The sequence below is a fragment of the Shewanella seohaensis genome, from assembly GCF_023283775.1.
Lineage (GTDB): Bacteria > Pseudomonadota > Gammaproteobacteria > Enterobacterales > Shewanellaceae > Shewanella > Shewanella seohaensis.
In genome coordinates this window covers 57,672-115,342 of sequence record NZ_JAKILE010000012.1, presented here as the reverse complement: position 1 = coordinate 115,342, position 57,671 = coordinate 57,672, and the positions used below count along the sequence as shown (strand labels likewise).

Annotated in this window: 52 protein-coding genes and 1 pseudogene (2 of these 53 cut by a window edge); 26 read left to right on the top strand and 27 right to left on the bottom strand. The window is 48.6% G+C overall.

The window, feature by feature from the left end:
* From L2713_RS14650 to lolE, 3 genes are all read left to right on the top strand, one after another.
* Nucleotides 1-542: the final stretch of a lipoprotein-releasing ABC transporter permease subunit gene (locus tag L2713_RS14650; protein ID WP_248968377.1), read on the top strand. The gene continues 691 nt to the left of window position 1, outside the view; only the last 542 of its 1,233 coding nucleotides appear in the window; its start codon lies off the left edge, out of view; its stop codon occupies nucleotides 540-542.
* Nucleotides 543-639: 97 nt separating this feature from the next.
* Nucleotides 640-1,335 carry a lipoprotein-releasing ABC transporter ATP-binding protein LolD gene (lolD, locus tag L2713_RS14645; RefSeq protein WP_220055783.1) on the top strand — a complete coding sequence of 232 codons (696 nt, stop codon included), beginning with the start codon at nucleotides 640-642 and terminating at the stop codon, nucleotides 1,333-1,335.
* Nucleotides 1,332-2,582, top strand: a complete 1,251-nt coding sequence (lolE, locus tag L2713_RS14640; protein WP_133181142.1) for a lipoprotein-releasing ABC transporter permease subunit LolE — start codon at nucleotides 1,332-1,334, stop codon at nucleotides 2,580-2,582. Before lolD ends, lolE begins: the two co-directional genes overlap by 4 nt.
* A 124-nt stretch (nucleotides 2,583-2,706) precedes the next feature.
* Here the strand turns inward: lolE and suhB are convergent, their stop codons facing one another.
* Complete coding sequence (gene suhB / locus L2713_RS14635) at nucleotides 2,707-3,510, bottom strand: inositol-1-monophosphatase (RefSeq protein WP_011622509.1); 804 nt, start codon at nucleotides 3,508-3,510, stop codon at nucleotides 2,707-2,709.
* 154 nt (nucleotides 3,511-3,664) lie between these two features.
* On the opposite strand from suhB, the gene trmJ reads away from it, so the two are divergent.
* The 14 genes from trmJ (at nucleotide 3,665) to L2713_RS14565 (ending at nucleotide 14,020) form a co-directional block, all read left to right on the top strand.
* Nucleotides 3,665-4,390, top strand: coding sequence for a tRNA (cytosine(32)/uridine(32)-2'-O)-methyltransferase TrmJ (gene trmJ, locus L2713_RS14630; RefSeq protein WP_011622510.1), 726 nt, complete (start codon nucleotides 3,665-3,667; stop codon nucleotides 4,388-4,390).
* 45 nt (nucleotides 4,391-4,435) lie between these two features.
* Entirely contained in the window at nucleotides 4,436-5,257 is an 822-nt protein-coding gene (cysE, locus tag L2713_RS14625; RefSeq protein ID WP_011626050.1) for a serine O-acetyltransferase, read from the top strand.
* A gap of 349 nt (nucleotides 5,258-5,606) precedes the next feature.
* Complete coding sequence (gene iscR / locus L2713_RS14620) at nucleotides 5,607-6,068, top strand: Fe-S cluster assembly transcriptional regulator IscR (RefSeq protein WP_006081858.1); 462 nt, start codon at nucleotides 5,607-5,609, stop codon at nucleotides 6,066-6,068.
* Nucleotides 6,069-6,146: 78 nt separating this feature from the next.
* On the top strand, nucleotides 6,147-7,361 hold the full coding sequence (locus L2713_RS14615; RefSeq protein WP_086903271.1) for an IscS subfamily cysteine desulfurase: 1,215 nt from the start codon (nucleotides 6,147-6,149) through the stop codon (nucleotides 7,359-7,361).
* Between the two features lie 37 nt (nucleotides 7,362-7,398).
* Nucleotides 7,399-7,782 (top strand): Fe-S cluster assembly scaffold IscU, encoded by a 384-nt coding sequence (iscU, locus tag L2713_RS14610; protein WP_011072277.1) that lies wholly within the window; start codon nucleotides 7,399-7,401, stop codon nucleotides 7,780-7,782.
* A gap of 14 nt (nucleotides 7,783-7,796) precedes the next feature.
* A complete protein-coding gene (gene iscA, locus L2713_RS14605; protein WP_011072278.1) occupies nucleotides 7,797-8,120 on the top strand; it encodes an iron-sulfur cluster assembly protein IscA in 324 nt (107 codons plus the stop codon).
* 15 nt (nucleotides 8,121-8,135) lie between these two features.
* Nucleotides 8,136-8,660: a co-chaperone HscB gene (gene hscB, locus L2713_RS14600; RefSeq protein ID WP_248968376.1), complete on the top strand. Its 525-nt coding sequence runs from the start codon at nucleotides 8,136-8,138 to the stop codon at nucleotides 8,658-8,660.
* Between the two features lie 67 nt (nucleotides 8,661-8,727).
* A complete protein-coding gene (hscA, locus tag L2713_RS14595; RefSeq protein ID WP_248968375.1) occupies nucleotides 8,728-10,590 on the top strand; it encodes a Fe-S protein assembly chaperone HscA in 1,863 nt (620 codons plus the stop codon).
* 8 nt (nucleotides 10,591-10,598) lie between these two features.
* Nucleotides 10,599-10,934, top strand: coding sequence for an ISC system 2Fe-2S type ferredoxin (gene fdx / locus L2713_RS14590; protein WP_248968374.1), 336 nt, complete (start codon nucleotides 10,599-10,601; stop codon nucleotides 10,932-10,934).
* A 155-nt stretch (nucleotides 10,935-11,089) separates the two neighbouring features.
* Nucleotides 11,090-11,989, top strand: a complete 900-nt coding sequence (gene rimK, locus L2713_RS14585; RefSeq protein WP_248968373.1) for a 30S ribosomal protein S6--L-glutamate ligase — start codon at nucleotides 11,090-11,092, stop codon at nucleotides 11,987-11,989.
* A gap of 68 nt (nucleotides 11,990-12,057) precedes the next feature.
* Nucleotides 12,058-12,255 (top strand): Fe-S cluster assembly protein IscX, encoded by a 198-nt coding sequence (iscX, locus tag L2713_RS14580; RefSeq protein ID WP_011622517.1) that lies wholly within the window; start codon nucleotides 12,058-12,060, stop codon nucleotides 12,253-12,255.
* A 197-nt stretch (nucleotides 12,256-12,452) separates the two neighbouring features.
* Nucleotides 12,453-12,620, top strand: coding sequence for a hypothetical protein (locus tag L2713_RS14575; protein WP_041408760.1), 168 nt, complete (start codon nucleotides 12,453-12,455; stop codon nucleotides 12,618-12,620).
* 220 nt (nucleotides 12,621-12,840) lie between these two features.
* Nucleotides 12,841-13,272 carry a nucleoside-diphosphate kinase gene (gene ndk / locus L2713_RS14570; RefSeq protein ID WP_011622518.1) on the top strand — a complete coding sequence of 144 codons (432 nt, stop codon included), beginning with the start codon at nucleotides 12,841-12,843 and terminating at the stop codon, nucleotides 13,270-13,272.
* Nucleotides 13,273-13,576: 304 nt separating this feature from the next.
* A complete protein-coding gene (locus L2713_RS14565; protein ID WP_248968372.1) occupies nucleotides 13,577-14,020 on the top strand; it encodes an Hsp20 family protein in 444 nt (147 codons plus the stop codon).
* 131 nt (nucleotides 14,021-14,151) lie between these two features.
* Here the strand turns inward: L2713_RS14565 and ilvN are convergent, their stop codons facing one another.
* The 3 genes from ilvN to L2713_RS14550 all read right to left on the bottom strand — a co-directional run bounded on the left by ilvN (nucleotide 14,152) and on the right by L2713_RS14550 (nucleotide 18,055).
* The gene (ilvN, locus tag L2713_RS14560) at nucleotides 14,152-14,646 is read right to left on the bottom strand and encodes an acetolactate synthase small subunit (protein ID WP_011622520.1); all 495 of its coding nucleotides are present in this window, start codon (nucleotides 14,644-14,646) and stop codon (nucleotides 14,152-14,154) included.
* Nucleotides 14,646-16,364 (bottom strand): acetolactate synthase 3 large subunit, encoded by a 1,719-nt coding sequence (locus L2713_RS14555; protein WP_248968371.1) that lies wholly within the window; start codon nucleotides 16,362-16,364, stop codon nucleotides 14,646-14,648. Before L2713_RS14555 ends, ilvN begins: the two co-directional genes overlap by 1 nt.
* A gap of 467 nt (nucleotides 16,365-16,831) precedes the next feature.
* The gene (locus tag L2713_RS14550; RefSeq protein ID WP_380823556.1) at nucleotides 16,832-18,055 is read right to left on the bottom strand and encodes a multidrug effflux MFS transporter; all 1,224 of its coding nucleotides are present in this window, start codon (nucleotides 18,053-18,055) and stop codon (nucleotides 16,832-16,834) included.
* A 492-nt stretch (nucleotides 18,056-18,547) separates the two neighbouring features.
* Between L2713_RS14550 and L2713_RS14545 the strand changes: the two genes are divergently transcribed.
* A complete protein-coding gene (locus L2713_RS14545; protein WP_248968370.1) occupies nucleotides 18,548-20,422 on the top strand; it encodes a choice-of-anchor I family protein in 1,875 nt (624 codons plus the stop codon).
* 132 nt (nucleotides 20,423-20,554) lie between these two features.
* Here the strand turns inward: L2713_RS14545 and L2713_RS14540 are convergent, their stop codons facing one another.
* Nucleotides 20,555-21,913, bottom strand: a complete 1,359-nt coding sequence (locus L2713_RS14540; RefSeq protein WP_248968369.1) for an aminotransferase-like domain-containing protein — start codon at nucleotides 21,911-21,913, stop codon at nucleotides 20,555-20,557.
* Nucleotides 21,914-22,005: 92 nt separating this feature from the next.
* Here L2713_RS14540 and L2713_RS14535 point away from each other — a divergent pair, with 92 nt between their 5' ends.
* Together L2713_RS14535 and L2713_RS14530 are read left to right on the top strand one after the other, a co-directional pair.
* The gene (locus L2713_RS14535) at nucleotides 22,006-22,632 is read left to right on the top strand and encodes a LysE family translocator (protein ID WP_248968368.1); all 627 of its coding nucleotides are present in this window, start codon (nucleotides 22,006-22,008) and stop codon (nucleotides 22,630-22,632) included.
* A 194-nt stretch (nucleotides 22,633-22,826) separates the two neighbouring features.
* Complete coding sequence (locus L2713_RS14530; protein WP_086903276.1) at nucleotides 22,827-24,584, top strand: SulP family inorganic anion transporter; 1,758 nt, start codon at nucleotides 22,827-22,829, stop codon at nucleotides 24,582-24,584.
* Nucleotides 24,585-24,717: 133 nt separating this feature from the next.
* Here the strand turns inward: L2713_RS14530 and L2713_RS14525 are convergent, their stop codons facing one another.
* Together L2713_RS14525 and L2713_RS14520 are read right to left on the bottom strand one after the other, a co-directional pair.
* Entirely contained in the window at nucleotides 24,718-24,942 is a 225-nt protein-coding gene (locus L2713_RS14525) for a hypothetical protein (protein WP_248968367.1), read from the bottom strand.
* A 121-nt stretch (nucleotides 24,943-25,063) separates the two neighbouring features.
* A complete protein-coding gene (locus L2713_RS14520; RefSeq protein ID WP_248968366.1) occupies nucleotides 25,064-25,735 on the bottom strand; it encodes a glutathione S-transferase in 672 nt (223 codons plus the stop codon).
* Between the two features lie 272 nt (nucleotides 25,736-26,007).
* Here L2713_RS14520 and trhO point away from each other — a divergent pair, with 272 nt between their 5' ends.
* From trhO to L2713_RS14505, 3 genes are all read left to right on the top strand, one after another.
* Nucleotides 26,008-27,000 carry an oxygen-dependent tRNA uridine(34) hydroxylase TrhO gene (gene trhO, locus L2713_RS14515; protein WP_088211707.1) on the top strand — a complete coding sequence of 331 codons (993 nt, stop codon included), beginning with the start codon at nucleotides 26,008-26,010 and terminating at the stop codon, nucleotides 26,998-27,000.
* A gap of 206 nt (nucleotides 27,001-27,206) precedes the next feature.
* Nucleotides 27,207-27,671, top strand: coding sequence for a hypothetical protein (locus tag L2713_RS14510; RefSeq protein ID WP_248968405.1), 465 nt, complete (start codon nucleotides 27,207-27,209; stop codon nucleotides 27,669-27,671).
* A 95-nt stretch (nucleotides 27,672-27,766) separates the two neighbouring features.
* On the top strand, nucleotides 27,767-28,123 hold the full coding sequence (locus L2713_RS14505; RefSeq protein WP_248968365.1) for a hypothetical protein: 357 nt from the start codon (nucleotides 27,767-27,769) through the stop codon (nucleotides 28,121-28,123).
* Between the two features lie 157 nt (nucleotides 28,124-28,280).
* On the opposite strand, the gene crr is transcribed toward L2713_RS14505, so the two are convergent.
* From crr to L2713_RS14480, 5 genes and pseudogenes are all read right to left on the bottom strand, one after another.
* Nucleotides 28,281-28,790 (bottom strand): PTS glucose transporter subunit IIA, encoded by a 510-nt coding sequence (crr, locus tag L2713_RS14500; protein ID WP_011622534.1) that lies wholly within the window; start codon nucleotides 28,788-28,790, stop codon nucleotides 28,281-28,283.
* A gap of 72 nt (nucleotides 28,791-28,862) precedes the next feature.
* A complete protein-coding gene (gene ptsP, locus L2713_RS14495) occupies nucleotides 28,863-30,566 on the bottom strand; it encodes a phosphoenolpyruvate--protein phosphotransferase (protein WP_248968364.1) in 1,704 nt (567 codons plus the stop codon).
* A 32-nt stretch (nucleotides 30,567-30,598) separates the two neighbouring features.
* Nucleotides 30,599-30,856 carry an HPr family phosphocarrier protein gene (locus tag L2713_RS14490; RefSeq protein ID WP_011622536.1) on the bottom strand — a complete coding sequence of 86 codons (258 nt, stop codon included), beginning with the start codon at nucleotides 30,854-30,856 and terminating at the stop codon, nucleotides 30,599-30,601.
* A 23-nt stretch (nucleotides 30,857-30,879) separates the two neighbouring features.
* Nucleotides 30,880-31,275 carry an ACT domain-containing protein gene (locus L2713_RS14485; protein WP_248968363.1) on the bottom strand — a complete coding sequence of 132 codons (396 nt, stop codon included), beginning with the start codon at nucleotides 31,273-31,275 and terminating at the stop codon, nucleotides 30,880-30,882.
* Between the two features lie 170 nt (nucleotides 31,276-31,445).
* A pseudogene (locus L2713_RS14480) lies at nucleotides 31,446-33,082 on the bottom strand (methyl-accepting chemotaxis protein).
* A 346-nt stretch (nucleotides 33,083-33,428) separates the two neighbouring features.
* Between L2713_RS14480 and L2713_RS14475 the strand changes: the two are divergent.
* On the top strand, nucleotides 33,429-34,157 hold the full coding sequence (locus L2713_RS14475) for a DUF3334 family protein (RefSeq protein WP_086903284.1): 729 nt from the start codon (nucleotides 33,429-33,431) through the stop codon (nucleotides 34,155-34,157).
* A 251-nt stretch (nucleotides 34,158-34,408) separates the two neighbouring features.
* Nucleotides 34,409-35,449 (top strand): LacI family DNA-binding transcriptional regulator, encoded by a 1,041-nt coding sequence (locus L2713_RS14470; protein ID WP_086903285.1) that lies wholly within the window; start codon nucleotides 34,409-34,411, stop codon nucleotides 35,447-35,449.
* Between the two features lie 112 nt (nucleotides 35,450-35,561).
* Here the strand turns inward: L2713_RS14470 and L2713_RS14465 are convergent, their stop codons facing one another.
* The 9 genes from L2713_RS14465 to L2713_RS14425 form a co-directional block, all read right to left on the bottom strand.
* Nucleotides 35,562-36,200, bottom strand: coding sequence for a 3'-5' exonuclease (locus L2713_RS14465; protein WP_248968362.1), 639 nt, complete (start codon nucleotides 36,198-36,200; stop codon nucleotides 35,562-35,564).
* 81 nt (nucleotides 36,201-36,281) lie between these two features.
* Complete coding sequence (locus L2713_RS14460; RefSeq protein WP_248968361.1) at nucleotides 36,282-36,731, bottom strand: hypothetical protein; 450 nt, start codon at nucleotides 36,729-36,731, stop codon at nucleotides 36,282-36,284.
* Nucleotides 36,732-36,874: 143 nt separating this feature from the next.
* Complete coding sequence (locus L2713_RS14455; protein WP_315973164.1) at nucleotides 36,875-37,255, bottom strand: hypothetical protein; 381 nt, start codon at nucleotides 37,253-37,255, stop codon at nucleotides 36,875-36,877.
* A 64-nt stretch (nucleotides 37,256-37,319) separates the two neighbouring features.
* Nucleotides 37,320-39,455: an exodeoxyribonuclease V subunit alpha gene (gene recD / locus L2713_RS14450; protein ID WP_248968359.1), complete on the bottom strand. Its 2,136-nt coding sequence runs from the start codon at nucleotides 39,453-39,455 to the stop codon at nucleotides 37,320-37,322.
* Nucleotides 39,452-43,279, bottom strand: a complete 3,828-nt coding sequence (gene recB / locus L2713_RS14445) for an exodeoxyribonuclease V subunit beta (protein ID WP_248968358.1) — start codon at nucleotides 43,277-43,279, stop codon at nucleotides 39,452-39,454. The genes recD and recB overlap by 4 nt, the downstream gene beginning before the upstream one ends.
* Nucleotides 43,279-46,980 (bottom strand): exodeoxyribonuclease V subunit gamma, encoded by a 3,702-nt coding sequence (gene recC / locus L2713_RS14440; RefSeq protein WP_248968357.1) that lies wholly within the window; start codon nucleotides 46,978-46,980, stop codon nucleotides 43,279-43,281. The genes recB and recC overlap by 1 nt, the downstream gene beginning before the upstream one ends.
* A 109-nt stretch (nucleotides 46,981-47,089) precedes the next feature.
* The gene (locus L2713_RS14435; RefSeq protein ID WP_248968356.1) at nucleotides 47,090-49,237 is read right to left on the bottom strand and encodes a transglutaminase TgpA family protein; all 2,148 of its coding nucleotides are present in this window, start codon (nucleotides 49,235-49,237) and stop codon (nucleotides 47,090-47,092) included.
* Entirely contained in the window at nucleotides 49,234-50,319 is a 1,086-nt protein-coding gene (locus L2713_RS14430; RefSeq protein WP_248968355.1) for a DUF58 domain-containing protein, read from the bottom strand. The genes L2713_RS14435 and L2713_RS14430 overlap by 4 nt, the downstream gene beginning before the upstream one ends.
* A 50-nt stretch (nucleotides 50,320-50,369) precedes the next feature.
* Nucleotides 50,370-51,281: an AAA family ATPase gene (locus tag L2713_RS14425; RefSeq protein WP_011626077.1), complete on the bottom strand. Its 912-nt coding sequence runs from the start codon at nucleotides 51,279-51,281 to the stop codon at nucleotides 50,370-50,372.
* 147 nt (nucleotides 51,282-51,428) lie between these two features.
* Between L2713_RS14425 and L2713_RS20540 the strand changes: the two genes are divergently transcribed.
* Nucleotides 51,429-51,560 carry a hypothetical protein gene (locus L2713_RS20540; protein WP_283105302.1) on the top strand — a complete coding sequence of 44 codons (132 nt, stop codon included), beginning with the start codon at nucleotides 51,429-51,431 and terminating at the stop codon, nucleotides 51,558-51,560.
* 214 nt (nucleotides 51,561-51,774) lie between these two features.
* On the opposite strand, the gene L2713_RS14420 is transcribed toward L2713_RS20540, so the two are convergent.
* From L2713_RS14420 to rmuC, 6 genes are all read right to left on the bottom strand, one after another.
* Complete coding sequence (locus L2713_RS14420; protein ID WP_248968354.1) at nucleotides 51,775-52,500, bottom strand: DUF2971 domain-containing protein; 726 nt, start codon at nucleotides 52,498-52,500, stop codon at nucleotides 51,775-51,777.
* Nucleotides 52,501-52,642: 142 nt separating this feature from the next.
* On the bottom strand, nucleotides 52,643-52,786 hold the full coding sequence (locus tag L2713_RS14415) for a 50S ribosome-binding protein YggL (RefSeq protein WP_248968404.1): 144 nt from the start codon (nucleotides 52,784-52,786) through the stop codon (nucleotides 52,643-52,645).
* A gap of 232 nt (nucleotides 52,787-53,018) precedes the next feature.
* A complete protein-coding gene (locus tag L2713_RS14410; RefSeq protein ID WP_248968353.1) occupies nucleotides 53,019-53,996 on the bottom strand; it encodes a transposase in 978 nt (325 codons plus the stop codon).
* 496 nt (nucleotides 53,997-54,492) lie between these two features.
* A complete protein-coding gene (locus tag L2713_RS14405) occupies nucleotides 54,493-55,194 on the bottom strand; it encodes an EAL domain-containing protein (RefSeq protein ID WP_248968352.1) in 702 nt (233 codons plus the stop codon).
* 223 nt (nucleotides 55,195-55,417) lie between these two features.
* Nucleotides 55,418-57,343 (bottom strand): transglycosylase SLT domain-containing protein, encoded by a 1,926-nt coding sequence (locus L2713_RS14400; protein WP_248968351.1) that lies wholly within the window; start codon nucleotides 57,341-57,343, stop codon nucleotides 55,418-55,420.
* A 93-nt stretch (nucleotides 57,344-57,436) separates the two neighbouring features.
* A protein-coding gene (rmuC, locus tag L2713_RS14395) for a DNA recombination protein RmuC (RefSeq protein ID WP_248968350.1) crosses the window boundary here: on the bottom strand, nucleotides 57,437-57,671 show its 3' portion. Its footprint extends 1,331 nt past the window's final position; 235 of the gene's 1,566 nt are visible here — the last part of the coding sequence; the start codon falls outside the window, past its right edge — the gene reads right to left on this strand; the stop codon is at nucleotides 57,437-57,439.

Here is a 57,671-nt window from a genome sequence, read left to right as displayed (position 1 = left end):
ATCCTTTTATGGCGCCCACACTGGCTAAGGATGTAAAGCAGGTTCTTACTCAGCAGGGCATTGAGGCGACGACCAGTGATTGGCGTGACACTTATGGTCATCTGTTTAGTGCCGTGAAGATGGAAAAAAACATGATGTCGCTGATGCTGAGCCTGATTGTGGCCGTAGCGGCGTTTAATATAGTGTCAGCGCTGGTGATGATGGTGGTGGATAAAACCACTGACGTGGCGGTACTCAAAACCCAAGGCTTACGTACCTCGGCGGTAATGGGCATTTTTGTGGTGCAAGGTTTATTGAATGCGGTATTAGGTTTAGTACTGGGGCTGGTGGTCGGCATACTGCTCACCCTTAATTTGAATGGCATTATGGCGACCCTAGGGATTTCCATTTTAGGCACTGGGCAAGTGCTGCCGGTTAAATTAGAACTGGGACAATTGTCGATGATTATTGTCGGCACTTTAGTCGTGACCTTAGTGGCGACCCTTTACCCCGCATTGCGAGCGGCACGGGTGCAACCTGCCACGGCGCTGCGTTACGAATAGCTGCGATGTAACAAATTACAACGTCGCTCCCATGATGAGAGACGTGTTTGGACATGGGGTTTATCCATGTCATTTAGAATCAATAGCGAGAATCTCAATGCAAGACGTGTTACTGCAAGTGCAGGCGGTGAGTAAGAGTTATCACGATGGCGATGTGACCACTCAGGTGTTGTCTGAGGTGGATTTACAGGTATTTAAGGGCGAGCAACTGGCAATTGTCGGTACCTCTGGCTCGGGCAAGAGTACGCTGCTGCATATTATGGGCACCTTAGATAAACCCTCTGCTGGCAAAGTATTGTTAGCGGGTGAGGATTTATACCAGGTGAGCAGTGCCCGTCAGGCGCAGATCCGCAACCAAGACTTAGGTTTTATCTATCAGTTCCATCACCTTTTGCCTGAATTTAGTGCGCTGGAAAACGTGGCTATGCCAGCGTTTATTCAAGGTAGAGACCGCGCTCAGGCGCAGGCCGATGCCAAAATGTTGCTCGAAAGAGTAGGGCTTGGGCACAGAATGAGCCATATTCCCGCCGAGCTTTCGGGCGGCGAGCGTCAACGGGTGGCAATCGCCCGGGCGCTGATCAACAAACCCAAACTGGTACTGGCCGATGAACCGACCGGAAACCTCGATGCCAAGAGCGGCGAGGCGGTCTATGAGCTGATCCGCGAATTAGCCAATCAACTCGGAACGGCGTTTGTGGTGGTGACTCACGATCCTAAATTAGCAGCGCGGATGGACAGACAACTCACCATGAAGAATGGTTATCTGCAAGCTGTCGCGGAACACGCCCAATGAAAGGACCATTAGCCCTCTCCATCGGTTGGCGTTTTTATCGTGCGCGCCAATCCAATAGTTTTATTAGTTTTATCTCCTTTGCATCGACTGCGGGCATCGCGCTAGGGGTTGCGGTGCTGATTGTGGTGCTCTCAGCCATGAATGGTTTCGAGCGTGAGTTAGAGCAGCGCTTGTTAGGCGTGATCTCCCAAGCCGATGTGGTTGGCGTGAATGAGCCGATTGCCGACTGGCGCGCGGTTGAGCAAACCGCCATGCAGATTGAAGGCATTACGGCGGCGGCACCTTTTATTCGGATGCAAGGATTAGTGCAAAAGCCCGGTGGTTTTCAGGGGCTTGCCGTTGTGGGAATCGACCCTGAGCAAGAGGCAAAAGTCTCGACTCTCTCGCAATTTATGTCGAAAGAGACTTGGCAAGGCTTGAGCGAGGATGACAATCACATCGTCCTCGGCGAGAGTCTGCTGAAAAAGTTAGGCCTCGAAGTTGGCGATACCCTCGCTTTGTATGTGCAAGATCTTGATCCTGAACATGCCGGCAGTTTACGGGCGGCCAAGAGCCATCGTTTTGTGGTGTCGGGTGTGTACCGCTTAGGTGGCGAGCTTGAGTTAACCACGGCGTATATTCCGATGCGCTATGCGGCGAATATCCTGAATTTACATCAAGGTGTTACCGGGGTGCGGATCAGTGTGGCGCAGGTGTTTGATGCGCCAGCGAAAATTCGTGAGTTGGGTTATGCCTTAAATCAGTCCGTTTATATCAGTGATTGGACGCGTACTCAAGGTCATTTATATCAAGATATTCAATTGGTTCGCACCATTATGTATCTCGTTTTGGTGTTAGTGATTGGCGTGGCCTGTTTCAATATTGTCTCAACGCTAGTGATGGCGGTGCGAGATAAAGCCAGTGAAATCGCCATTCTGATGACCATGGGCTTAAGCCGTCTCTCAGTGATGGGGATTTTTATGGTGCAGGGCGCGTTAAATGGCCTTGTAGGTTGTGCCCTCGGCGGCGTGATCGGGATTGCGACCGCGATTAATCTTAGTGGTATCGCCCGTGGTATTGAGCAACTGCTCGGTATTCAACTCCTGTCTGCCGATGTGTATTTTGTGGATTTTCTGCCGTCAGAGCTGCATATGACGGATGCTGGTTTAGTGATTGCCACGGCGTTTGTTATGAGTCTTATCGCAACCCTGTATCCCGCGTGGAAGGCGAGCCAGATTGGCCCTGCTCAGGCATTGGCGGGTAGATAGAAAGTCTTTGAGCAGACATTAGCCAAAGCGCGGAATAGCTAAAACAGAATAACGAAAGCAGCAAACAAAAAGGCCAGTGAATTCACTGGCCTTTTTAATATGCGTTACGCTCGGAAGGGCGTGATTAACGCTTTAAACCTTCGTTCAGCAAGGGACGCATGGTTTTCACTAATTCTGTGGTCACTTTCGGTGAGCCTGCAACGATGTTGCCAGAGATCAGGTAGTTATGACCGCCAGTGAAATCGGTGACTGTGCCACCCGCTTCGCGGCAGATTAAGTCACCAGCGGCGATATCCCATGGCTTTAAACCGATTTCGAAGAAACCGTCTAAACGGCCAGCCGCCACATAGGCTAAATCTAATGCGGCAGAACCTGCACGGCGTAAGTCAGAACACTGACCGAACACTTCGCCAAAGATTGCCATGTAGCTTTCGGTGTGTTGACGGGCTTTGAATGGGAAACCTGTACCGATAATGGTTGGAGCCAGTTCAGTCACATTGGTTACGCGGATACGGAAATCGTTTAATTTGGCGCCTTTACCACGGATAGCGGTAAATAATTCTTCACGAACAGGATCGTACACAACGGCAACTTCAGTTTTGCCTTTGTGTTGAAGTGCGATAGAAACCGCGAAGTGGGGAATGCCTCTAACGAAGTTGTTAGTGCCATCCAGAGGATCGACTATCCATACATAGTCTTTATTCTCGCCACGGTTTTCGCCTTTTTCTTCACCCACGATTGTGTGATCAGGGTAAGATTTGCGAATTTGATAGGTAATGGCGGCTTCTGCTTCCTTATCTACACTGGTAACAAAATCGTTGACACCTTTAGCACTGACTTCAACTCGGTCAAGTTCAGTGTAGGCGCGCATAATAGTTTGGCCGGCCGCGCGAGCAGCGCGAACAGCAATCGTCAGCATCGGATGCATTGCAATCCCCTGGATGTTAAAGAACGTTAAAAATAGCGGGCGGCATTATACTCGATTTGAATGTTATATCAAATACCGATTTTCATATAAGCATTCACGCACGCCTGTGATAGTATTCGCTCCCTGTGTTTTGTGAATTAAATTAAGTCGTTTCATGCTAAGTAATATTCGTGTGATTTTAGTGGGGACATCGCACCCCGGCAATATTGGCTCGACCGCCAGAGCGATGAAGACCATGGGGTTATCGACCCTGTATCTTGCCGAACCAAGATGTGAAGTAGATGGTCAATCCATTGCCTTGGCGGCTGGTGCGTCTGACATCTTAAAGCATTTGGTGAAAGTGGATTCCTTAGAAGAAGCCATCGCCGATTGCAGTTTAGTGATTGCTACCAGTGCTCGCAGTCGTACCTTAGATTGGCCAATGCTCGATCCGCGTGAAGCGGGGCAAAAGCTGGTCACTGAGGGCTTATCAGGACCTGTCGCCATTGTCTTTGGCCGTGAAAATCATGGTTTGACCAATGAAGAATTGCAGCAATGTACATATCATGTGGCTATTCCTGCTAACCCTGAATACAGCTCATTGAATTTAGCGCAAGCGGTGCAGATCATTTGTTATGAAACGCGTGTCGCACACTTAGCGCAAACAGCGGCGCCGCAAGTGGAGGAAGAGTATCCGCTTTCTGCCGATCTTGAGCGTTTCTTTGTGCACTTAGAAAGCACCTTATCATCGACAGGTTTTATTATTAAAAACCACCCCGGCCAAGTGATGACTAAGCTACGTCGTCTGTTTAGCCGTGCACGTATCGAAAGCCAAGAGATGAATATTCTTCGAGGTATTCTAACCTCGATAGATAAAGTGGTGGGTAACAAACAAAAATAGCCAAAGCACATTTGGCATATAACGCTAATCGCGAAGGATTGAAGCATGGGTGTGATAGCTAGGCTAAAAGAAGACATTGAATCTATATATCACCGTGATCCCGCGGCGCGCAGCGCCTTTGAGATCTTGGTCAACTATCCTGGCATGCACGCCATTTGGCTGCATCGGATAAGCCATAAGTTATGGAAGCGTGATTGGCGCTTAATGGCCCGTTGTTTATCGACTTTTTCGCGCTGGCTGACGGGAGTGGAGATCCACCCGGGGGCCACCATTGGCGATCGTTTCTTTATCGACCATGGTATGGGCGTGGTGATCGGTGAAACTGCCGAGATTGGCGATGATTGTACTTTGTATCACGGTGTGACACTCGGCGGCACCACTTGGCAGGCAGGTAAACGCCATCCAACATTGGGCAATAACGTGGTTGTGGGCGCAGGGGCTAAGATTTTAGGTCCTATCACTATGCATGATGGGGCGCGTGTTGGCTCTAACTCTGTGGTGGTGAAAGATGTGCCTAAGGATACGACTGTGGTCGGGATCCCTGGGCGCGTAGTGGCCACACCTTCGCCACAATCGAAAGAGAAGTCTGAGCGTCGCAGTGCCATGGCCAAGAAATATGGCTTCGATGCGTATGCTGTGTCTCCTGACAATCCGGATCCCGTCGCGAACGCTATCGGTCAAATGCTGGACCATATGCATTTAATGGATTCAAAAGTGCAGGAATTGTGTCAAGCCATCCAACGCTTAGGTGGCGATGTATGTACCGAAAGATTGCCAGAGCTGAATGTGGGTGAGTTTAACGACGCCGAAAAAGCCGCCGCCGATAAGCGCCAGAGCGCGCTCGACGAGTTTGACCCCAGCATTTAACTGAGGCGTGTGGCGCAGTGGCGTGTAGATATAATCCACACGCTTTGCCACCGATGATTGCAGTTCAATTTCCACTGTGGTTGCACGGTTTTTAAGCAGAGTGGACCTAGGTGGCTAGCTTTCGTTCCAAGAGAGTGCGTTAGATCCCGATATGGGGGCGATTAGCACGATTAATTGCCCCTTTAGCATTGAATCTTAGGGCAGAAAAAGGTTAAATACCCCACCAAGATGAAAGGGTATTGGTTCACTGCACGCTTATATACTTGAGTGTTTTACTAGGTTTTATACTTGACTGAAATACTCGGGTATGTTGAAATAACCCCATACCTGTTTGGGAGCTATGGTAGTTATGAAACTTACATCTAAAGGTCGTTATGCAGTAACCGCAATGCTCGATGTGGCCATCCACTCGGCTTCGGGACCGGTTCCCTTAGCGGATATCTCTGAAAGACAAGGGATTTCGCTTTCCTATCTGGAACAACTCTTCGCAAAGTTACGTAAACATGGCCTAGTAGCCAGTGTCCGTGGTCCAGGTGGTGGTTATCGCTTAGGCCTCGAAGCTAATGATATTTCAGTTGGCATGGTTGTCCATGCTGTGGACGAGTCTGTCGACGCGACTCGTTGTCAAGGATTAGGCAATTGCCAGAGTGGAACTCGCTGCTTAACGCACTCGCTCTGGGGCGATTTAAGCAAACAAATTTCAGATTTTTTAGATGGTATCAGTCTTGCTGGCTTAATGCAGAAACGAGATGTGCAGTTTATCTCGCTTAAGCAAGACACTATGCAAAAGGAGCAAAGAGTCAGCTTATAGGCTTTTTGTTATACGATAAAAATTATTTTTGTACGTTGTATGTAGCCTCGGCAGAGACTGCTAAGTACGGAGTGTGTTATGAAGCTTCCTATCTATTTAGATTATGCCGCCACCACGCCAGTTGATCCGCGAGTCGCGGAAAAAATGTTCCAATACATGACGATGGATGGCATCTTCGGTAACCCAGCATCACGTTCTCACCGTTATGGCTGGCAAGCGGAAGAAGCGGTGGATGTGGCGCGCAGCCAAGTGGCTGATCTGATCAATGCCGATCACCGTGAAATCGTGTTTACCTCAGGTGCAACTGAATCAAACAACCTGGCGATCAAAGGCGTAGCGCATTTCTACAATAAGAAAGGCAAGCACATCATCACCAGCAAGACTGAACATAAAGCGGTACTCGATACCTGCCGTCAGCTTGAGCGTGAAGGCTTTGAAGTCACTTACTTAGAGCCAGATGCCAACGGCATCATTCCGATGGAACGTTTAGAAGCTGCGATGCGCGACGACACCATTCTTGTCAGCATCATGCATGTGAATAACGAAATCGGCGTGATCCATGATGTGGATGCCATCGGCGAGTTATGCCGCTCAAAAGGCATTATCTTCCATATGGATGCTGCACAAAGCGCGGGCAAATTACCTATCGATGTACAAACGACTAAGGTAGACCTGATCTCTATCTCTGGCCACAAAATGTATGGTCCAAAAGGGATTGGTGCTCTGTACGTTCGCCGTAAGCCACGTATTCGCTTAGAAGCGCAAATGCACGGCGGTGGTCATGAGCGTGGTATGCGCAGTGGTACTCTGGCGACTCACCAAATCGTTGGTTTAGGCGAAGCGGCTGCGATTGCCAAAGCTGAAATGGCAACCGACAACGCCCGTATCGCTAAGCTGCGTGACAAGTTATGGAATGGCATCAAGCACATCGAAGAGACGTATGTAAACGGCGATATGACTCACCGTGTGAGTGGTAGCTTGAACGTCAGCTTCAACTATGTTGAAGGTGAGTCGCTGATGATGGCATTAAAAGATTTAGCGGTTTCATCGGGTTCTGCCTGTACGTCAGCCAGTCTCGAGCCAAGCTACGTGTTACGTGCGCTTGGTTTAAATGATGAAATGGCGCATAGCTCAATTCGTTTCTCAATCGGTCGTTTTACCACCGAAGAAGAAATCGACCACGCTATCGAAACTATTACACAATCTATTGATAAATTAAGAGAAATGTCTCCATTGTGGGAGATGTTCAAAGATGGCATCGACCTGAATCAGGTGCAGTGGGCACATCATTAATTCGACCATTTACAATAGATAATTTTGGAGCAGTACCATGGCTTACAGTGAAAAAGTGATAGATCATTATGAGAACCCACGTAACGTTGGTTCTTTCGACAAGAACGATCCTTCGGTCGTGACCGGTATGGTGGGAGCACCTGCCTGTGGTGACGTGATGAAGTTACAGCTGAAAATCGGCGCAGACGGCATCATCGAAGACGCGAAGTTCAAAACCTACGGTTGTGGCAGCGCGATTGCGTCTAGCTCACTGGTAACCGAGTGGGTGAAAGGCAAGACTATCGAGCAAGCGGCGGCCATCAAAAACACCGATATCGCGGAAGAATTAGCCTTGCCACCAGTGAAAATCCACTGTTCCATTTTGGCAGAAGATGCCATAAAAGCGGCGATCGACGAGTACAAATCGAAACAAGCTAAGTAACATCTGGAGTTAAGATGGCGATTACAATGACCCCAGCGGCAACTGAGCGTGTCAGATCTTTCTTAGCGAATCGAGGCAAGGGCATCGGCCTGCGCCTCGGCTTAAAGACCTCTGGCTGTTCCGGTATGGCGTATGTGCTTGAGTTTGTTGATGCGCTGAATGATGACGATGAAGTGTATGATATTGATGGTGTTAAAATCATTATCGATGCGAAAAGCTTCATCTATCTACAGGGCATTGAGTTGGATTTTGTTAAAGAAGGCCTGAACGAAGGTTTCCAATTTAACAATCCTAACGCAAAAGGTGAGTGCGGTTGCGGTGAGAGTTTCACTGTTTAATTGCCGAATTGACGCATGAATTATTTCGAGCTGTTTAAGTTTTCCCCTGCCTTCGATATTGACACCGCTGTGCTTGCAGAACGCTACCGCGAACTGCAACGGGCGGTGCATCCCGATAAGTTTGCCAACGATACAGAGCAACAACGCTTATTGTCGGTGCAACGCACTGCGCAAGTGAATGACGGTTATCAAACCCTAAAAGATCCTATCCGCCGTGCCGAGCATATGCTGTCGCTACGTGGTATCGATTTAAGCTACGAAACCACCACAGTGAAAGACACTGCATTTTTGATGCAGCAGATGGAATGGCGCGAGGCGTTAGAAGACATTCGCGATAGCGCCGATCCTCAAGAAAGCATTGATGAGTTATACGACTCTTTCGCGGCATATCGGACAAAGCTGACGAAATTGCTCACCGCACAGCTAAGCAGTGACAGCGAAGAAGATGCCTTGTTAGCGGCAGATCAAGTACGCAAGCTTAAATTTATGGCAAAATTACACGATGAGCTGACGCGTATCGAAGACGCGCTGCTCGATTAATTTTCCCTATTGCAGTTATTTAGCCGATTCAGACGGGTCTGAGTCGGCGCTACTAAGTTGGATACATATGGCCCTTTTGCAGATTGCAGAGCCCGGACAAAGCGCCGCGCCGCACCAACATAGACTTGCCGTTGGCATCGATTTAGGTACCACTAATTCCCTCGTGGCCGCGGTTCGCAGCGGCGTAACGGCGACCTTACCCGATGAAAATGGCCAGCATTCTTTACCTTCTATCGTCCGTTATACCCAAGATGGCATTGAAGTGGGTCAAGTCGCGGCGTTAAGTTCTGCGCAGGATCCTAAAAACACTATCGTATCGGTCAAACGCTTTATGGGCCGCAGCCTCACGGATATTCAATCTGGTGAGCAAGCGTTCCCATACCAGTTTGAAGCCAGTGAAAACGGTTTACCGCTGTTTGTTACGCCTCAAGGGCAAGTGAATCCGGTGCAAGTGTCGGCGGAGATTTTACGTCCTCTGGTTGAACGCGCTGAGAAAACCCTCGGTGGCGAGCTGCAGGGTGTCGTGATCACTGTGCCAGCGTATTTCGATGATGCACAGCGTCAAGGGACAAAAGATGCCGCGTCTTTGCTCGGTGTTAAAGTATTACGCCTGCTCAACGAGCCTACTGCGGCGGCAATCGCCTACGGGTTAGATTCGAAGCAAGAAGGTGTGATCGCGATTTACGATCTCGGCGGCGGTACCTTTGATATCTCTATTCTGCGTTTAAATCGTGGCGTTTTTGAGGTGCTAGCTACAGGCGGCGATTCGGCGCTAGGTGGCGATGACTTTGACCATTTGTTGCAGGCGCATATGCAGCAAGTGTGGCAATTGACGAACCTTGATCCGCAGCTAAGTCGTCAGTTATTGATTGAAGCGCGCCGTGTGAAAGAAGCCTTAACCGATGCGAGTGACGTCGAAGCGAGCCTGACGCTTGCCGATGGCACTGTGCTCAAGCAAGTGGTGACCAAAGCTGAGTTTGATAACTTAATCAGCGCATTAGTGAAGAAAACCATCGCCAGCTGTCGTCGCACCCTACGTGATGCGGGCGTAACGGCTGATGAAGTGTTAGAAACCGTGATGGTGGGTGGTTCAACCCGCGTGCCATTAGTGCGTGAACAGGTTGAAACCTTTTTCGGTAAGGCGCCATTAACCTCTATCGACCCAGATCGCGTCGTTGCGATTGGCGCGGCGATTCAGGCCGATATTCTGGTCGGTAACAAACCCGAGTCTGAATTATTACTGCTCGATGTGATCCCTTTGTCATTAGGGATTGAAACCATGGGCGGTTTAGTGGAAAAAGTGGTTTCTCGTAACACCACGATTCCAGTCGCTCGCGCCCAAGAGTTTACCACCTTTAAGGATGGTCAAACGGCGATGGCCTTCCATGTGGTGCAGGGCGAGCGTGAGTTAGTCGATGATTGTCGCTCACTCGCACGCTTTACGCTTAAAGGTATTCCCCCGTTAGCGGCGGGCGCTGCCCATATTCGCGTGACCTTCCAAGTCGATGCCGATGGGTTGCTTAGCGTCACTGCGATGGAGAAATCCACCGGCGTGCAATCGAGCATTCAGGTCAAGCCTTCGTTTGGTTTATCGGATACCGAAATCGCGACTATGCTCAAGGACTCGATGAAGCATGCGAAGGAAGACATCAGTCGTCGTATGCTGGCCGAGCAGCAAGTAGAGGCGGCAAGGGTACTTGAGTCGTTAAATGCGGCGCTTGCAAAAGATGGCGACCTGCTGACAAGTGATGAGCGTCAGCAGATTGATGCGGTCATGGCACAGCTTGCCGAAATTGCCCGTGGTGATGATGCCGATGCGATTAAGCAAGCGATTGAAGTCCTCGATGAACATACTCAGGATTTCGCCGCGAAGCGTATGGATAATTCTATTCGAGTGGCCTTTAAGGGTCAGTCAATTGACAACATATAGGTGATGTGATGCCCCAGTTAGTCTTTCTTCCCCATGCTGAGTTATGTCCCGATGGCGCAGTGTTGGAAGCCAAAGTAGGTGAAACGATTCTCGATGTGGCGCTGCGTAATGGCATCAATATCGAGCATGCCTGTGAAAAATCCTGTGCCTGCACCACATGCCATTGCATCGTGCGTGAAGGCTTTGATGAGTTAGATCCAAGCGATGAGCTTGAAGATGATATGCTCGATAAGGCATGGGGACTTGAGCCTGAGAGCCGCTTGTCTTGCCAAGCCAAAGTTGTCGATAGCGATCTGGTGATTGAAATTCCGAAGTACACTGTGAATATGGTGAGCGAAGGTTAATCAACCCGATGCGATGATATCGTCAAAAACCAGTCCATGTGACTGGTTTTTGGCTTATGGCGCCCAGCATTTGCGCAAGCAATAATTGCCATGATTGATTTATCCTAATCCGAGCGTATGATGCGCTCAAAATGAAATGGTTGTCGGAGACCAAAATGAGAATCGCGATCCTATCGCAAGGGCCTGAGCTATATTCCACAAAGCGACTCGTTGAGGCTGCGACATTACGTGGTCACGAAGTCCAAGTGATCAACCCGCTCGAATGTTACATGAACATCAATATGCGTCAGTCGAGCATCCATATTGGTGGGGAAGAATTGCCGCCTTTTGATGCGGTGATCCCGCGTATTGGTGCATCTATTACTTTTTATGGCTCAGCTGTGCTGCGTCAGTTTGAGATGATGGGCGTGTATGCGCTCAATGATTCCGTCGGCATTTCTCGCTCCCGCGATAAGTTACGTTCGATGCAGTTGATGTCACGCCGTGGTATCGGCTTGCCGATCACCGGCTTTGCCAATAAGCCAAGCGATATTCCTGATCTTATCGACATGGTGGGCGGCGCGCCGTTAGTGATCAAGTTGCTTGAGGGCACGCAGGGCATTGGGGTGGTGTTAGCCGAAACTCGCAAAGCGGCTGAGAGTGTGATTGAAGCTTTTATGGGATTAAAAGCCAACATCATGGTGCAGGAATACATTAAAGAAGCCAATGGCGCCGACATTCGCTGCTTTGTGCTAGGCGATAAAGTGATTGCAGCGATGAAACGCCAAGCCATGCCTGGGGAGTTTCGCTCAAACTTACACCGTGGCGGCACCGCAAGTTTAGTTAAACTGACCCCTGAAGAGCGTTCAGTCGCAATCCGTGCGGCCAAGACCATGGGCCTCAATGTGGCGGGTGTCGATTTACTGCGTTCAAATCATGGCCCTGTGGTAATGGAAGTAAACTCCTCGCCAGGTCTTGAAGGGATTGAAGGCGCCACCGCAAAAGATGTTGCTGGTGCCATTATTGAGTTTGTTGAAAAGAACGCCCTCAAGGCAAAAAAGCCCACTCAAGCGTAGAGTTAACGCGTTCTTAAGCTACACTCAGGAGAGCAAGGTTTAGCTGCAGATGGTAAAAGGGGGAGCGGATGTCGTTAAAGTGGATTGACTCATTAGATATCGCCTTAGAATTGCTGGAGAAGCATTCTGAGGTTGACCCCCACAAGCTGCATTTTACTCAGTTATATGAGTGGGTATTAGCCCTCGATGATTTTGATGACGATCCTAAGCATTGTAATGAGCGGATATTAGAAGCCATTCAGCAATGCTGGATTGAAGAGAAATAACCATCGCCCCGATGGGGCATCTTGTCCCGCAAAAAGCGCACTTGCGTGACGGTTGTCACGTTTAGTGATCCCTAAAAGGGGATTTTTGTAGGAGTTTGATCGGCATCAAATTCATTTTAAGTGAATGACGTACCTTGTTATGTATCCGTTAAGTGGTTAAGCGCTTAATGTTATTCTGGCTACGCAAGGATGTTCACATGAAACTTTTGTTTGCTTTGTTATTCACACTGTTACCCGCCTTGGCATGGGCTCATCCTGGTCATGGTGGCGTTGGTATCTTCCATCATTTGCTCGATTTAGCCCCTGCCATTATTTTGGTTGCCTTGATTGCGTGGGCGAGCATTTGGGCAAAAAATAAAAAATAACCCCTGAGTCTTTGGCAAATATGCCAATTTAGTTGTGTTGTTATCCTTTCGCCAGTCCAGTCGAATGACAGGTCTGGCGTTTTTGTGTGATCAATCTGGTTACAAATCCAGCCAATGTGCGCAATATCTCAGACTTATTTGCTTTAAAGATAGGATTTGTTTTTTAAATTTCGTATAATCCGCGCGAATTTTTCAAACTTGCTGACAAAGGAAGCTTGTTATGGCGATCGAACGCACATTTTCTATCATTAAGCCTGATGCAGTTGCTAAAAACCACATCGGTGCAATCTACAACCGTTTTGAAACTGCTGGTCTGAAGATCGTTGCAGCTAAAATGTTACACCTGACTAAAGAACAAGCTGAAGGTTTCTATGCTGAGCATAGCGAGCGTGGCTTCTTCGGTGCTCTGGTTGCTTTCATGACTTCTGGCCCAATCATGGTTCAAGTATTAGAAGGCGAAAACGCTGTTTTAGCTCACCGCGAAATTTTAGGTGCAACTAACCCAGCTCAAGCGGCTCCAGGTACTATCCGTGCTGACTTCGCTCAAAGCATCGACGAAAACGCAGCTCACGGTTCTGATTCTTTAGAATCAGCAGCACGTGAAATTGCTTACTTCTTCAGTGCTGAAGAACTGTGTCCACGTACTCGTTAATCTGAGTGCCAGACCGAAGAAGGGAGCCTAAGGGCTCCTTTTTTATTGGCGGCATTTTGCTAACTATGCCAAAGACAAAGTGTTTAATGCTAGTAACAGGTTATTTTTATTCAGTTTTTAAAAAATTTTAAAAACCTTCCTTGAAATCCGCTTTCCTATCCTTATATCTATTGCAGGATCGCTCGATGAGGATCCCAATCGATTCTGTGCCGCTAGGACAGAAGTTAATTTCTGCGAGTATAAATGCGTTTTCAATTGAAAACGTTCGCCACTTTCCCATATTGCTTAAGACAAGGATATGAATATGCGTACTTATGATTTAACTCCTCTTTACCGTAGTGCTATTGGTTTTGATCGTTTAGCCCAGATGGCAGAACATGCTGCCGCGAATAATGGCAACTCAGGTTATCCTCCCTATAACATTGAACTCCTTGGTGAAAATCGTTATCGCATTACTATGGCCGTGGCCGGGTTCTCGATGGAAGAGCTTGAGATCAGTAGCGAAGGTGAGAAGTTACTGGTTAGAGGCAATAAAGCCGAGAGCCAAACCGAGCGTAAATACCTATACCAAGGTATTGCCGAGCGCGGGTTTGAACGTACCTTCCAACTGGCGGATTATGTGACCGTATTGGGTGCCAGTTTAGAGAATGGTTTATTGAACATTGATTTAGTGCGTGAAATCCCAGAAGCGTTAAAACCACGCAAGATTGAAATCACCACTTCGCGTCTATTAGATGGTCAATCCTAATCCTGAATCGCGCGGATAAAGAAGGGGAGCTTAATGCTCCCCTTATTGTTATCCCACCAATAAAATCCCATGTGGTCTATGTCAAAGCCTTGCTATGGCAAGCTCACATAGGGTTAATGGGGATATCAGCGTTATGCTCTCATCGCTTTCTCGCCGCGGGCCAGGCCCACTACGCCCGAGCGCGATACTTCAACCACTTTAGTCACTTCACCCATGGAGTGAATAAAGGCATCGAGTTTTTCGGTCGTGCCCACCAATTGAATGGTGTAGAGATTGGCGGTGACATCGACAATTTGCCCACGGAAGATATCGGCGGTGCGCTTAATTTCTTCCCGTAATTCCCCTTGGGCGCGGACTTTAACCAGTGCCAACTCCCGCTCGATATAAGCCGATTCGGTGACATTCGACACCTTAAGCACATCGACTAACTTGTGTAGCTGTTTCTCGATTTGCTCTAGCACTTTCTCGTCGGCCACCACGGTAATATTGAGGCGCGATAAGGTGTTATCATCGGTTGGTGCCACAGTTAAACTTTCGATGTTGTAACCGCGCTGGGAAAACAGGCCGACAACACGGGATAGGGCGCCGGATTGGTTTTCGAGTAATACAGATATAATTCGACGCATTAGCATTTCTCCGTTTTGCTTAACCACATTTCATTCATCGCGCCGCCGCGGATAAGCATGGGATACACGTGCTCAGTCTCATCCACCATAATGTCGATAAATACCAGTCTGTCTTTCATGGCAAGGGCTTCGGCCATCTTAGACTCAAGCTCAGCAGGATCGCTAATCGTCATACCAACATGGCCATAGGCTTCGGCAATTTTGGCAAAGTTGGGGACCGAATCCATATAGGAATGGGAATGGCGACCCGAGTAGATCATATCCTGCCATTGTTTCACCATGCCAAGGAAACGGTTGTTTAAGTTGATAATTTTAACCGGCGTATCGTATTGCAGAGCGGTTGAAAGCTCTTGAATATTCATCTGAATCGAACCATCGCCCGTGACGCACACAACGGTTTCGTCCGGCATTGCCATTTTGACTCCCATGGCAGCGGGTAGACCAAAGCCCATGGTGCCAAGGCCACCGGAGTTAATCCAATGACGAGGTTTATCAAAGGGATAATAGAGCGCGGCAAACATTTGATGCTGGCCCACATCCGAGGCGACATAGGCCTCACCATTAGTGAGTTTGTAAAGAGTTTCAATTACTTGCTGTGGTTTGATCCGGTTGCTTTCCTTATCGTATGCCAAGCAGTTGCGGTTACGCCACACAGTGATTTCTTGCCACCATTGATTAATTGCCTCGCTATCGTTGCCCTCCTTCGACTCATCCAGCAGGGCTAGCATGCTGTCCAGTACGATATCGGCCGAGCCTACGATGGGGATATCCACTCGTACGGTTTTTGAAATCGATGAAGGGTCGATATCAATATGTAAAATGGTGGCATTAGGGCAGTATTTTTCGATGTTGTTAGTGGTTCTGTCATCGAAACGTACACCAATCCCGAAGATAAGATCGCAGTTATGCATGGTCATGTTGGCTTCATAGTGCCCGTGCATCCCCAGCATTCCTAAGCTGTTTTTATGGGTGCCAGGGAAGGCGCCAAGGCCCATTAAGGTGCTGACAACGGGGATATTTAATTTTTCCGCTAAGGCTAAGATCTGCTTTTCACTGCTTGAGATAATGGCGCCTCCACCCACATAAAGCACAGGTTTTTTCGCGGCGAGTAATGCCTGTAATCCACGGCGAATTTGACCCTTATGGCCCGATGTCGTTGGATTATAGGAGCGCATTTTAATGCTCTCGGGGTAAATATAGTCGTGCAGTAATGCTGGATTGAGGCAATCCTTTGGCAAGTCGACAACCACGGGGCCGGGGCGACCTGTGGAAGCAATATAAAATGCTTTTTTAATGATCTCAGGAATTTGAGTGGGATCTTGTACTAAAAAGCTGTGTTTGACGACTGGGCGTGAAATCCCAATCATGTCGCATTCTTGGAACGCATCGTTACCGATTAAATTGCTCGGCACTTGGCCAGATAACACCACTAATGGAATTGAATCCATATAGGCGGTGGCGATGCCGGTAATGGCATTGGTGGCACCTGGGCCTGAGGTCACGAGTACCACGCCCACTTTACCCGTGGCGCGGGCATAACCATCGGCCATATGCACGGCGGCTTGTTCGTGACGAACCAGAATATGTTCAATACCGGGGATAAGGTGCAGGGCGTCGTAGATATCTAACACTGAGCCGCCAGGATAACCAAATATGTGCTTTACACCTTCATCGATCAGGGATCGCACAATCATGCTGGCGCCGGATAACTTCTCCATGTGAAACTCCTATTGCATAGTACCGTTACGGTAAACAGTATCTTGTTACAGCGACGGTAATCGCTCTAAAAATAAGTCTGAAGGGTAATTCAGACTCCGATTGCTGAGCTTGAAATCATCGATTTCAAGCGCTCATCCCTTTGGATGCAGCAGCTGTTGCAATGAACAGAATTTCATCATATTCAAAAAAGAACACATTTCAAGGCTTTTATGTAAAAAATAACCAACTTGAAACAATTTCATGTTTAGGCGCGATAAACGCTCATGAAACGGGAGTTTTTGTGTGGGGTCATTTTATTTAATTACTTTAATTATAATGGGTTAGCTGGTTTACAATGAAAAACGGCACCCAAGCTACTATATATAACCTAAGTGCCGTTTATTTAGAGAACGCTTAATTTGTTACAAATCAACTACAAAAGAGAGGCAAACCATGATTGCTTGGTTTAGGTGGCATAAAGATGCCATCACTCCTTCGGCTTCGCTTGATGAGTCGAACGGTTAAATTGACAGAATCCCACCAACAATACCGCCGTCAGCATCAATGCCGAGAAGGGCACTGCGGTGCCATTATAAAACAGCGCGAGTAATGGCCCTGCTAAGGCGCCGCAGCCAAATCGTAAGGTGCCAATTACCGCAGTGGCCGTGCCCGTTTCCTGCTTAAACTTCATCAGCACAATGGCATCGGCGTTGACCGACATGATACCAAGACTGCCCATAAGTGGGATCAGCATCAACACGGTGAAATGATAACTGAGCCCCAGTAAATTCACCCCCAGTAAACCGACCGCCGCCAGCGCACCGAAGAAGGTCGATACGTGCAGCATTCTTAACGAGCCATAACGGCCCACAATTCGGGTATTGATAATATTTGCCAGCATCAGCGCGCCCACATTGGTACTAAAGAGTAGGGCAAATAAGGATTTATCTAAGGAAAAAACCTCCATATAGACAAAGGGTGATGCGGTTAAATAACAGAAAAACGCAAAGGAGGTGAGTACACCGCTGGCAATATTTAATTTAACCCCGGGACGTGAAAATACTGTCGCATAAGCCCCTAAAAAGGATTTTTGACTGCGGCTACTCTGATCTTTATCGCTGGGCATTCTCAGCAGCGTAATGACCAACAACAGCAACAACATGGCATAGGCCGATTGGATAAAGAAGATCAAATGCCATTCACCAATCTCGAGGATAAGGCTACCGATGCTTGGGGCTAATAATGGCGCTAACATCATGATTAAACTGACATAAGACATGCCTTTAGCCGTGTTTTCACCATAGACTTCTTTGATATACCCAGGGACAACCACAGTGGCCGCGGCGCCGATAAAGGCTTGTAAAAAGCGCAGGCCTAAAAACACTTCAATCTGTTCGGCTAAGCCGAGCAATAGGCTGACTAACATAAAGCCTGAGAGGCCCATTATTACCAAAGGGCGACGGCCAATACGGTCGGCAAGGGGGCCAAAACACAGCATGCCGAGGGCATAGCCTCCTAAGTAAACACTCAAGGATTGTTGGACTAGAGTGATATCGGTATGAAAACTCTGGGCAAGTGTTGCCATAGCGGGCAAATACATGTCGATCGCGAGCGGCGTGATCGCGACAATGGCGGCGAGCATAGGGATCAGCAGTGCCAAGTGGGGAATGCTGCTCGGTTTAGTCGGATAGCTTGACGGTTGTGGGTCCACAGTTACCTCGGGTGGCGAAAGAAGGCGATATTAAGTGTATGTCACTCGAAAACCAAAATTGTAGGGTAACAATTTTGCCTAATGGCGACTCATTTTGCCTCAATTAACATAGCGTAATTTTGCCATGAACATTGGAGGAGTATAGGGAAGAAATGAGTGGCCGGCGAAGAGTCTCTCAACCGTCATAGCCACAGTTGATTTAAGTCCTCGGCTTTGTATCGAGTCTAAGGATATTAAGCCATAACATAGTAAAACGCTCAGGCAAATAAGCCAATCTCGATGACGATATCTTTACACTTAAATTGTAACCAAAATGGATTTTATGTCCTTGTATTGCATTGATGTGCTCAGGCTCGCCTTAGCGTCATTCATTCGACTGAGATTGTCACTCCAGTGTCATCTGTATGTCATCTAACCGTCTTGAATGCGGATTAGTTTAATGGGCTTTAGCTTAACCCTACGACTAATAACAACACATTCAGGAATGATGCAATGAACACAAAACGACTGCCGCTGGCCGGTGCGATACTGGCAAGTTTACTCCTTGGTGCCTGTAATGGTGATGACGGTACCAATGGTGAGCAGGGGGAGAACGGCTTAAATTCATTAGTGAACGTGACTGCACTCGCCATAGGTGATGCAAACTGTCCCGCCGGTGGTCAACGCATCGATACAGGGCTCGATACAAATCGTAATGGCCAGTTGGAAGAGACTGAAATCGATGCGGCGCAAACCCAATTTATTTGCCAACCCCAATCTGCGGGAGTGTCAGCGGAGCTGATCGGCCGTCATCAAACTGGCACTTATGGCCTGAGCGCTGCTGAAATTGTTGAATACCACAGTGCTTCTCAGCGAATTTTTGTGGTTAATGCGAAAAGCGGTAAGGTCGACATTATCGATGCTAACTTGCTTAGCAACGCGGCTAAGGCAACTGCGCCATTAGCCTTGAATAATCTTGATAAGCTAGCTGAGCTGGATGTCGCCAAGGATGTGGGCTTGAGTTTTATGGGCAGCGTTAACAGTGTCAGTATTTCTGGTAACTTGTTAGCGGCGGCCATTGAGCGCGGCGATGCAGCAGGCAATAAGACTCAAGCCAATGGCTATGTGGCTTTCTACCAACTCAATGGCAATGAGACACCTCAGTATCTCAGTGCGGTTGAAGTCGGTGCATTACCGGATAACGTCGTCTTTAGTCATGATGGTAAAACGGTACTCGTAGCGAATGAAGGCGAACCAAATCAAGACTATAGTATCGATCCTGAGGGCAGTGTGGCGATTATCGCCATTGCGGATGGTAAACCCGCAGCAACGGCGACGTTAGTGGCATTCACCGAGTTTAATCAGGGCAATGCTCGCTATAATGAAATTACTAAGGACATTAAAATCAATGGCCCTATGGCCACTGTCGCGCAGGACTTAGAGCCTGAGTATATCAGTGTCAGCCCCGATAACAGCCGTGCTTTTGTGAGCCTGCAGGAGAACAATGCCATCGCGGTGATTGATATCGCCAATGCCAAAGTAGCGAAGATTTTACCCTTAGGACTGAAGGATTATGGTCTTGATGTGAATAAAATTGATGCAAGTGACAAGGATGATATGGTCAACCTTCAGGCCTATGCGGGTGTGTATGGCATGTATCAACCCGATACCGTAGCGAGTTACCGTTGGAATAATACTGACTTTATTGTCACCGCAAACGAAGGGGATTCTCGCGATTATGCTGGGTTTTCGGAGGAAGCCCGCGCCGGTGACTTAACCTTAGATCCTAACCATCCACAATTTGCCGCCGCAAAAGATAAGACCCAATTAGCCCGTTTGAAAGTGACTAAGAGTATGGGTGATGACGATAACGACGGCGATTATGACAAAATCGTGAGCTTCGGTGCGCGTTCTTTCTCAATCTGGACGGCCGATGGTCAACAGGTGTTTGACAGTGGTAGCGATTTTGAGCGGATCACCGCAGCCTTGTTAGGCAATAACTTCAACAATAACAATGAAGAAAACAAAGGCGATAGTCGCAGTGACGATAAAGGCCCTGAGCCAGAAGCCTTAGCTCTCGGCAAAATTGGTCAAAAACTCTATGCCTTTATCGGGCTTGAACGTACCTCTGGCTTTATGATTTACGACGTGACGAATCCCTTCGACGTGCATTTTGTGGATTATGTGGTAAACCGTGATTTTGAGGCGGATTTCAGCATAGATACAGATACAGGCGAAGTGAAAGGCGATGCCAGTTTAGCCGGAGATTTAGGGCCAGAAGGCATGAAGTTTGTGAGTGCCGAGAAGAGTCCTAATGGTCAGCCTCTGTTGATCATTGGTAATGAAGTCAGTGGCACAACCAGCGTGTACCAAATCAAGGTGCAATAGCCATAGCTTGTGTTCAACGTGCCATAACGTTAAATTCCAACACCAGAAATGCTTGTGATTAAGCAAGCTTAAAACGCCAGAGCATCACTCTGGCGTTTCTTTTTGGCCGCTTTCTAACGCGAAAATGAACTGCTATACGACCGAATAGGCGTGTTGCTTGAGTGCGTTAAAGGTGGATTCGATGCACTCGAGCGCAAGCTGGAATTGGGTATCGTTTTCGGCGCCACCTAAACTTAATCGGATAAAGTTGTCATGGCAGTTAAAGTCATCCCCATTACGGATCAGCACGCCTTTTGCCGCTAAGGCGGTCACCAGATGATGAGCTTTAATGTCTTCGGGTAACTGGATCCAGCCATTTAAACCCCGCCAGTGTTGAGTTAACCCCAGCTTGTCACCCAATGCCATGCATTGCTGCTGACGCTCGCGAATAATCGCATCGCGATTGGCCGTGATGTGCCCGCGTTTGATTAGCAGACAGGCCAGCTCCACATTGAGCGGCGAAACCATCCAACATTGGCTATGAATGGCGAGGCGCAATGGCGCGATAAGCGGCTCGGGCACTAAAATAAAACCTTGCCTTAAGCCCCCTGAAAACAGCTTAGACAGGCTTGAAATGTAAATGACCCTCGGCACATTCAGCGTCTGAGCCAACTGCCACAGCGGAGAGTGCCACTCTTCAGGGAGGCAATAATTCACATCATCTTCAATGATATAAAACTGGTACTGCTCCGCGAGTGCCAACAGTTTTTCTCTCTGTTGCTCACTGTATTGAATGCAGGTAGGGTTTTGATTGTTGAGGGTTAAATACACCAGTTTAGGTTGATGGATTTGAACTAAAGCCTCGAATCTTGCGAGATCGACCCCGTCAGAGGTTAACGGTACGCCAATACTATTGATACCCAATTGTTTAGCGCAAATACGCACTCCGGGATAGCTGTACTGTTCGTGCAGGAGTACCTCGCCCTTGGTCAGGAAAGCATTAAGGCAGGCAAAAATGGCCTGTTGTCCACCATGGGTAAAGATCAATTGCTCTGGGCGCTGCTCAATGCCGCGTTGCGCAAGCCAGTGGTGAAATATCTGTTGATGTTGATCTAAGGGGCTGGCGCGATAGCCAAGGAGTTGACTCAGTTTCGCCGGATCCTTAGCCAGTTGGCTTAGACAATCACTCAGCGTACTTATTTGATCCGTCAGCGGCTGCTGACAAGTCGCCATATTGAGCTGCAAATGATTAAGCTCTGGCACGGGAGAGGCGTTGACATAAGTACCATCACCGATACGCGCTTCCACATAACCACGTTGCTCCGCTAGAGCATAGGCCCGAGTGACAGTGCCTATGGTCACCCCAAGGGCATCGGCTAAACGCCGCTGTGGCGGGAGTTTCGTGCCATGGGGAAGGGCTTTTAGCAAAATGCCTTGCTCGATCGCACTGACCAGACGTTGATATTTAGGACCTGTAAATGCCTCTAGATCTGGCGTCCAAATTGTACCCATGACAATAAATCCATTGATCTCCATTAAGCTATCTATATTATTAATTGTCTCGTTTATTGTCAAATATTGTATGCGTACAATTCAAGGTCTTTATGGATATTCAACTTGTCAATGATCCACAACTCTGGACATTAATGGCCTCAGCAGCACTCTTTTGTGCAACCATGACCATGACTCCCGGGCCGAATAATATTTTACTCGCCAGCTCAGGTGCCCATTTCGGGGTGATGCGCACCATTCCACACATTGCGGGGATCCGCCTTGGCTCGACTTCTTTGCATCTGTCGGTATTACTCGGTCTCGGTGCTTTGTTCGAGACGTTTCCGATGTTGCACCAAGCGTTGAAATACGCGGCATTGCTGTATTTACTGTATCTTGCCTATCGATTAGTGACCTCTCCCGTAAAGGCGGCGCAATTGGATGAAGGGCGTCAACCGATGAGTGTGATGGAGGCGGCGCTGTTTCAGTGGATTAATCCCAAATCTTGGATGTCGACCATTACCCTTTGCAGCGCGTTTACCTTAGGCGGCGATGGCTTTTGGCTCAGTGCGGTATTGGGCGTGCTGGTGTTTAATCTGGTGGGATTTCCCGCATCCTTTACTTGGGTGTTTGTCGGCGCGGCTATCAGTAAAAAGCTCAATACGGATAAACGTCGACGCCATTTTAACTGGTTTATGGGCAGTTTATTGTTGGTGTCCTTACCTATGATCCTGCGATAAAGTGACCTAATTGCGCTAAAACCTTAAATATTCTGGGATACTGACTCGCGTAAGGATTGGCTTTATGCCATAACCAACATAATATTGGTGGCTTTTTTAGGTAACGGCCTTTTGGGGATCCCAATGAGGCTTAGTTATACTTAGCCACCGCAAGTTAGTTCTTAACTTGGGAGTGAGTATATGGAGGTTACTGCGTGAAGTTTCCCAGTTTAGTATCGTTAATGCCCGGTTTGGCGCAGATGCTGCAGTATGAGAAGCAATGGCTCAGGGATGATGTGAGGGCGGGATTATCCGTGGCGGCGGTCGCTTTACCTGTCGCTATCGCTTACGCCCAATTGACCGGCGTCAATGCCGCTGTCGGTTTATACTCCTGTGTGCTGCCCATGTTGGTGTATGCACTGTTTGGCACTTCTAGACAATTAATAGTTGGACCCGATGCCGCCACCTGCGCTGTGATTGCCGCCGTGGTGACGCCGCTTGCCGCTGGCGACAGCATGAAACACTGGCAACTGGTGATGACCATGACGGCGATGACCGGCTTTTGGTGTTTAATCGCCAGCCGTTTTCGCCTTGGGGTATTAGCCGACTTTCTCTCCAAACCTATTCTGATGGGGCTGCTCAATGGTGTGGCTATCACCATTATTGTCGGTCAATTCTCGAAAATTTTTGGTTTCACCTTCGATGAACGTTATCTGATTGAGCGCTTATCGGGCGCACCTTCCTATTTAACTAAAACCCACTGGCCCACCTTGCTGATGGGTGTGGTGACCTTAGCGACCTATGCGTTGGTAAAACGTTATCGTCCACAGTGGCCAGCTTCAATGTGTGCGATGGCGATGGCGGCATTTTTAGTCTGGGCCTTTAACTTAACCAGCTTAGATATCAATGTGGTGGGTGAGGTGAGCGCAGGCTTGCCATCATTCCAAGCACCAGCGTTCGATATCGGTATTGCCCGTGAACTGGTGGTGCCCGCACTCAACTTAGCCATGGTGAGCTTTGTGAGCATGATGCTGACGGCGCGCAGTTTTGCGGCGAAAAATGGCTACGATATCGATGCGGATAAAGAGTTTCGCGCCCTCGGGATTGCGAACATCGCCTCCGCCTTATCCCAAGGCTTTGCGGTCAGCGGCGCCGATTCACGCACTGCGGTGAACGATGCAAACGGCGGCAAGAGCCAGTTGGTGTCCATCATCGCGGCGGTATTAATTGCATTAGTCGCACTGTTTTTTACCGCACCGCTCAAATACATCCCCAGTTCAGCACTCGGCGTGGTATTGGTGATTGCCTCAATTTCGCTGATTGATTTAAAGGCATTGTGGAATCTACGCGTAAGAGACCGCTCCGCCTTTTTACTCGCCTGTACGACCTTGTTTTCGGTGCTGTTTATTGGGGTTATTCCTGGCATAACCTTGGCGGTATTACTGGGTCTATTCCAGTTTTTAGCCACAGTGATGCGTCCAACCGACCAAGTACTCGGGCTTGACCAAAAAGGGGTGATCCGCAGTGTGGATGATTCGGGTAAGGCCAAATCTGTGCCCGGTGTGTTTATTTATCGTTTCAACTCGCCGTTAACCTACTTCAACGCCACTTACTTTAAGCGCCGCCTACTGGAGAAGTTTATTCGTGAACCAGAACCCGTGGATTGTATCATCATCGATGCCGTCCCGTGTTTTACTCACTTAGATTTGAGTGTGATGGCCATGCTTGCGGATTTGCACCAATTATTGAAGAAGCGCGGCATACGCTTAGTGTTAGCAGGGCGTAAGCGGCAGATGCTCGGCTGGTTTGAACAGGCGGGAATGCAGTCCGGCGAGGGCGGGATCTTGATCCGACCCGATTTATATCTGGCGCTGAAAATGAACCAAAGCTACAAACAAGCGTTAGCCGAAGGGCAGGCGCCGGTGATCAAAAAAGCGCCCGAGGATGATGTGTTATTGCATAGTCATTTGTAGTGAATCATGTGTAATGGCTGGTGTTGATCACTCGGTTATATTCTGAAGATAACGAAAAAGCGCGGCATAGTCCGCGCTTTTTTATCTCAACTTAACATTGGCACCTTAACGCTAAGCGTTTTAAGGATCATGCTCAGTCTTTTTGCAATTTATCGAGGGGGATAAAACCGTGGTAGGCGTAGTAGCCGACGGGGCCTAACAATAGGCTGAGTAAACACCAGAACCATTTCGCATTGGTGCTGAGCTTGGCTTGACTCTTAAAGACTCTACGCGCAAACAGGCAATGTAGTAGGCTTAATCCTATTAGCATCGCAATGATTTTAATATCCGTATTTTCCAAGTAGCTGATCCCTGTCATTCATCCTGATGATTTAGCCTAAAATGTTAAAAATGCTTAATTTACTTTGCCTAAGTGCTACGTACTTTACGCGATCTTTTTACGGATTGCTATTGGGTATATCAAAAATAAACGTTAATTCTTATTCACTTATAGACATTCCTAACAAGTAAACTGGCGGATTGTCAGCTTGCCAGATCACATATTTTTCCATTGCTTGCAGAAATATTTCGCTGCTGGTGAGCATCGTTAACCAGTTCATCAAGCATGGAAACGCCGCATTCAGATCCCGTTTAGTATTCACCGCCGTAAATTGGCGAATAAAAGGCACAATCGCAAAATCTGCAAGGCTTAACGCTGGGCCGATAAGATAAGGATGCTGCTGAAGCTGTGCTTCGAGTCGTTCAAGAAAAGTACTGGCCTTGGCGAAATAATCCGCCTGAGTGAATTCAGGATAACGATCGGCATATTTGTACTTATCCAGCCAAGGTTTAAATTCAACATCATTCTGCGCAATAAGCTCAGCAATCAAGCTTTGCGCTGACGCCGTTTGTCCGAGTAATTGCCGCGCCGCTGGCGAGTCGGTCTTGGTCAATGCCCAGCGCATAATCTCCAAGCTCTCGGCAATCACCTCACCAGTGGGGAGTTGCAATACTGGCACTGTTCCCTTGGGGGAGATGGCTAACATCGGTGCAGGTTTGGCTTTAAGGGTGATTTCCCGAACCTCGACCTGGCATTGGCCGAGCAATAGGCCAAGGCGAGCGCGCATGGCATAAGGACAACGGCGAAAACTGTAGAGTATGGGTAAAGGCATCGTCTTGTTCCTTAAAGCAATCATAAAAGCGATTTCGCCACAGCATGGGGAAAAGTCGGCAATAGTAGTGACTTTAAAACAGAAATACTGCGTTTATTACCGATTTTTCCACCGTTTGGCTTGTAAATAAACAATGACCTTGGTTTTTGTCAGTGTTTTTCTGACTGTGACTCAGGTAGAATTTCGGCCGATTTTTGCGACCCAGCCTAGGCTTAGGCTGGTTATTAGTTAATGCACTGGAAATTAAGTTCCAGCCAGCAGTTGAGGGTGTTATGTCTAACGTTGTTGTTTGTGCTTTATATAAGTTTGTTTCATTACCGCATTTTGAGTCGCTGCGTGAGCCACTCCTGTCCATGATGGAACAGGCCGAGATTAAAGGCACATTACTGCTGGCAAATGAAGGGATTAATGGCACTGTGGCCGGCTCTCAAGCCGCTATCGATGCACTGCTGGCTTGGCTGAATAACCAAAATGGCCTTGAAAATATCGTTTACAAGTTATCCTTTGACGATGAAATGCCTTTCTACCGCACTAAAGTGAAGCTGAAAAAAGAAATCGTCACCATGGGCGTTGAAGGTATCGATCCGCTTAAAGTGGTCGGCACCTATGTTAAACCGCAGGACTGGAACGCGCTGATTTCCGATCCAGAAGTCATCTTAGTGGATACTCGTAACGACTACGAAGTGCAAATTGGCACCTTTAAAAATGCCATTAATCCTGTGACTGAAACCTTCAGAGAATTCCCTGAGTATGTGAAGCAGAATCTCGATCCTGCCAAGCATAAGAAAGTCGCGATGTTCTGTACTGGCGGTATTCGCTGCGAAAAATCGACCGCTTATTTAAAAGAGCAGGGCTTTGAAGAGGTCTATCACCTCGAAGGTGGCATCCTTAAGTACCTCGAAGAAGTGAAACAGGAAGAAAGTCTTTGGGAAGGTGAATGCTTTGTCTTCGATAACCGCGTGGCCGTTGACCATGACTTGAAGAAAGGCCAATACGATCAATGTAATGCTTGTCGTATGCCGATCACTGAAGCCGAAAAATTAAGTCCAGCCTATGTGCAAGGCGTTAGCTGCCCACATTGTATCGATAAGATTTCAGACGAGCAGCGTAAGCGTTTTGTTGAACGTGAGCGCCAAGTAAACTTAGCGAAATCACGTAACGAAGCACACATTGGTAGCGATGTGAATCAAGTGATTGAAGCTCGCCGTCAAAAGAAAGAAGCACTGCGCCAGCAATCGGCTGAAAAGAACAAGGCTAAACAGTAAGCTAAACAATAAGGTTTTTACCTCTCTCTCTTGAGCGCGAGCGTGCTCAACGAATGACCATTATGGCCCGACATGTTTGGGCCATTTTTTTACTAAATGTCTTAGTAACAGTGTTAGCATTTTTAACCCTATGATAAATTTGCCTAAATAAAATCGTGTCTCGGCAAAGAACCGCAATGCCAGACATCTTGCAGCAGGGACAGGGCATGAGTATTTGGAAAGAGTTATACGACATTTTTGATAAAGAGCGCAGCCGCTGGCAGCAATCGTCGGCGGGCAAGCAGGCCATCAGCTTCGAGTTAAAGGCTAATTTGGGTTTTCTCGCTGATGCCTTGAGCAGTGGTTTACCACAACAGTCGATCATTCAGGGGCTTGAGTGCACACTCTTTGAGGCCAAAATCAAAGAGGGCCTAGCGTTGACCAGCCTGAATCGCCGTAAAGTGACACTGAAATTTATCGGTGAATTTGCCGAGTTTGCAAAGTATGAGGGCAAAGAGAATGCCGAGCTGGTGGAAAATGCCTACTCAAAAATCAAATCTTTACAGAAACTCGCGTCGGCAAAACCCGATAACAATTACGATCTTAAAATTAAATCACTGTTTCGGTTTCTGGTGTTTATTGTGGCGCACCTTGAGGAGCGACCGCTGACTCGCCAATCTGCCAAAGGCTAATGCTTTTCACGCAGGATTGAGCAGAGTGTTGAGCACAACAAAAGATATTGCCAATCCAAAGTGCGATAGCTAGCAGGAGCCTTTCAAGGATGAATATGAATAATACTAAGTGGCGAGAATGTTTGAGTATCTTGGCTGCGCATCGGGTATATCTGCAACTACGCCTCGTGGGTGATGCTGATTTCCCTATGGATTATGAAGCCGCCCATCGAGTGATCAGCCAAATTGATACTCGAGATTTTGTGTTTGTCCGTAAGACCATCTCTTATAAAGATATTGCGGCGCTGCGGATTGTGAAGGATGCATCTCCCGCCGCCGAGTCGCAAAGCTCAAACCAATCAAGCGGGTCTTTATTTACTGTCGAACTTGCAGAACTAAGACGTAAGCTGATGCAACTGGGGCAATTGCCGCTGACAGAGGATGACGAGTCTATCCTGATCACGGCTTATTAATGCCGAAAATTGGCGCTGGCTAAAACAGTTGAGTAATCAGTGATGTCAGTGCGTGAGGAGTAGTGAGTGGAGAGCTGTGCCTTGTTTGGGAGAGCGACTGGCAGGCAAGGGGCACTGCCAGTGATCGTACCTAAGCGGGCGGTAAAGCGGCTAACAGTTAAAGCTGAACAGTAAAAATCGCGTCTTTACCTGCGGTGACGCTCCCTTGGGCCTTGTCTAAGTATTTCACATCTTCCATATTGGCCAACACAACGGGAGTGAGTAGGCTATCCACTTGATCTTTTAGGTAATCAATATCGAAAGACAGAATGGGATCGCCCACTTTGACCTCTTGGCCTTCCTCCGCCAAACGGCTAAAACCTCGGCCCCTTAGCTCAACGGTTCCGACGCCAAAGTGCACGAAAAGCTCTAATCCCTGTGGCGATTCGATACTAAAAGCATGATTAGTCTCAAAAATCTTACCTATGGTGCCGTCGATTGGGGCGACAATCGTGTCTCCCTTTGGTGCAATGGCGATACCATCACCGACAATTTTCTCTGCAAACACCACATCGGGAACCTTTTCAATGGCCACAATTTCCCCGTTCACTGGGGCGTAAACCATAATGCCGCCAGCCAGTTGTGGTTGTCCTGATACCAATCGCCTTATTCGGCTTAAAAATCCCATTATCCTGTGCCCCTTCGCTTGTTTTTGTTGTTATCTTTTTAGTCTGTAAAGCAGCATAACCAATAAAATGTATTATTTATAGTTTGTTATACACTGCTGTAGTTCTGAAATTCTATTCTGTTGCATGGCGGTGTGCGCTAACGCAGAAAATTTCGCCAATTGCCCTTGGCAAACGGCGGCCTTCACCTCCAGTAATGCACTTAAGTTCACGCTGAGTTCATCAAGCCCCATGCCGATAAGAAGGGGGACCATCTGTGGCGAGCTGGCAAGTTCGCCACAGAGTGACACTTTGACTCCGGCGGTTTTGGCTTGCTCGACGGTCATCTTGATGAGCCCTAAAATTGCCGGTGACAGGGAAGGATAATCCCGTGTTAGTTGCGGATTCGTGCGATCCGCCGCCATGGCATATTGGGTTAAGTCATTGGTGCCTATGCTCACAAAATCTAACCGTGGCAGCATGGAGGCAAGATTCATCACGGCGGCGGGGGTTTCGACAACTATGCCGTAACTGAGTTCACCGAAGCCTTTTTCTTCCTCTTCGAGGGCATCTTGGCATTCGGCGATGAGGGCAAAAATCTTATCGAGCTCCTCGACCTGATTCACCATGGGAAACATCAGTCGAATAGGGCCATGGTTGGCCGCCCGTAAAATCGCCCTAAGCTGGGTCTTAAACAGCTCTGGATGCGTCAAGGTGTATCTAACCCCGCGTAGGCCTAAGGCGGGATTATCCTCGACCTCTTGGCAGAGGCAGGGCAGCTCTTTATCGGCACCAATATCTAAGGTTCTGATCGTAAAGGTCTTACCGCCTAAAGCATGCAAGGCTTCGCAGTACAGATTGTATTGAGCTTTTTCATCCGGCAGTGTGCTGGTGTGCATCAGCATAAACTCGGTGCGAAATAGACCAATGCCATCGGCACCCACATCGCCAACATGGGTGATATCGTTCAAGTTGCCGACGTTGGCCATCAGACCCACGAGATGACCATCTTGGGTCTTGGCGGGGACATCACGGTATGCTTGCAGGGCGGCGCGTCTGGCTTGCTCATGGTGCAATGTAACGGTTAAGCGTGCCTGCTGCTCGGGCGCAGGATTGACAAAAAGCTCGCCACTTAGGGCATCGAGCACCAATGGTGTGCCATTGGGAATAAACTCGGCATCGAACTGGCAGCTCAGAATGGCGGGGATCCCCGCCGCGCGGGCCAAAATCGCCGTATGACTGGTTAAACCGCCAGTTTTAAGCACTATGCCGCTGATCTGCTCTTTGGGTAATAACGCAAATTCGGCGGGAGTGAGATCTTGCGCCAAGAGGATTGTCGGCTCAGTTAGCTGCGCTAAACCTTGATCTAAGCGGCCGTTGATGGCGGTTACTAATCGCTGGCCAAGGCATCGCACATCTTGGGCTCGATTGGCGAGATAAGGATCCTCTAAGGATTCAAGCTCGTTAGCCTGGTGGGCGAAGACCCGCTCAACCGCGACACTGGCGGATAACTGCAGGGTGCGGATTGCTTCCTTCACTTGGTCGATAAGCTCTTCGTCCTCTAGCAGTAACAGATCGGCTTCAATTAACTGATAGTTTTCGCTTTGCGGGTCGAGCTTTGTTTGGCTGTGGCTGAGTTGCTGCTGCAGCGCCTGTAGGGCTTTTGTAAATTTACTCTGTTGTTGCGGGATCCGAGAGAGGGGAACGGGACGATAATCGAGGTGATGTTCGGCGTGGGTAAGGTGGAGTGCCTGTCCGAAGGCAATCCCCGATGACACTATGATCCCCGTAATCGACATATTCGTTCCTATCAAGCTGGCTAAGTTGCCGTTTAACTTAAGGTGATGAGCAGTTCCGAGACTTTCTCGACCGCTTCCTGCGCCTGCTCACCCTCGGCAAACACCCGCACGGTTACCCCATGATACAGGCCTAATGTTTGCAATTTGAATAAGCTTTTGGCGCTGGCTTGCTTGCCATTGCATTCAACTAACACATCACAGTTGAAGGTTTTCGCTTCTTTCACTAACAGGGCGGCAGGGCGGGTATGAATACCATGTTTTGCGGTGATAGTGACAGATTTTTCGTACATAGTGGGTTAACTCTTTATCAATATTATGGCGCTTCGTTCGACTCAATAATCTTGTATCCCGCCTTTTTTAAGGCGGCAACAGCGCTTTGGAGACAATTTTTCTTTACCAAAATATAGTCGGTATCGAAGGTGGAAAGGGCAAAAATACTGATCTGCACATCGGCTAAGGTGCCGGATATTTTCGATAAAATGCCTGTCATCGAAAATCCCAGCGGGCCTAAGACTTCAAGACTGCACCAATGGGTTTCTTGCTCCAAACTGTCGAGCTCAAGTTCGCTGGACACCACCACAGTTAGCCCTTCCTCGGTTCGGCCAATAAAGTAGACTTCTTCGGCAAACACTTCGCTAGGTAATTGAGCATTAGGGCTAAAGCTATGAATCGTATACTGCCGTGGGTGAACAGCTAAGGTCATGCGCATGGGCGTTCCTCAATCGGCAATAAAGGTTTAGGGTAAGGTCACATCCTAGGTTATAGCATGAATATCCCGTTAGATAGCAGGCATTCACCCCTTGAATTGGCGTATTTTAAACTAAAAGAGGACGTTCTAATACGTCCTCTTTGGTGTAGTGTGGCTTTATCTCAATGGGGTTAGATTTTGAATTGGCCTAAGGTGTGCGACATATCTTGGCTGATATCCTGCAATGACTGCGCCGCGCGGCTATTGCCTTCGTTGGCCTTGACTGAGACTTCGGTTAATTCTGAAATATTACAGATATTACGATTGATTTCCTCCGTCACCAGCGATTGCTCCTCGGTCGCGCTGGCGAGTTGAGTATTCATGTCGCTGATATGGGCGATAAGTTGCAAAATTGCCGCCATGGCATTGCCCGCTTCACGGGCTTTGGCTTGCAATTCATCGGATTGAGTCTGTGTTTGGCTATTGCTCTTCATCACAGAGTTCACGCCCATTTGAATATCCGAGATGATTTTTTGGATTTCATTAGTGGAGTCTTGGGTGCGATTAGCCAGTGCGCGCACTTCATCGGCGACCACGGCAAAACCGCGGCCATGGCTACCCGCGCGGGCGGCTTCGATGGCGGCATTGAGGGCTAACAGGTTAGTTTGTTCGGCAATAGAGCGAATGACATCGAGGATACTGCCAATTTGCGCCGAAGATTGCCCAAGTTTTTGGGTGATGACTTCTGATGCTCTTAACTCTTGCACCAGTTTTTCGGTATCACGCACCGTATCATCGATCACCGCTTGGCTTTGCTGGGCCTGATTTTTCACGCTGTTAGCGGCATCGGCGGCCTGCTGGGTGTTGCTTGCCATCTCATGGGTGGTCGAGAGCATCTGATTCACTGCGGTTGCCACGCTACCGGTTTCACGGTGGATATGCTCGGCGCTTTGGTTCGATTCTTCAACGGCCAACATTAACTGCTTAGCATCATTGTCGAGTGACTGTCCCAATGGCTGCAGATGGCCCACCATGTCGCCAATCTTCTGGGCAAACAGGTTAAAGGCGTGGGCAAGGTGCGCCACTTCATCTTGACCCTGGGTACTCAAACGTTGGCTTAAATCACCTTCACCTTGGGCAATGTCCTCAAGGGCGTGAATAGCATCATTTAAAGGGGAGGTAATGGAGTGATTTAATACCAGGAAGAAAGCGAAAATAGGCACAGAAATTAAAAACATGATAATCAAATAATCGATAATCACGCTATCTAGGCTGTCTTTCACATCACTCAGATAGGCTCCAGTGATGACTGTCCAGCCCCATTCTGGGTAATAGCGTGCCTCGGCGAGTTTGTCTTCGATGACTTTAGATGCAGGGTTGGCAATCGGGTATTCCAGCATGGCCTTACCCTGTTGCCGTGCTTGAGACAGCATAGTGATCAGCGGATTGGTGCCATTGGGCAGCTTAAAGTTTTGCGCGAGGTGCCAATGAGGCTTGGATTTTCGCCGTGGGCCAAGATTTGGTTGTTATCGTCGATCACAATAAAGTAGCCGACACCAGCATAGCGGGTCTGGTCAATAAGTTTTGCCGCCGCTTGTTGTGCTTGTGACTCTGTTAATTTTCCGCCGACGGCATCTTGGCGGTATACGTCAATCACACTCAGGATACTGCCAAGCTGGCCATCGATTTGCAGCCATTTTTGCTCAATAAGATTGCTGTATTGCTCTTTAATGGAAAAACTCGCAAAACAAACAGTACCAATGGCCGCCATTACTAGCATCATCATGAGTCGTTGCAAAATGGTAAATCGGCGCAAGAATGTGATCATTTAGGTTCCTTAAGGTGCAAAAGAATGGTGTCCAATATACCTTCGAATCGGTATCAAATGAATCAAACTTGAGTTTATTTCGTGTAAAGCCGTTAAGAATATTAGGATTCTTTGATCTCGAGCAGAATATTGTTGTGCATCGTGTTCAATCGATGATTTTATCGCTAATCTGTGATTTTTAAAGCGCCAGCAAGGCGAAAATCATACTAAGTATTGAACAAATTCAATTGGTTATGTGCTTAACGAACACCGCTGTATGCGCAGTGTTTCTAATTAGTTGTTTTAGTTTTGATTTTTTACTCTTTTACGCGCAAGATTAATCAACTGTTAAGTTTGAGAATCGATTATGACGACAAATACTATTGTGACTTCTGATGACATTCTGTTGAAGTTATGCCACTCAGTTGCCCACGTGTTATCCAGCACCAGTGCCAGCCATGTAAGCCACGCCGGCATGGTGCAGAGCATCGCCCGTACCCGCTTAAAGCCCGATTTAGGCTGTTTTTCGATTTTTGATGGTGGCTTTTCGGGCCTCGTCGTGATCAACTTTTCTGCCCCTGCAGCCATCGAAATTTACCGCCGTTATATGCTCAATATGGGGATGCCGGAGGAAGAGCTTGCCTTCTCCCACACTTCCGATGAAGTGGGTAACGTGATGGGCGAGTTGATGAACCAAATCTTGGGTGACTTTATCAATAAGATTTCTAAGGAACTGCAAACCTCCATTAGTCAAAGTCAGCCAAAAATGTTAACGATAAACAAAGAGTTGACCATTTCCATCGATGCAAACTTAGACGATGCTGTCGCCAGACGCGTGTCGTTTAAAACTGAAAATAATCATATTTTCTACCTCGAATTTGCCATGGATAAGACCGAGTTTATCAAGCTGGATGAGTTTGAATTCGACGAAGAGTTCGATCCTGACAGCTTGCTCGAACAGCACGGTTTAGGCACAAACGGCGCTCAAGGCGCGGATACACCATCGCCTTGGAGTCGTATGGCGGACAAACCTGCGATCAGTCAGCAGCACGCAGGCATGGATGCCGATGACTTGCTCGATGAGCTAGGCATTTAGTTCGGGATTTAGCTCTAGATTTAATACTGGCTGGCTCATAAGCTCGGCATCGCATTTTCTTAGGTATGTAAAGGTTAAGTATTTGCAGAATGTCGATACAAGTATGCTTGTATCGACATCACAAAACCTTAGTATTCCCACTAAGATATTGATCTCTGCTAACTTGTTAGTCAGTTGTAAACCCTTCGGCTATACAAGTCATTCGAACTGTTTTAGTATCGCCACAAAATAATAATTATGGTGACCTTGCTATGGCATCGAAAGCGACCTCAATCGATATTGCTTATCGTGCTGGTGTATCCCAGTCTACGGTTTCCCGAGCCTTGAGAAATAGTCCGTTAGTCAATTTAGAAACCCGTCAGCGGATCCAAGCGATTGCCAAGGAACTCAATTACAAAGTCGATAAAAACGCCAGTAACCTGCGCACTCAAAACAGCCATACCTTAGCCCTGTTATTGTGTGAAGACCCCACCAATGATGATTCACTCATCAACCCATTCTTTCTGTCGATGTTAGGCTCAATCACGCGGGCGACAGCGCAACAAGGTTATGATTTACTGGTGTCATTTCAGCAGCTTTCCAGCGATTGGCATGCCGATTACGAAGATAGCAATAAAGCCGATGGCATTATCTTACTGGGTTACGGCGACTATATGGATTACGAGCAAAAGCTCGAAAAATTGCTGGCACAGAACACCCACTTTGTGATTTGGGGCGCGGAGCATAACAATAAATCCGTATTATCCATCGGCTGCGATAACCATCAGGGCGGTTTGATCGCCACTGAACATTTAATTTCCCTCGGGCGTAAGGATTTTGCGTTCCTCGGTGGCGCATCGAGTCATTGCCCTGAGTTTAGGGACAGATATTTAGGTCATGTCAAAGCACTGCAGTGCGCTGGACTGACTGTGGACCCTCGCCGACAGATTTCGGCTATCAGCACCGAGGGTGCTGGTTACGATGCTGCCCTGGAGTTGCTTGATAAAGGATTGAATTTCGATGCGATTTTTGCCGCCAGTGATTTAATCGCCATCGGTGCGATTCGCGCCTTAAAAGAGAAGGGGATCTTGGTACCCGAGCAAGTCGCCGTGGTGGGATACGATGATATTCCCGTGGCAAGCTTTGCCAATCCGCCGCTAACAACCATTAAGCAAAATACCCAGTTAGCGGGTGAGATTTTAGTGGAAAGCTTACTCAAGCTTATTCGTGGTCAAGCTGTGACCCCGCAATTAATCCCAACGACCTTAGTGGTACGCAGCTCCTGCGGGATTGATCATACGCCGCTCGCTTGAGTCGCATCCAGTTTGATTTAATCACTAAGCCGAGTGTTAACAAACACTCGGCTTTTTATTGGACTTTTGCTAAGCGTGTTAGATAGGAGCGTAAACCTGAATCTCAGGGGGTTTAACCTCTGGCGTACTGGCGCAAAAACTTAGGCACCTCGGCCTTAGTCTTGGTCATGATTTTCTGCATCAGGCTAAAGGGCGGCTCAGTAATCGCATACCCTTGTTTAAGATCGGCCAACATGCGCAGCCATAAATGCCCCGTCATTTCCGCGTCCGCCAAGGCGCGGTGAAAGGTGCCATCGCTTGGTAGCTGCTTATGGCGCACTAGGGTTGCCAACTGATGATTGATAGCCTCAGGGTATAGCCGTCTTGCCAGCAGGAGTGAACAGCCAAATTGACCGGGGTAGTGGTGGCCTATCTGGGCAAATTCGGCATCCAGAAAACGTTGATCGAAAGCCGCATTATGGGCCACCAGATGATGTTTACCGATAAACGCGGCAAAACGTGCCATCACCTCGGCGCAGGGCGCCGCATGGGCGAGCATCTGATTGCTGATCCCGGTGTAATCTTCGATAAAACTGTTTATCCGAAAACCTGGATTCATTAATTCTGAAAAGCGCGCAGTAATTTGCCCTTGTTCAATCAACACTGCACCAATCTCAATGGCGCGCGCCCCTTGATTGGGGGAGAGCCCCGAAGTTTCAAAATCGAGTACCACAAGGGTATTCGCGGGCGAATAGGTTGGCGTTTGGGTCATAAAATCAACTTTATTGGTATGGCACTGTTAAGTATTGAGTTTGTCGTATTATAAGAGTGTTTTATTGAAAAGTTATCTTTTTCAGGTTTGCTTGAAAGTTAAAACCCATTCATCTGATAATTTTATATCATATGAATATGCACCTTTGTGAGCCTTAGTTTTTTCGCTGGAATGTTCAAAATTAGGATTTTCTACATTCAGTCTGTAATGATAGCTGTAACCGCTAAATCCAAAACCAAATCCGGCGCGATAGAGGGAAATCAAACATTTACCATTTTTCTCTGTTACATCTATTCCGGAAATATTCAATTCATCTAAGTAGTCGGATAATGCTTGATTGTTTAAATTATCTAAGTTATTGGTTCTTATAGGTCCATTCTTTGAGTTGATGACACAAGCTAATACTTTAATTTTCTCAAAAATCAGTGTATTTCTATTAAATTCTTCAGTGAACTTTTCTTCATCACTTCTGTTGTCAATAAATGAATAAGCCAACAATGCCAATAATATAACCAATAGAATATATTTCATTTTTACCTACATAAATAATATGACGGATATTGTCTTAATGGAGCTCTATCCAATGATTAATTGATTAAGTAGAGAGTATCTATTCCACAGTCTACTTGACGACTAGCTTACCTGCATACATTTGGTCTGTTGTATTAAGCAAACTAGACTGGGTAATCCAAATCGAGGTTGATATTGAGTCCTAATTGATAGGCGTGGTCTTGCATCAGCTTGGTCATTAACGCGGTATCCGTCAGTTGCGACAAGGTGATGGGGCGAGCCTCCCATCGCGGTGCGTGACCAGCATAATTACAATGGGCAAGGTATAAGCGGTGCTGACTCTGATGCAGGGTAAAAAAACGCATATCACAGGTGGCGGCAATAGTTAAATACGGTTCAAAATCAAGCTCATATACTTGCATTGCATCAAATTCAGACCAACGAATATAACGTGAGCATTCGTAGTATTGTGCGGGTAATTGTGCCTCAGCTTTAATGCTATCAAATAAATTGATGACATCTTGCATCTGGTGCAGCTTAATCATGGCTTGTTCCGTCAATCTAAATCTCCTTTATCTTTAATTTTATTACTGTTAGTCAATGAGTTAACTATTTATTGGTTATGGATTTATCGCGCCAGAGTCTATCGGCTAAACCTGAGGCTCGCTGGGTAGCTTGCAGGCTTGCGCGCTCAAAGACTTGTTGTGTGCCTAAACAGCTAAAGTGTTGTTTTGCACGGGTAATAGCGGTGTAGACCAGCTCCTTGGTGAGCAATTGCCACTGTACTAGGCTCGGATTGGGCGGAAGTACGAGAGAGACTCGATTAAATTCACTGCCCTGACTTTTATGTACCGTCATGGCGTAGCAGGTTTCATGGCTAGGCAGCCTTGCGGGGAGCACTTTAAGCAGTTTGCCATCGGCTTTGATAAAGTGGGCCATCAGGCGCTCTGGCCTGTCTTCATCCTGTAAAATCAAACCAATATCACCGTTAAACAGGCCTAAGTTATAGTCGTTGCTTTGGATAATAATTGGCCGGCCAAGGTAAAACTCTTGCTGAGGATGGATAAACTTGGCCTGAGACAGCGCTTTAGTCACGGCTTGATTGATACCTTCGACACCATAATCGCCACTGCGCATGGCGCATAGGATGCGATATTGGTTAAAGCGGGCAATGGCTTCGATGGCGCTTGGCACACTGCTTGGATCTGAAACTTGCAGCGGACGTAAATACTCGGCGTATTGCTCACAGGCTTGTGTTAGCAGAGCGTGCAGGCCAGTGTTGTTTGCAGGCTCGCTGATTTTGGCTTGGGTCTGGCTCAGATCCATACCGTGTTCTAGCCAACTAAGCTCGGCTAGTCCCCGTTGCCATACGGCCAAAATCCCGGCGAGATCGGAGCGATTCACCGCACTGGCTAATAGGCCAATGCCCGCATCGCCTTTAAATCTGTGGCTGTGGGTCAACATACACAAACTGTCACCAATCTTTGGCTCGCGATGAATATAGGCACGCAGATCAAAACCTGTGAGCTTGCTCAATTGCTCGGCCTGGGCTTGGCTATAACGCATTCTCCATTCAGAGTATTGTTCCGACTCGTGTTCCGACTCGTATTTTAGCCCTGCGCAAATATCGGCGAGCACGGCGCCTGCTTCAACCGAAGCGAGTTGGTCCTGATCCCCAAGCATTATCAAACCCGCCTGTTCGGGAAGGGCCGTGAGCAGCTTATACATCATAGGCAAATCGACCATTGAGGCTTCATCGACAATCAAGAGATCTAGCCGCAGGGGATTGCCCTGATGGTGACGAAACTGCGCCGAATTGGGGATAACCCCCAGCAGACGATGTAAGGTTGATGCTTCTTCCGGCACTTGCTTGAGCGCGGCTAACAGTGCTTGGGTTTCGTGACTGTGTACTTGCTCGTTTGTCGCTTGAGCCTGTTTGAGCTCCTGCTCGAGTCTTGCTTTCGAGGCCTTTATCGATTCACTTAATCGGGCGGCGGCCTTGCCTGTCGGGGCGACGAGTCTTATCTGTTTTGGTGAGTCTAATTGCTGTAACAACAGTAATTTAGTTACTGTGGTGGTTTTGCCCGTACCCGGGCCGCCGGTGATCACCGCCAGCTTTTTGCCGAGCGCCGTTGCCGTCGCGACCTTTTGCCAGTCGATATGAGGCTCAAGGGCTGATGTTGCATGGGAAGATGCAGCGCTTGGAAATAAGTAATCGAGCTGCCTACGTAGCGGCGCATCTGAATCTTTATCGGTGTTGTTGACGGGTTGACTCGAAGAGAGCCTCGTCAGAGCGCTGGCCACCTCGGTTTCGAAATGATGATAACGCTCAAGATAGAGTCGGCCGCCATCAAAAATCAGTGGCTTATTGCTGTGAGGTTCACCAACCGCCTCAAAATTTTCTAGCCTTGCAATCAGCTCTGGCAGACTCAAACGGATCTGGCAGTGATTAACCGGCTCTGCCAGCGGATTGGCTGGCACTATATGTTCGAGCACTAGGCAAGTATGTTGGGCCGAGAGCTGTTGACTTAACAGGGCGCAAAGAAGCATAAACAGCGGCTCTTGGGCGTCATTAGGGTGAAGCCTTGCCATCTCGAGGGCAAAATGGCGATCCAGCGGGGTGATCAGCCGCTCCTTTTCCCAGTATTTGAGTAGCTCTGTGAGCGGCGCCTTGAGTCTGAGTGCGCCAACTTCGACCCATGGGGTTGATGGGGCTTTAGGGTGATTGAGTTCGCTGCTGATCATGCCATTGCTCCCGTATCCAGTTGAGCATCGAACTTTTTATTGGAGTCAGTTGTTGTCTCTAGGCTGCGCTGAAACAGCGCATCTAAGGCCAAAATCAGCGCCTTGGGCGGTTTATCGTAATAAATACCAAAGCCTGGATATTGCACCGACATTCCCCGTAAAAACAAATAATAACAGCCGCCAATATGGGTATCGTAATCATAATTGGGCAAGCGCATCGCTAAATAGCGGTGCAGGGCGAGGGAGTAGAGAATATATTGCAAATCATACCTATGGTCGCTAATTGCCTGTTTTAGCGCACTATGATGATAGGCCTGAATATTATCCCCCAGATGGTTCGACTTATAGTCGGCTATATAAAACTTTCCTTGATATTCAAAGGTTAAGTCGATAAAGCCCTTAAGCATGCCCTGTAACTCGTCAAACTGCAGCTCGGTGTCGTAGCCAAATTGCCCAAGGAGTTGGTTAAGCTCTGTATCCTTTAAGCGATTCAGAGGTAGGTAAAACTCCATCTCGACTAAGGTGTGCTGCGGCGTGAGTGCGGCTAAACACAGCTCGGGATTGATAAGCTGATTATCCTGCGTCATTAACGCCAGCGGAGCTTGCAATACCTCAAGGTACCAATCTTCTAATACGGGTTGCCATTCGGGGGCAATGCCATATTGCAACATGGCCTTAGGTAGCTCTCGGGGGAGGTCGATTGGAGCTTGGGTAAAATCAATTAACTCAAGCACTAAGTGCATAAAGCTACCCGCGTTGGCGCCGCGCTCAAAACTAAAGCGATTGAGCAGAGGTTGCGCTTGCGGATCGGCAGCCTCTTGCAACAAAGCCTCTTGCCACAAGGGATCTGCCCATAAGGGATCAGTTGCGCTGTTTGCGGTATCTGTACCCAATACGGCGTTGACTTCATCATCGGCGCCGGGTGTGGCTTTAGCGTGGGGCGCATTTTTAACTAAGCCGGAATAACTGCCGACGCGCCATGGAGTGCGATACTGACGGCTGACCTTACGGGTACTCAAGGTGTGAGAATCACTTCCCCCCGTATGCAGCTTGTTAGCCTCAATGTCATCGGCCACGACTTCTATGCTGATCGCAGGCTGACTCGACTCGAGACCCGCGACCAGCGCGTTGGCGGCATTTTGCAAACGCGAAAAATCACAATCAGTGTCAGTGATCCCAAGCAGATAACCGATGGCGGTTTCATGCAGCTGGCTTTTAAGCCCCGCCTTTAACATGCGGCTATGGTTGGCGATGTACAAATAACACAGGTACACGGGGCGGGTGAGCGCCACATAGAGCAGACGCAGATCTTCGGCTAAGGTTTCCTGCTTTGCCTGTTCCCAACCCTCATCTGTGCCTTCTAAATCCCACACCAGTTCCTGCGCGCCATCGGCATTGGTTCTGTGGTAGAGCATAGGCGTCGGGCGGCGGCGATTATCCCGCGCGAGGCTGACAAAGGGCACGAAGCACACTGGGTATTCCAGCCCCTTACTCTTATGGATAGTGACGATTTGCACTAAGTTTTGCTCGCTTTCAAGGCGTAGCTGCTGCTCATCAGTTCCTGTGTTATCAATCAGTTGTTGCTCATACCAGTTGAGCAGGGCACTGATCCCATCAATTTCGGTCGCCTTTTGCTGCAACAGCTCGGCTAAGTGGCGAAAATCCGTGAGTCGACGTTCGCCATTGTTCGATTCAAGATGAGCGGCTGCATCTTGGTCCGCTTGGTCAGTGCTTGTCGAAGCGGGGGAATATAGCAGCCGCGCAACCATCTGGGTGGCATTGGCTAGGCTGAGCAGCGCCGGCATAATGCCACGTTTTTGCCAAATCTGGTGCAGCTCAAAAAACTGCTCTAGCAGTCTTTGGCGCTGCTCTTCATCTTGGTTAAAGGCATGAATTTGCTCGGCGCGATAACCAAGCAGGGCGGTCGCAAGGGCGCTACGCAGAGCGCGCTCGTCCTTGGGGCTGGCCAAGGCACGCAGAATGAGCGCCATTTCCCGCGCTTCGACGGTTTCAAATACGCTGTCGCGGCTTAAAAAGACGGCGCCAATCTGGCGCTTGCTCAGCGCGGTTTTCATCACGACCGCTTCGTTTCTATCGCGCACTAAGATGGCGATATCTTTGGCAATTAATGGCCCTTTGGGCGTGCTGCATTGGCCATTGGCGGCCTGCGTCAGTAAACGGGTGATTTCGGCGGCGGTGTCTTCGGCCAAGGTTTGCCGCGCACTGGCCTTATTGAGCCCAGCTTCGCCTTCACTCAAGAGTTTTAACCGCAGCGCGGCGCTATTGGGCGCATGCTCAACGAGTTGTTTGGCTGCCGCACTGGCAGGCGTTTTAACAGGATCGAAGGGAATCGATTGGCTGATAAAAGGATCCGAATGCTGGGCAAATAAATGATTCACGCCGACCACCAGATTGCGACTCGAGCGATAGTTAGTGTCGAGGAAATAGTGCGCCTCGGTTTGTCTGCGCGCCTCGATATAGGTGTAAATATCGGCGCCGCGGAAAGCATAAATCGCCTGTTTAGGGTCGCCAATCATCAGCAGGCTTAATTTGCTATCCGTGCGAGGCTTAGGTTCAGCAGCCGCCGGATCTAGAGTATCAATCCCCAAACGGGTTTGATAAATCCCTGAGAAAATAGCAAATTGCAGTGGATCCGTATCTTGGAACTCATCGATAAGCGCCACGGGGAAGCGATTCGCCACAGCCTTAGGCAAAGTGTCGGGATTGGCCTGCATTGCTGCTGCCAAAGTGGTGAGCAGATCATCGGGTGTCAGTACATTTTTTTGCTGTTTTTGCTTGGCAAAACGCTCGCTGATCCCTTGTTTGGCGCTATAGAGAAATGCGGGTTTTATCGCGTTAATCAGCGCGGCTAACTGCTCCATATGATCAAGCAGCGGCGCCTCGCTCGCGCTTGGGTGCACGCCGCCTTTATTCAGCTTAAGCTCGGATAACGACAGCGCTTCGAGCACTTTAAGCGGCGGCAAGCCGTGGCCAAAGGCTAAGAAGTTGTCCAGTTGGTCGAACATTTCCGCCAATTTGGGGTAATTGTCGCTCGCCTTACCAAAACGTTGACCGTTAAGCGGCAGGCTATGAAGTAACTCTAACAGTGCGTCGCGGCCACGCGGCCAAGCGAGTTTAAAGCGCTGCACACTCTGGCTTAAGGACTCAGCCAAACGAGCAAAGGGCTGCACGGGTTGAAGCGGTTTGGCCTCACTGGCACCGAGCAAGGCTCTCAGCTGTTTGACTAATCCGTCGGGGTCGCCAAATTCGCTGGCAATAATTTGGGCTAAATACTCCGGCAACGGATAGCAGGCCTCACGCCAAAAATCCCGTACCGCATGGTGCAAAAACTCACTGTCGTCCAAGGTGAAATCCGACTCGAACAACAATGATGATTCGAAGGCGAGATCGGCCAAGATCCGTTGGCAAAATCCGTGAATGGTAAAAATCGCCGCTTCGTCGAGGGATTTGAGCGCTAAATCGAAGCGTCTTAGGGCGATAGCGCGCTCGGCTTCAGGGGTCTTATCGTACAGCGCCTGAACAAAAGGATCGTTAATCTCAAGCCCTAAGAAACACTTAAAGGCCACCTGAATGCGGCGGCGAATCCTGTCCCGTAGCTCCTCGGTGGCGGCATTGGTAAAGGTCACGACCAGAATTTGTTCACAATTGAGCGGTTCGCCTAAGCCATCCCCAAGCAGTAATCTGAGATACAGGCCTGAAATGGTATAGGTTTTACCCGTGCCCGCACTGGCCTCGATTAAGCGACTGCCGCCAAATGGCAGGGTGAGCGGATCTAACGGTAAAGCGGGTGATACCTTAGTCATCAGTCTGCTCCCTCTGTCGTGGCGGTTGGGGCTTCATTCAGGGCAAATTCCTCGAGTTGGGCGAGGGTATCCTTGTGGTACAGGCTAAGCATTGGCCGATAGATGTCATCGGCGAGCTTGCCAAAATGTGCCTCGGTAAAGTCGTCGGGAAAATGAAACAGCCGCTGATAATGGGGATCTGTGCCTTCACCAAGTTCACCTTGCTCGTCCAGCCATTCGCTTTGCGCCGCTTCGAGCCGGGCCTTGTGCGGGTCTTTGCTTGTCTGTGGGTCTTCTTCATCCACCTCAGCGCTGGCATAGGCGAGGGAGGTTCTTGGCATAAAACACAGGGGATGAATTTGTCCCTGATAAAAAAGCTGTAATAAGTTGGCGAGCTGCGCATGGGCAAGCGCTGGCGTAATGGGCGCGAGGGCATGAAAATGCCCCATATCCAGCAGATAGCTAGGTTGCAGGTAGCTAGGTTGAGCCACTCCTGCGGCCATCAAACATAAATGACGTAAATACAAGGCTAAAATGTCCCGCCCATGGGCACTGCCGGGTCGACAAGTGACCAATCCTTTAGGGCTGATATCATCGATTCGACCTTCGAGGATCACCCGCTTGGCTTTTAACTGAGTTCCAGAGTTCTGATGGGGTAACTCAAAGCTGAGCCGAATATCGGCATGCCGGGGAGCGACATCGCCGCGCATAAACAGGGTTCTGCCAATCAGCGGCGCGATATCATGGCTGTATTGGCGCAGTAGCAGATCATCAAAGGGCTGCATAGGCAAATTACCGCTGGCTTTAAGGCGTTGTAACAGTTCAGTGCTGGGCTCGTTTTGTCCTTGCTCAAGCGCATCGCCAAGGAGCTGAGCCTGTAATAAATAACGCTCTAACGCATTAAGACTAAAGGGCTCATCGTTATCATCTGCTTGAATATTCAGGTTTAAATCGACTTTCAGGGTACGATTAAAGAAATACTGCGCGGGATTGCGAAAGAAGCGAATAAAGGCCGAGATATCGACATGCTCTGCTTCGCCAAGGGGCTCAATATCCTGAACACTATCACCAATTGCGTCATCTTCGAGCACTATCTGGGTATGGGCTTCAATAAATCGGCCATGCTGCAACTGGCTATTGCTATCGGGCGGACACCACTGCTGGCTATAGCTCTGCTTTATCCCGTGGAAGGTGGGGGCTTGCGCCAGTGCTGCTTGATACAGTTTAGGATCAAAAGGTTGCAGCGGCTGATGGCTGACAATAGCCTCAAGCAATGCCTGTTGGGCATCTTCGTTACTGACAGTAGAAGCTTGCGCCGCAAGGGATTCAGGCAGATAACATAACTGGCAATATTCTATTAGCTCGGAGACCAGCATAGATGGAATACGCTCAGAGTTATCCCGTTCGCTACGGCCAATATAACTGATGTAAAGCTGCTCCCGCGCCGAGAGTAACGCCTCTAAAAACAGGTATCTATCATCTAATCTACGGGAACGATCGCCTTTGCGCGCACCAAAATGGGCCATCAGATCGAAGCCCACAGGATGTTGCACTCTAGGATAGACACCATCATTCATCCCCAGCAGACAAACCACCTTGAAAGGAATCGAGCGCATCGGCATTAAGGTACAAAAATTTACGCTGCCCGCGAGGTATCGCTGGCCGACGCGTGACTCGGTTAAGCGCTGATTAAACCAAAGCGCCAGCACTTCGATGCTTAAATCTAAGTCGTTGGCTTGTGCACCCATATCGGCAGGGCTGGCGGCAAGCAGCTCTTGCTCTAAGGCGGCAATCGCATCGCGAATTTCTTGCAGCTGCTCTCGCTCGTCCTCATCGGGGGCGTAAAAGGCATTTAACAGCTCGGTGAGTTCGAGTAACCGCAGTGAGGGCGCTTGCGCCTTGGCTAATACTTGGGTGGTCTCATCGAGGACTTCAATAAAATTCAACAGTTTGCCAAGGGCCTGTGCCGATTGGCCCTCCACCCCAGCCACCGTTAAATAGTGCATTCCCTGCGGAGATGATTGATAGAGCGGCGCATCGTCCCTTAAGGCGTAACCTAAGATTAAGCGTTTTATGCCAAAGGCCCAGGAGTTTTGCTCGAAGGCGGGCACACCCTGTTTAAGGCGGCTCTGTTCATCGCGGCCCCAACGCACCCCTGCTTCATCTAACCAGCGGCGAATGAGTGGCAGCTCGTCTTCTTCGAGCTGAAAACGTCGCAAAATGGCTGGGACTTCGAGAATGCTTAAAATATCGGTCAGTCCGAAGCGGCTCTGATTAATATTGAGTAAATTCAAAAAGCTATTTATGAGTGGTGATTCCTGCGCCGCGCCGCGGTCGGCAATGGCGTAGGGGATATATTCCAGTCCCTGTTTGGCCGCAAACACTGCATCGATATAGGGGGCATAAGCGGCGACATCAGGCATCATTACCACTATGTCTTTGGGCGTGAGTTGGTTGTCGCTATCCAGCAGGTCGAGTAAATGATCGTGCAGGGTTTCGACTTCCCTAAGCGGGCTGTGGCAACTCTTGATTAGAATCGAATCATCGTCGGCAGTTAATACCCGGCGATTCGCGACTTCTTGATATAGCTCAGCATCTGGCCCGAGTACGCGGTCGAGTGTCTGCATTTCTAAGATATCGTATTGCACACCAGCCAGCATACTGGCGCGAGCGTGGGGATCGTTAGGATCGCCGCAGGGCTCGCAGTACACATCGTCGCCAAAGTCACAGTGTTCTGGGGGCAGCTCGAGCAGCATATCGAGTAATTCGCGGCCCATCTTGCCATTGTTGGCGAGCAGGGGATTACCGACTTCGAGTTTATCTTCCCATTGCTCGGCTAATTGGCGTTTTCCGGCATATTGCAATGCCATACGCGCCCGATGGCGTGGGTCGATAATGTCGCCCCAGTAATGCTGACAGGGGCTAAGGCTTAAGATAATCACATCGATGCGGCTCGCGAGCTGGTGGAGCACATCGATGGTTTGGGGCGCCATAGAGGAGATCCCAAACACAAATAAACGCTGCGGCAATTTTGCGAGGGAATTGGCGCTATCCCCCAATGCAGCAATCAAATCCTGATGCAGATTGGCCCTGTGGTAGTGGCTTTGACGCAGCTCATCGCGGTTGTAGGCAATCAGCGCGCGCCAGAGGATGGGTTGCCAGCTTTGCTCCTCATTCAATTTGAGCGATTCGAGCGGTTCATTGGCTTCCCACGCGGCAATCCAGTCGGGGCGGTAAACCAAATACTGGTCGAAGATATCGGCGATGCGGCCGCAAAGTTGGTAAAGCTTAATATCATCGGCGTTTACGGCGCTAAGCTGATGGTTGCTATGGGTGTCAGCCGCGCTGGATTCCACCTTGTCTAGGGAATGGCCCAAATAATGGCGCAGTGGCCCAAAGGAAGGTTCATCCAGTAGCCGTGGCAGTAGTTGCATCAGCTTCCAGGTCATTGCCGCCTTAGTGAAGGCGTTTTCCTTGGGGACATTGGGGAGTAAATCGTGGCACAGTTGCCAAATAAAGCTGGAAGGTAGTGGGAACTCCAGCGCGGCGGCAATACCATTTTGTTTTGCAATTTCAAGGCGTAACCAAGTCGACATCCCAGGGCTTTGTACCAAAATATGCTCACTTTGCAATAACCCCGCGCCGGGTAGCGGCTGGCGCAAATACGCGGCAAGATGGGCACAGAGCACTTCCATTTGATTGGATTGGATTAACTTCAGCATATTCGACTCACGATTTGGGATTGCTGTTATGCATAGCAAAGTGGCTTGGCAATTCTATGTGACTGATTTATAAGATTCAACAATCTTGTCCGCCCGAGGATTATCCCGGCTATTTTAACTGTTTACTCGGGCCAAATAGTCGCCAGTTAAGGGATTTAGCGGCGTTATTAAAGCGCTTTAACGCCGCTTGATAGTCATTGTCCGCAAGCTGTTGGTATTTCAGCGCGACATAGCTTTGGGTCAGGGTGTCAAACTCACGGCAAAACTCTGGGGATTGCTGCTGATGAATGTCAATAAGCTGCTCGGCAAAGGCATTCGGGCCTAAGTGAGCGGGGCGGACGATGCCAAATTTACTGAGGCGCTGGCAAATGCGTTGGTACTTGGCGCTGATGGGATCCTGCTTCCGTTTAAAGCGAAACAGCCCCACGCTATAGGCGATATAGAGGCCGATAAGGCTGATACAGACACTCATAAACACCGCCACCTTGGTTTTTGTGACATCCCCTAAAATGCCGCTTAACACTTTGTTTTGCCGCTCCTGATTAAAACCGAGCACCCAGAGACTCCAGTAATAATCGAGGCTGGCAAAGCGCTGTCTTAACTCGTTGAGCCAAGGCATAGATTTAAACCGCAAACTGCTAAAAGGGCTTTCTTGTAGGTAGCTTTGCTCGGGGGAGAACTCGGCATCGAAGCCTTGTTCGATTCGGTTGGGGGCGACCATGGCCGTTGGATCGAATCGTACCCAACCTGCATTTTCAAGCCAGACTTCGGCCCAAGCGTGGGCCATGTATTGATACACGCTCAGGTAATCGGCCTGCGGGTTGTATTCGCCCCCTTGATAGCCGGTGACCATACGCGCGGGTAAGCCAGTGGCGCGCGCCATAAAGATAAAGGCGGAGGCGTAATGGGCGCAAAATCCGGCTTTATTTTCAAACAGAAAATCATCGACTTGCTGCGGGCCAATGGGCGGCGGGGTGAGGGTGTAAAAAAACGGTTCGCGATTAAAATAACCCATCATGGCGAGCAAACGCTGCTTTGGCTCGGGATAGTTGGCCTTAAACTCGGCGGCGAGTGCCAGAGTTTTTGGGTTAGTGCCCTCGGGCAGTTTCAGATTTATTTGCCGCTGTTTGGTAGTTAACTTGAGATCCATTTGGGCCTTAGGCCAAGAACGGGCACTGTAGCCCAAGCGCTGATCGACATTACGTAGGGAATAGAGTCGATAATCGGGTAGGTTGATGACCTTTTCATCTTGGCTATAGGCCACATCGAGCCCAAATAACCAAGGCTGGTGGCTAGGTTCCACAATCACTTGATAGTCGTATCGCTGCGGCGCATGACTGCTTGTATCATCTGTCATCGCTGCGGAGAGCTGCCGCGCGGGATCGGGTCTTGAGGGCGGAAAAAACAGCGCATCCTTTTGAATTTGTTTGATGCCGACATCTTGGCGCCAGGTTTGGCCGTCGTAATCTTCCAGCACCAGCGCGCGCCAATAGAGTTCGGCTTGGATGGGTCTTGCCTCGGTAAAGCTTACCCTAAAGGCCAGAGCGGAGGAGCGGGTGAGTTTACTAATGTCGCTGACGGAAAGGGTATCCGAGAGTCCAGTTTGGGCTTCCTTCATGTTCGGGACCAGCCAAAGCGGGGCAAAGCGCGGCAAGACTAAAAACAGCAGTAACGCTAGTGGCACACTCTGCAGCAATAATTTAGCGCCAATCCAAGCAGTATGCTGCCAGTTGTGTTTGCTTTGATAGAGAGTAACCAGCACGCAGGTATTGATGATAGTGACCCCAATTAAATGCACGGTATTGAGTATGGATTGGTGATCGATAAAGGTCAGCGCAATTAAAAAGTAGCCCACAATCACCACGGCCCGCACATCTCTGACACTGCGCATCTCAATGTATTTTAAGGCATAACCTAAAATCAGCAGGTTGACTAAGGCGTTTAATAGCCCAATCTCACCCGATACCAACGCAAGGGTAATTGCGGCGCCAATGGCAAGGCTAGTGACCAAGTAGCGCGGTGGCTTTGCCACTTTGCCGACATAGATGCCGACTCGCCACACGAGACAAATGGCGCAAATTCCAAGGGTCCAAGGCGTCGTTTTATCAAATAAGGGGCTGAGTACCGCAATATTGGTGAGCAGCAACCAAAACAGCGTTTGGCGACTGATATTGTCACCCGTCTGCGGCCCATTGGCATGATAGCTCGTCAGCTTGGGAGGATTAGCCCTGTGATGTGTCGAGGCTTGAGTCGTCATCGCCGCGGCTCCATTGTTGCAGAACGCACGCCTTGTCCATGGGGAGGAAGCGGATGTTGATGCTTAACACCTTGGTTATTCGTCAATTTATCGGTTTTATCCAGCGTGCTGATATCTTGTCCGTAGAGTGCGAGCGCCCTTTGGCAGGCGATACGATGGGCATTGCCCGTATCGGGTGTAAGGATCAGATCTTCCGCCCCAACACGTTGCAGCCACAGACCAAAATATTGCTCCTGCTGACTCAAATGGTTGACTTGCCAGCTGAGCTGACCTAATTGCTGTTCAAGCTGCGCGGGATCGGGGACTAAGGTTAACCATACGGGATCGCCTTGAGGCTGCTCGAACTCCTTGGTTAGCATGCCACGCCCTTGAGCCCATTGTTTCCATGCCACTTGTTTAAGGGATTCACCGAGCACATGGGGCTTAAGCCCTTTGTATTCATCGATGCCGGCGATGTATTTTCCGGCTCGTTCTAACCGTTCGTCTTCACCGGATTCGGTGGCCGCTTTTAGCTGCAAAGGGCTTTCAATCGGATGGGCGTAGACGATGTGCGCATTATCGAGATCAATATGGGACCAAGCGCGGCAAAGCCCTAAGGGATAAAAGGATTCAATCTTAAGTCGGCCAGGCGATACCAGACCACGGCTGTCATGGGCAAACGAGACCAGAGCTTGCACTTCATCGGCGCCAACCTGTTTGAGTAAGTACGCTAAATTATTGGGGTAATTTAAGCTGATATTGTGGCTGCTGTGATTTGAGGTGAGCAGGACCGGAAAGGTGATGGTTTCGCCCGCATACACCTCGGGCGCCGTGAGCGCGCGAAGGCGTAAACCCGCGAGATTTTTATAACTGTAAAGGATGCAGGTATTAAATAGGCTGAGTAACAAAATGCTCAGCCCAATAACTAGATTGTTTTGATAGTTAGTGCCAAACAGATACAACAGCAGTACCAGCCCAAGCCAGACTAAACCAAAGCCACTGGGCAGAATAAAGATGCTGCGATGGCTGAGGACAAACTCAGAACTGGGCGGCATGCGCCTTGCCAACCAGCGTTGCCAGAAAGCCGTTAATACTCGTTTCATCCTGTCCTCATCATAGTCTGAGCATCCTTATCGATATGATTAGCAGGGCATTACATGATGGGATTGACGCTGGCGAGGATCCGCTCCGATAGCGCTTCCCCCTGCAATTGGCTGCTGGTGCGCAGTCGATGTTCGGCCACGCTACAAAACACCGCTTGCACATCTTCGGGGACTAAATAGTGTCTGCCCTCTAAAAATGCCCATGCTTTAGCGGCCTGCAATAGGGCTTTGGTGGCGCGGGGCGATAGGCCTACGGCATCGGTTTGATTGCGGGAATCATGCACTAAGGCCAAGACATAATTGAGCAGTGCATCGGACGCCGCGACTTTGTCGCATTGCTCCTGCAACTGGGTTAACGCCAGCGGGGTTAAACATTGGGGTAAATTATCGAGGGTTTGCGGCGTTTGATCGCTTTTCAGCATCGCCAGCTCCGCATCATGGCTGGGATAACCGATGGAAATCCGCATCATAAATCGGTCGAGTTGGGATTCGGGCAGCGGAAAGGTGCCCGATTGCTCCGTGGGGTTTTGTGTGGCAATCACAAAAAACGGATTGGGTAATCTGTGGGTGACGCCATCGACAGAAATTTGCTGCTCGGCCATTGCCTCGAGCAGGGCGCTCTGAGTCTTAGGGCTGGCGCGGTTAATCTCATCGGCCAGCACCATCTGTTTAAAAATAGGGCCGGGATGAAACACAAATTGCGCTTGGTGTTTATCAAAAATCGATACCCCGAGAATATCGGCGGGCAGCATATCACTGGTAAATTGAATACGTTGATAGCTCAGGCCGAGGCTTTGGGCGAGGGCATGGGACAGGCTGGTTTTGCCCATGCCGGGCAAATCTTCAATTAATAGGTGCCCACGGGCGAGAATACAGGCGAGGGCTAAGCGAATTTGCCGTGGCTTGCCTAATAATACTTGTTCAAGTTGTTGTAATAGTTGGCTTAAACCAGAATGTGCCACGGGAGACTCCTTGTGCATGGATGAGGTCATTCGCTCTACCACTATGGCGGAATATGGCGCGCTTAGCCAGTCGCTTTTACTGTGAAATCAATCGGCTTAGTGAGTCGTTGCTAAGTAACCTTATGTAGGATCTTACTGCTTGGAGCTTTGAAGCATAGATATATAGGTGAGCAATGGCATTTGCTCAACGACGCGCAGCGAGTCCATCCGTGGATGCTCGACCGCCCCGTCCGTGGGGCGGACGGTCGTCTCGCTAATCGCCACGGCTCACCTTTTTAGCATTAGCTTAACCTGTAGATTTAAAAGCTTTACGCAGCACGCTTGGGGATATTTTCGAGTTACCGCATTAGTTTTAACTCGTCAGTATCGGATAAAAATTTCTATGGGTGAACGCCCGCATAAAGGGCTCAAATACAGCGGCTATAATCGGATCGAATTTACACTGCAGCAGTGTATGTGTCCCACTAAACTTACGAGTGACCTGATGCGTTTGTTAAGCGTCTTTCCACCCTCGATGTCTTAAAACATAGTCATCTTGAGTCATTTTAACTTCGGCACATTGAGGACAGTAATCTGGAGTTCTTTCTCTGTCGCCAACGAAGATTCGTTTCTTTCCAATTGTAACTTTTATACCATCCACTAGATCTTGCTCACTCATAACGCTGACTTTCAAATTAGGCTTACATAGCGATAAAATGTGTAATAACATATCTACCTTAGATTTTTCAGCTCTGCTTCCAAATGTCACTGACTTGATATAAATAGGCAAAAACGTGTTATTTTCCCCAAGTAGACAGCGGCTCTCTGACTCATACTTCCAATGCTTCTCTTTATATACGAGAATTTCTTCAGCTTTTCCTCTAGTCATATGACGCTCAGTTAACATTGGCTTTTTGAGGTATGTGACATTATGTACTTGCTGGTCATCCATTAACTGAAACTCAATAACACACCCTCTAGCACCATCGGCATAGTGAGACCACATCAAAGGATGATCTTTATCCCGACTAAAGCAGACTAGACGGAAAGTTTTAATCAGCTCATCCCACTCTTGTTCTTTATCCTTTGGGATTGTTCCGTTAATCTTAACAACACCCTCCATTGGATCATTTAACTCGTGATGAAGAGCCGCATATAATCTTTCCTTTAGAATCAAGTCGAGTAAAAATTCAAAGTTATCAAGAGATTTATACTTGTAAAAAACTTGTTGCTTGCCCATACGACAATCCACACAAAGGTTCATAACGCCCGCCTAAGAGACTGGCAACGCATACCACTAAACTCAAACACAACAGCCGAAACCACTGCGGCTCATTGGAACAGCAAACGTACTGCGGTGACAGTCTCTCTTGAGGAATTTGTTATATTACGGAATTCACGTCTACTAATGAGCTTAATTTAATATTTTTACATTCAGGCTTATTCATAAACCACGTTTCTATTTCCGCTCTATCCTCATGGGTTACAGAGCCATAACGACCTTCAGCTACAACAAAACAGTCCAGTGATAAATTCAGCCACCCATTTTAGATCAACAACATAATGCACTTTCCGTTTACCTACAACTTGTAAAAGTTAATATTGTTTACACAAGAACCATCAAAGTCGCAGGGACAGCATCTGAGGCAATAAATTGCGCTAATTCCTTAAAAAATTGAACATTTCAGACGAGGTAAGTCATCCCTTAGTGCTTGGGATGTGTTCTGGATGGGGCCTTTAAAGTGATGTCAGTCGTTGTCAATTGTTGTTAAAGTGCTGACAGCTTGCGGCAAAGTGTCGTCGTCGCTTTTCTAAGTGTTCGCAGTAATCTGTCAGCTCTTGCAATGTACCTACTGGGCCATGAAATAGCTTGCCAAAATCTGTAGTCAGCTTGAGCCAATTGTCATGGGGGATATTTAATCTGTTCAGTATCTTGCTGTTATTTTCACTGATTGCACCCCGTTTATCATTGCGAATAATTCGACCAGTATCATCCACTAACTGAAGGTAATCAGTTAATGAAAGCGCAATGCCATTGGATTGGTCGTTGCACTCGTTACCGATAAAAGGTAGAAGATTGCTTGGCTGCTCACCTTTTAATGCCGCCCGAATGCGTAGTTGAATACTGGTATGGTCGGATTGTTCTGGTGTATCAGCGAGTTGGGCTCTAATCGGATTTAAATCAACGTAAGTCATACAGGCTAATACCGCAGTTTCATCGAGTAGGGCTTGCGATTTGAATCGCCCCTCCCAGAAACGACCTGTACAGTTATCCTCTTGATTTGCTTGTCTTGCAATCGGTTCGTTGAGGCAGCGCATAAACCATGAGATATCACACAAACGACTGCGATAAAGGGCGATTGAATGCTTTAATCTGTTCACCTCATGCGCTTCAACTAACTCACCTTTAGCGAATTTGTGCGTTAACTCATCGCCTTTAAACAACTTATGCCATTGCTCAAGCACTTCGCGGTCAGTCCAACGATTGGCAGTCTCGATATCGACTCGCAGCACCACATGCATATGATTCGACATCACAGCAAAGGCTGCCACATCAATAGCAAAAACCGCTTCAAGTTCAAACAGTAGCGATTCTACCCAAGCGCGGCGATGGTCATAGTTTTTACCCGAATAGGCATCATCGCCACATAAAAATGCACGTCGTACCACGCGGCTACAGCAATGGTAATAGGGAGTATCTTCAAGACTTATTTGAGTTCTGCGAGGGCGCGGCATACAAACCTCCTTGTTCAATGCTTAACCAAAGCATAGTCGAAGGTTAACTACCGCACGATTAAAGCTGGGTGTCTAGTTTTGCTTGACCAGAAGAATCTGAAGATCAGTAGGTACGGATTTTGCCATGAGTTTTCCCTAATAAAATGATGTAATACCTTAGCTACATTAATAGCATTAGGAAAAGTAAGTCAATCAACACTTAAGGAAAATAGAAGGTTGATCGGCCGAAACACGGAATGGGGCAAAAGCTTTTAGCCAATGAACAGTTCAATGGTCGTTAAGATTGGCATTGTTGCAACTGTGACCGTTGGCGGCATGGATGCCGCCGTCGAGCCTATAGGGATACGTCTTGTTAAATAAATAGGCGGCGTGTCACTGGGGAAACAATGACAATCCATATCCGCGCTAGGTGACATTAAATTTGAAGAATCTCTGACTTATCAATGGCCAGGAATATGTTGAATTCTGCCGTACCAGTGTGAGACCTTATCCTTCCCTAACAAATCAACCTTTCGCTTTGCTCCGGGCGGATAAACCAAGGTTTGAATAGGAATCCTTGAACCCAATCAACATTCAGCTCGCGGGCCTGCTGGAGCTGTGCCTCGGTTTCTATGCCTTCGAGAATGCACTGCTTACCCGTTCGTTTGCCAAATTCAATCAGGGCGCTGAGCAGGGCGATACCATGGGGCGCATCGATTAATTGAAGCCAGTAGCGGTCAAATTTTAGGTAATCCACATTCATCATTAAATCGATGGAGAGCATGGAGTGGGGCGCGCCGATATCATCGAGAGCCACTTGAATATTGGCCGCTTTAAATTGATGGAACAAGCGATTCGCGAGCTCGGCATCACTCACGCAAGTGTTTTCGATGATTTCTACCGTCAATTGCGGATGCTGCGATAGCAGATCGAGTAACTTTGGGGTATGCGCTCCATCTACCGCGTGGGGATCCACATTCACAAATAAACGCAGGTCCTGTGGGGCGTGTTTGAGCTGAAAGGCTTTTGCCTGAAACTCGACCGCCGCCAGTTGTTCGCTGGCTTCGTGTAATTGCTCAAAGATTAGATTAGGGGCGATGGCTTGACCCTGCTCGAGGTAAAAACGGGCGAGTGCTTCATAGCCATGAATGTGTTGAGTGTTGGGACAGACAAAGGGTTGGTATTCGCAACTTAAGGATAAACCGCTGAGATTGAGCATCGAAACTGGGGGGTAAATGGCTAATCGCTAATTATTCGCATTTAGTGGCCAAGAGTGCAAACAAGTTTACCTCGCTTGAGTGCGTTTGCCGATTTAATACTCATACGGTTAAGCGTGAGTGTAAACGGCATTTTGATACCGCCAAAAATAATCAAGGTGGCCAACGCCACCTTGATTACTATTCGATTGCTACTCGATTAGTATCCCATTTCCGTCATGCGGCTTAGTAATGGAACTTAAGCTCAGCTTCGTTGAATAAAGGCTGCGGCTTTTGTTTTTGCGCCTCGTAAATCAACCGATAACTTAACACGGCTTGCACATATTCGCGGGTTTCGGTGAAGGGAATGGACTCGATAAAACTCATGGCATCGAGTTGACCGTTCGACTCCGCTAACCAGCGACGAACCCGCGAGGGGCCAGCGTTATAGGCGGCGGTCGCTAATACGCGGTTTTGATTGAAATCATTCAACAATTGCGCGTAATAGGCACTGCCTAAATTTAAGTTAAGCTCGGCGCTGTAGAGATCCTTCTGATCGTTGTACTTAGCCCCGTGTTTCTTCGCGGTTGCCTTGGCGGTGGCAGGCATGATCTGCATTAAACCGCGGGCACCGACACCAGAGGTTGCGTAGAGGAAAAACGCACTTTCGCGGCGGCTAATGGCACGAATTTCATCAATATTGACCTTGTGCTTTTTACTGGCATGTTCAAAGCCTGATTGATGCGCCATCGGGAAGCGCAGGGGAATATCATCCCATAGCTTGCCTTGGATACTGGCCTCCACGCCAAAGTCATACCAGCCTTGATCGTGGGCATAACGACCATAGCGGGCGCGCATCTCATTATTGCTGCGTTTTAGCAGGGCAACCCATTCATAGCGGGCATCGAAGTAACGGTCGAGCGCCATCAACTCCAATACGCGCACAAAGCCTAAGTCGTCTTCGAGTTTTTGGCTGGTTCCGTCCACCACAGGCTCAGGGCTTTGATTTAAGGACACGGGCTTATTCAATAACTGTGACGCGGCAAAACCGTAAAAGTTACGCTCATTACTAACCGCCGCTAACGCCTTGGTGGCGCTTTCGGGGGCGTGTTTCGCGTTGGTGCGATACAGCCAATATTGCCAGCGTTCTTTGGCTAAGGTCTCGGGCGATAATAAATCTAAGTAGCGCGCGATATGGGTATTGTCCTGCTCGCGGATAGCCCAACGTAAGCGGCGCTCGAACATATCATCGCTTTTCATCTCGGGCAGCAGGTTATCGGCCCAGTCTTTAAAATTATCATCCTGCTCAATCAACACGCGGCGTACCAAGTACTTTTGCAGCTGTTGATCCTGTGCTGGGGTAAAGCGTTTCGCTTTTTGATACCGAGTATATAAATTAATGGCTTGGTCGAGATCCTTACGGGCAAGGCGTTTTAAACCTGCGGCGACGATATCGCCAACAATAGGATTTTTATCCTTAAATTTTTCGGTATGGCGCAGGCTATTGGGATCTTTAAATACCGCCACTAAGCGTTTTGCCTCGGCGCTATGCACGGTGATTTTTTGCGACAAGTAACTCAGCAGGCTGGTTTGGCCCTCATCGAAACTCAGTAACATCCGCGCCCAAATCACATCTTGGGTGCGCTTACCGGCTTTGGTCCAAGCATTGAATAAGGGATCGCATTCCTTGGGACGGGAATCGCCATAGACCCAAAGTGACTGCGCCGCCGTGTAGGCGGTTTGGGTTTCGCCCTTGGCGAGTTTGGCCTCATAAAAATAGCACTGTAGCCTGACATCGGTCGGCGCATCTTGAGCGAGGCTCAAAAAGTCGTTCCAACGCTTTTGGCCGCCGGCATTTAATAAATATTTTGAGCGCAGGCGCTGATACATAGGCGTGGTTTGATATTTATCTATCATTGCTTTAGCGTCGTTGCCGCGTAAATCGTTAAGCTTGCCAATGTCGATATCATGGTCGAGATAAATCGCCAGCGGATAATCACCTAACTTAGCACGCAGGGGCTTATAGGTGGCATAGTCTTGTTTCTTTAAGGCTTTTTCTGCCTCAAGAAAGGTCTTCTGGGTAGAAGTTAACGCGAAAGCCGCAGAGGCATTGAATGCTCCTGCGATGATAATTGCGCTGGATAACACCATCTTTGTCAATGGGTTGCACATGCAGAACTTGCCTCCGGGCATCAAGGTTACAATCGACTTTTCCCTATCGATTCAGGATTATGAGTTATTGGCTTTCAAACTGCGTGGTTATCGTTATTGTTCGAGTGCGGTGGCATCCTCAGTATGGGTCAAAAGCGTATCGCGATTTGTGTCATCATCACTGCTGTCCTGGGCATCACCCTCGTCTAAGGCTTCATTGAGCGCCTTCTCAAGTAACATCTTATCGAGTTGTTTGCTGGTATCAACACCCAGTTGCTGCATTAAGTGCGCTTGACGCACTAAATTGCCTTTGCCCGATGACAATTTGTTCATGGCACTGTGATAGGTT

Excerpts from the sequence above, each read along its gene's own strand:
- lolD (WP_220055783.1), top strand. The coding sequence starts at position 640 with ATGCAAGACGTGTTACTGCAAGTGCAGGCGGTGAGTAAGAGTTATCAC.
- lolE (WP_133181142.1), top strand. The coding sequence starts at position 1,332 with ATGAAAGGACCATTAGCCCTCTCCATCGGTTGGCGTTTTTATCGTGCG.
- suhB (WP_011622509.1), bottom strand. The coding sequence starts at position 3,510 with ATGCATCCGATGCTGACGATTGCTGTTCGCGCTGCTCGCGCGGCCGGC.
- trmJ (WP_011622510.1), top strand. The coding sequence starts at position 3,665 with ATGCTAAGTAATATTCGTGTGATTTTAGTGGGGACATCGCACCCCGGC.
- cysE (WP_011626050.1), top strand. The coding sequence starts at position 4,436 with ATGGGTGTGATAGCTAGGCTAAAAGAAGACATTGAATCTATATATCAC.
- iscR (WP_006081858.1), top strand. The coding sequence starts at position 5,607 with ATGAAACTTACATCTAAAGGTCGTTATGCAGTAACCGCAATGCTCGAT.
- L2713_RS14615 (WP_086903271.1), top strand. The coding sequence starts at position 6,147 with ATGAAGCTTCCTATCTATTTAGATTATGCCGCCACCACGCCAGTTGAT.
- iscU (WP_011072277.1), top strand. The coding sequence starts at position 7,399 with ATGGCTTACAGTGAAAAAGTGATAGATCATTATGAGAACCCACGTAAC.
- iscA (WP_011072278.1), top strand. The coding sequence starts at position 7,797 with ATGGCGATTACAATGACCCCAGCGGCAACTGAGCGTGTCAGATCTTTC.
- hscB (WP_248968376.1), top strand. The coding sequence starts at position 8,136 with ATGAATTATTTCGAGCTGTTTAAGTTTTCCCCTGCCTTCGATATTGAC.
- hscA (WP_248968375.1), top strand. The coding sequence starts at position 8,728 with ATGGCCCTTTTGCAGATTGCAGAGCCCGGACAAAGCGCCGCGCCGCAC.
- fdx (WP_248968374.1), top strand. The coding sequence starts at position 10,599 with ATGCCCCAGTTAGTCTTTCTTCCCCATGCTGAGTTATGTCCCGATGGC.
- rimK (WP_248968373.1), top strand. The coding sequence starts at position 11,090 with ATGAGAATCGCGATCCTATCGCAAGGGCCTGAGCTATATTCCACAAAG.
- iscX (WP_011622517.1), top strand. The coding sequence starts at position 12,058 with ATGTCGTTAAAGTGGATTGACTCATTAGATATCGCCTTAGAATTGCTG.
- L2713_RS14575 (WP_041408760.1), top strand. The coding sequence starts at position 12,453 with ATGAAACTTTTGTTTGCTTTGTTATTCACACTGTTACCCGCCTTGGCA.
- ndk (WP_011622518.1), top strand. The coding sequence starts at position 12,841 with ATGGCGATCGAACGCACATTTTCTATCATTAAGCCTGATGCAGTTGCT.
- L2713_RS14565 (WP_248968372.1), top strand. The coding sequence starts at position 13,577 with ATGCGTACTTATGATTTAACTCCTCTTTACCGTAGTGCTATTGGTTTT.
- ilvN (WP_011622520.1), bottom strand. The coding sequence starts at position 14,646 with ATGCGTCGAATTATATCTGTATTACTCGAAAACCAATCCGGCGCCCTA.
- L2713_RS14555 (WP_248968371.1), bottom strand. The coding sequence starts at position 16,364 with ATGGAGAAGTTATCCGGCGCCAGCATGATTGTGCGATCCCTGATCGAT.
- L2713_RS14545 (WP_248968370.1), top strand. The coding sequence starts at position 18,548 with ATGAACACAAAACGACTGCCGCTGGCCGGTGCGATACTGGCAAGTTTA.
- L2713_RS14540 (WP_248968369.1), bottom strand. The coding sequence starts at position 21,913 with ATGGGTACAATTTGGACGCCAGATCTAGAGGCATTTACAGGTCCTAAA.
- L2713_RS14535 (WP_248968368.1), top strand. The coding sequence starts at position 22,006 with ATGGATATTCAACTTGTCAATGATCCACAACTCTGGACATTAATGGCC.
- L2713_RS14525 (WP_248968367.1), bottom strand. The coding sequence starts at position 24,942 with ATGACAGGGATCAGCTACTTGGAAAATACGGATATTAAAATCATTGCG.
- L2713_RS14520 (WP_248968366.1), bottom strand. The coding sequence starts at position 25,735 with ATGCCTTTACCCATACTCTACAGTTTTCGCCGTTGTCCTTATGCCATG.
- trhO (WP_088211707.1), top strand. The coding sequence starts at position 26,008 with ATGTCTAACGTTGTTGTTTGTGCTTTATATAAGTTTGTTTCATTACCG.
- L2713_RS14510 (WP_248968405.1), top strand. The coding sequence starts at position 27,207 with ATGAGTATTTGGAAAGAGTTATACGACATTTTTGATAAAGAGCGCAGC.
- L2713_RS14505 (WP_248968365.1), top strand. The coding sequence starts at position 27,767 with ATGAATAATACTAAGTGGCGAGAATGTTTGAGTATCTTGGCTGCGCAT.
- crr (WP_011622534.1), bottom strand. The coding sequence starts at position 28,790 with ATGGGATTTTTAAGCCGAATAAGGCGATTGGTATCAGGACAACCACAA.
- ptsP (WP_248968364.1), bottom strand. The coding sequence starts at position 30,566 with ATGTCGATTACGGGGATCATAGTGTCATCGGGGATTGCCTTCGGACAG.
- L2713_RS14490 (WP_011622536.1), bottom strand. The coding sequence starts at position 30,856 with ATGTACGAAAAATCTGTCACTATCACCGCAAAACATGGTATTCATACC.
- L2713_RS14485 (WP_248968363.1), bottom strand. The coding sequence starts at position 31,275 with ATGCGCATGACCTTAGCTGTTCACCCACGGCAGTATACGATTCATAGC.
- L2713_RS14475 (WP_086903284.1), top strand. The coding sequence starts at position 33,429 with ATGACGACAAATACTATTGTGACTTCTGATGACATTCTGTTGAAGTTA.
- L2713_RS14470 (WP_086903285.1), top strand. The coding sequence starts at position 34,409 with ATGGCATCGAAAGCGACCTCAATCGATATTGCTTATCGTGCTGGTGTA.
- L2713_RS14465 (WP_248968362.1), bottom strand. The coding sequence starts at position 36,200 with ATGACCCAAACGCCAACCTATTCGCCCGCGAATACCCTTGTGGTACTC.
- L2713_RS14460 (WP_248968361.1), bottom strand. The coding sequence starts at position 36,731 with ATGAAATATATTCTATTGGTTATATTATTGGCATTGTTGGCTTATTCA.
- L2713_RS14455 (WP_315973164.1), bottom strand. The coding sequence starts at position 37,255 with ATGATTAAGCTGCACCAGATGCAAGATGTCATCAATTTATTTGATAGC.
- recD (WP_248968359.1), bottom strand. The coding sequence starts at position 39,455 with ATGATCAGCAGCGAACTCAATCACCCTAAAGCCCCATCAACCCCATGG.
- recB (WP_248968358.1), bottom strand. The coding sequence starts at position 43,279 with ATGACTAAGGTATCACCCGCTTTACCGTTAGATCCGCTCACCCTGCCA.
- recC (WP_248968357.1), bottom strand. The coding sequence starts at position 46,980 with ATGCTGAAGTTAATCCAATCCAATCAAATGGAAGTGCTCTGTGCCCAT.
- L2713_RS14435 (WP_248968356.1), bottom strand. The coding sequence starts at position 49,237 with ATGACGACTCAAGCCTCGACACATCACAGGGCTAATCCTCCCAAGCTG.
- L2713_RS14430 (WP_248968355.1), bottom strand. The coding sequence starts at position 50,319 with ATGAAACGAGTATTAACGGCTTTCTGGCAACGCTGGTTGGCAAGGCGC.
- L2713_RS14420 (WP_248968354.1), bottom strand. The coding sequence starts at position 52,500 with ATGGGCAAGCAACAAGTTTTTTACAAGTATAAATCTCTTGATAACTTT.
- L2713_RS14410 (WP_248968353.1), bottom strand. The coding sequence starts at position 53,996 with ATGCCGCGCCCTCGCAGAACTCAAATAAGTCTTGAAGATACTCCCTAT.
- L2713_RS14405 (WP_248968352.1), bottom strand. The coding sequence starts at position 55,194 with ATGCTCAATCTCAGCGGTTTATCCTTAAGTTGCGAATACCAACCCTTT.
- L2713_RS14400 (WP_248968351.1), bottom strand. The coding sequence starts at position 57,343 with ATGTGCAACCCATTGACAAAGATGGTGTTATCCAGCGCAATTATCATC.